Annotated in this window: 53 protein-coding genes, 4 tRNA genes and 3 pseudogenes (2 of these 60 cut by a window edge); 36 read left to right on the top strand and 24 right to left on the bottom strand. The window is 58.3% G+C overall.

What is annotated here, in order from left to right; all coding sequences use genetic code 11:
* Together msrB and L4G42_RS17165 are read left to right on the top strand one after the other, a co-directional pair.
* Positions 1–207: the 3' portion of a peptide-methionine (R)-S-oxide reductase MsrB gene (gene msrB / locus L4G42_RS17170; RefSeq protein WP_237253099.1), read on the top strand. Its footprint begins 192 nt before the window's first position; only the last 207 of its 399 coding nucleotides appear in the window; the start codon falls outside the window, past its left edge; the stop codon is at positions 205–207.
* A gap of 84 nt (positions 208–291) precedes the next feature.
* Positions 292–792 (top strand): glutathione peroxidase, encoded by a 501-nt coding sequence (locus tag L4G42_RS17165; protein ID WP_237253098.1) that lies wholly within the window; start codon positions 292–294, stop codon positions 790–792.
* Positions 793–804: 12 nt separating this feature from the next.
* Here the strand turns inward: L4G42_RS17165 and L4G42_RS17160 are convergent, their stop codons facing one another.
* Positions 805–3123 (bottom strand): hybrid sensor histidine kinase/response regulator, encoded by a 2319-nt coding sequence (locus L4G42_RS17160; protein ID WP_237253097.1) that lies wholly within the window; start codon positions 3121–3123, stop codon positions 805–807.
* An 86-nt stretch (positions 3124–3209) separates the two neighbouring features.
* On the opposite strand from L4G42_RS17160, the gene L4G42_RS17155 reads away from it, so the two are divergent.
* A complete protein-coding gene (locus L4G42_RS17155; protein WP_237253096.1) occupies positions 3210–4103 on the top strand; it encodes an ATP-binding protein in 894 nt (297 codons plus the stop codon).
* Positions 4100–4582, top strand: coding sequence for a GAF domain-containing protein (locus L4G42_RS17150; RefSeq protein WP_237253095.1), 483 nt, complete (start codon positions 4100–4102; stop codon positions 4580–4582). Before L4G42_RS17155 ends, L4G42_RS17150 begins: the two co-directional genes overlap by 4 nt.
* Positions 4583–4637: 55 nt before the next feature.
* Here L4G42_RS17150 and L4G42_RS17145 read toward each other — a convergent pair whose 3' ends face one another.
* Entirely contained in the window at positions 4638–5411 is a 774-nt protein-coding gene (locus L4G42_RS17145; RefSeq protein WP_237253094.1) for a hypothetical protein, read from the bottom strand.
* A gap of 264 nt (positions 5412–5675) precedes the next feature.
* Here L4G42_RS17145 and L4G42_RS17140 point away from each other — a divergent pair.
* The 4 genes from L4G42_RS17140 to L4G42_RS17125 all read left to right on the top strand — a co-directional run bounded on the left by L4G42_RS17140 (position 5676) and on the right by L4G42_RS17125 (position 6087).
* A tRNA-Glu gene (locus tag L4G42_RS17140) sits at positions 5676–5751 on the top strand.
* Between the two features lie 2 nt (positions 5752–5753).
* Positions 5754–5829, top strand: a tRNA-Gly gene (locus tag L4G42_RS17135).
* Between the two features lie 103 nt (positions 5830–5932).
* Positions 5933–6008, top strand: a tRNA-Glu gene (locus tag L4G42_RS17130).
* A gap of 3 nt (positions 6009–6011) precedes the next feature.
* Positions 6012–6087: transfer RNA gene (locus L4G42_RS17125), tRNA-Gly, on the top strand.
* Between the two features lie 225 nt (positions 6088–6312).
* Here L4G42_RS17125 and L4G42_RS17120 read toward each other — a convergent pair.
* The 3 genes from L4G42_RS17120 to L4G42_RS17110 form a co-directional block, all read right to left on the bottom strand.
* A complete protein-coding gene (locus tag L4G42_RS17120) occupies positions 6313–7101 on the bottom strand; it encodes a helix-turn-helix transcriptional regulator (protein WP_237253093.1) in 789 nt (262 codons plus the stop codon).
* 75 nt (positions 7102–7176) lie between these two features.
* The gene (locus L4G42_RS17115) at positions 7177–7761 is read right to left on the bottom strand and encodes an anthranilate synthase component II (RefSeq protein ID WP_237253092.1); all 585 of its coding nucleotides are present in this window, start codon (positions 7759–7761) and stop codon (positions 7177–7179) included.
* The gene (locus tag L4G42_RS17110; protein ID WP_237259743.1) at positions 7758–9227 is read right to left on the bottom strand and encodes an anthranilate synthase component I family protein; all 1470 of its coding nucleotides are present in this window, start codon (positions 9225–9227) and stop codon (positions 7758–7760) included. Before L4G42_RS17110 ends, L4G42_RS17115 begins: the two co-directional genes overlap by 4 nt.
* 634 nt (positions 9228–9861) lie before the next feature.
* Here L4G42_RS17110 and L4G42_RS17105 point away from each other — a divergent pair.
* The 10 genes from L4G42_RS17105 (at position 9862) to L4G42_RS17060 (ending at position 21460) form a co-directional block, all read left to right on the top strand.
* The gene (locus tag L4G42_RS17105) at positions 9862–11226 is read left to right on the top strand and encodes a phenylacetate--CoA ligase family protein (RefSeq protein WP_237253090.1); all 1365 of its coding nucleotides are present in this window, start codon (positions 9862–9864) and stop codon (positions 11224–11226) included.
* Positions 11223–11768: a GNAT family N-acetyltransferase gene (locus L4G42_RS17100; protein ID WP_237260971.1), complete on the top strand. Its 546-nt coding sequence runs from the start codon at positions 11223–11225 to the stop codon at positions 11766–11768. The genes L4G42_RS17105 and L4G42_RS17100 overlap by 4 nt, the downstream gene beginning before the upstream one ends.
* 1 nt (position 11769) lies before the next feature.
* Positions 11770–12462, top strand: a complete 693-nt coding sequence (locus L4G42_RS17095) for an iron-containing redox enzyme family protein (protein ID WP_237259742.1) — start codon at positions 11770–11772, stop codon at positions 12460–12462.
* Entirely contained in the window at positions 12453–13064 is a 612-nt protein-coding gene (locus tag L4G42_RS17090; protein WP_237253087.1) for a flavodoxin family protein, read from the top strand. Before L4G42_RS17095 ends, L4G42_RS17090 begins: the two co-directional genes overlap by 10 nt.
* 5 nt (positions 13065–13069) lie before the next feature.
* Complete coding sequence (locus L4G42_RS17085) at positions 13070–13972, top strand: DMT family transporter (RefSeq protein WP_237260969.1); 903 nt, start codon at positions 13070–13072, stop codon at positions 13970–13972.
* Positions 13965–14846, top strand: a complete 882-nt coding sequence (locus L4G42_RS17080) for an alpha/beta fold hydrolase (protein ID WP_237253085.1) — start codon at positions 13965–13967, stop codon at positions 14844–14846. The genes L4G42_RS17085 and L4G42_RS17080 overlap by 8 nt, the downstream gene beginning before the upstream one ends.
* Before the next feature lie 207 nt (positions 14847–15053).
* Complete coding sequence (locus tag L4G42_RS17075; protein WP_237253084.1) at positions 15054–16145, top strand: nucleoid-associated protein; 1092 nt, start codon at positions 15054–15056, stop codon at positions 16143–16145.
* Complete coding sequence (locus L4G42_RS17070; RefSeq protein WP_237253083.1) at positions 16114–17562, top strand: hypothetical protein; 1449 nt, start codon at positions 16114–16116, stop codon at positions 17560–17562. Before L4G42_RS17075 ends, L4G42_RS17070 begins: the two co-directional genes overlap by 32 nt.
* 559 nt (positions 17563–18121) lie before the next feature.
* Positions 18122–19123, top strand: coding sequence for an ABC transporter substrate-binding protein (locus tag L4G42_RS17065; protein WP_419789380.1), 1002 nt, complete (start codon positions 18122–18124; stop codon positions 19121–19123).
* Between the two features lie 48 nt (positions 19124–19171).
* Positions 19172–21460 carry a molybdopterin guanine dinucleotide-containing S/N-oxide reductase gene (locus L4G42_RS17060; RefSeq protein ID WP_237253082.1) on the top strand — a complete coding sequence of 763 codons (2289 nt, stop codon included), beginning with the start codon at positions 19172–19174 and terminating at the stop codon, positions 21458–21460.
* A 121-nt stretch (positions 21461–21581) separates the two neighbouring features.
* Here L4G42_RS17060 and L4G42_RS17055 read toward each other — a convergent pair whose 3' ends face one another.
* The 5 genes from L4G42_RS17055 to L4G42_RS17035 form a co-directional block, all read right to left on the bottom strand.
* Positions 21582–22769 carry an acyl-CoA dehydrogenase family protein gene (locus tag L4G42_RS17055; protein WP_237260967.1) on the bottom strand — a complete coding sequence of 396 codons (1188 nt, stop codon included), beginning with the start codon at positions 22767–22769 and terminating at the stop codon, positions 21582–21584.
* Positions 22766–24136, bottom strand: a complete 1371-nt coding sequence (locus tag L4G42_RS17050; RefSeq protein ID WP_237253080.1) for an LLM class flavin-dependent oxidoreductase — start codon at positions 24134–24136, stop codon at positions 22766–22768. Before L4G42_RS17050 ends, L4G42_RS17055 begins: the two co-directional genes overlap by 4 nt.
* Before the next feature lie 24 nt (positions 24137–24160).
* Positions 24161–25183, bottom strand: coding sequence for an ABC transporter substrate-binding protein (locus L4G42_RS17045; protein WP_237253079.1), 1023 nt, complete (start codon positions 25181–25183; stop codon positions 24161–24163).
* Between the two features lie 297 nt (positions 25184–25480).
* Positions 25481–27061 carry a rhodanese-related sulfurtransferase gene (locus L4G42_RS17040; protein WP_237253078.1) on the bottom strand — a complete coding sequence of 527 codons (1581 nt, stop codon included), beginning with the start codon at positions 27059–27061 and terminating at the stop codon, positions 25481–25483.
* A complete protein-coding gene (locus L4G42_RS17035) occupies positions 27058–27666 on the bottom strand; it encodes a cysteine dioxygenase family protein (protein WP_237253077.1) in 609 nt (202 codons plus the stop codon). The genes L4G42_RS17040 and L4G42_RS17035 overlap by 4 nt, the downstream gene beginning before the upstream one ends.
* Before the next feature lie 199 nt (positions 27667–27865).
* Here L4G42_RS17035 and L4G42_RS17030 point away from each other — a divergent pair, with 199 nt between their 5' ends.
* Entirely contained in the window at positions 27866–28771 is a 906-nt protein-coding gene (locus L4G42_RS17030) for a LysR family transcriptional regulator (RefSeq protein WP_237253076.1), read from the top strand.
* Positions 28772–28997: 226 nt separating this feature from the next.
* On the opposite strand, the gene L4G42_RS17025 is transcribed toward L4G42_RS17030, so the two are convergent.
* The 5 genes from L4G42_RS17025 to L4G42_RS17005 all read right to left on the bottom strand — a co-directional run bounded on the left by L4G42_RS17025 (position 28998) and on the right by L4G42_RS17005 (position 34241).
* On the bottom strand, positions 28998–29756 hold the full coding sequence (locus L4G42_RS17025) for a Crp/Fnr family transcriptional regulator (protein WP_237253075.1): 759 nt from the start codon (positions 29754–29756) through the stop codon (positions 28998–29000).
* A 591-nt stretch (positions 29757–30347) separates the two neighbouring features.
* Positions 30348–31097, bottom strand: coding sequence for a diguanylate cyclase domain-containing protein (locus L4G42_RS17020; protein ID WP_237253074.1), 750 nt, complete (start codon positions 31095–31097; stop codon positions 30348–30350).
* The gene (locus L4G42_RS17015; RefSeq protein WP_237259741.1) at positions 31094–32587 is read right to left on the bottom strand and encodes an ATPase domain-containing protein; all 1494 of its coding nucleotides are present in this window, start codon (positions 32585–32587) and stop codon (positions 31094–31096) included. The genes L4G42_RS17020 and L4G42_RS17015 overlap by 4 nt, the downstream gene beginning before the upstream one ends.
* Positions 32584–33018: a hypothetical protein gene (locus tag L4G42_RS17010; protein WP_237253072.1), complete on the bottom strand. Its 435-nt coding sequence runs from the start codon at positions 33016–33018 to the stop codon at positions 32584–32586. The genes L4G42_RS17015 and L4G42_RS17010 overlap by 4 nt, the downstream gene beginning before the upstream one ends.
* A gap of 218 nt (positions 33019–33236) precedes the next feature.
* Positions 33237–34241: a Rossmann-fold NAD(P)-binding domain-containing protein gene (locus tag L4G42_RS17005; RefSeq protein ID WP_237253071.1), complete on the bottom strand. Its 1005-nt coding sequence runs from the start codon at positions 34239–34241 to the stop codon at positions 33237–33239.
* Between the two features lie 104 nt (positions 34242–34345).
* On the opposite strand from L4G42_RS17005, the gene L4G42_RS17000 reads away from it, so the two are divergent.
* Complete coding sequence (locus L4G42_RS17000; protein WP_237253070.1) at positions 34346–34954, top strand: TetR/AcrR family transcriptional regulator; 609 nt, start codon at positions 34346–34348, stop codon at positions 34952–34954.
* A gap of 405 nt (positions 34955–35359) precedes the next feature.
* Here the strand turns inward: L4G42_RS17000 and L4G42_RS16995 are convergent, their stop codons facing one another.
* The 3 genes from L4G42_RS16995 to L4G42_RS16985 all read right to left on the bottom strand — a co-directional run bounded on the left by L4G42_RS16995 (position 35360) and on the right by L4G42_RS16985 (position 37123).
* Positions 35360–35674 (bottom strand): antibiotic biosynthesis monooxygenase family protein, encoded by a 315-nt coding sequence (locus L4G42_RS16995; protein WP_237259740.1) that lies wholly within the window; start codon positions 35672–35674, stop codon positions 35360–35362.
* Positions 35664–36677 carry a zinc-dependent alcohol dehydrogenase family protein gene (locus L4G42_RS16990; protein WP_237259739.1) on the bottom strand — a complete coding sequence of 338 codons (1014 nt, stop codon included), beginning with the start codon at positions 36675–36677 and terminating at the stop codon, positions 35664–35666. Before L4G42_RS16990 ends, L4G42_RS16995 begins: the two co-directional genes overlap by 11 nt.
* A 143-nt stretch (positions 36678–36820) precedes the next feature.
* Complete coding sequence (locus tag L4G42_RS16985; RefSeq protein WP_237253067.1) at positions 36821–37123, bottom strand: ArsR/SmtB family transcription factor; 303 nt, start codon at positions 37121–37123, stop codon at positions 36821–36823.
* A 246-nt stretch (positions 37124–37369) separates the two neighbouring features.
* On the opposite strand from L4G42_RS16985, the gene L4G42_RS16980 reads away from it, so the two are divergent.
* The 4 genes from L4G42_RS16980 (at position 37370) to L4G42_RS16965 (ending at position 40588) form a co-directional block, all read left to right on the top strand.
* Entirely contained in the window at positions 37370–38059 is a 690-nt protein-coding gene (locus L4G42_RS16980; protein WP_237253066.1) for a helix-turn-helix transcriptional regulator, read from the top strand.
* Between the two features lie 4 nt (positions 38060–38063).
* Complete coding sequence (locus L4G42_RS16975) at positions 38064–38444, top strand: RidA family protein (protein ID WP_237259738.1); 381 nt, start codon at positions 38064–38066, stop codon at positions 38442–38444.
* A gap of 48 nt (positions 38445–38492) precedes the next feature.
* The gene (locus L4G42_RS16970) at positions 38493–39407 is read left to right on the top strand and encodes a pyridoxal-phosphate dependent enzyme (RefSeq protein ID WP_237253064.1); all 915 of its coding nucleotides are present in this window, start codon (positions 38493–38495) and stop codon (positions 39405–39407) included.
* Between the two features lie 362 nt (positions 39408–39769).
* Positions 39770–40588, top strand: a complete 819-nt coding sequence (locus L4G42_RS16965) for a class II aldolase/adducin family protein (RefSeq protein WP_237260965.1) — start codon at positions 39770–39772, stop codon at positions 40586–40588.
* A 108-nt stretch (positions 40589–40696) separates the two neighbouring features.
* On the opposite strand, the pseudogene L4G42_RS26395 reads toward L4G42_RS16965, so the two are convergent.
* Positions 40697–40780 (bottom strand): annotated as a pseudogene (locus L4G42_RS26395) (hypothetical protein); the annotation flags it as partial.
* A 169-nt stretch (positions 40781–40949) separates the two neighbouring features.
* On the opposite strand from L4G42_RS26395, the gene L4G42_RS26060 reads away from it, so the two are divergent.
* Positions 40950–42407: a M10 family metallopeptidase C-terminal domain-containing protein gene (locus L4G42_RS26060; RefSeq protein ID WP_272904011.1), complete on the top strand. Its 1458-nt coding sequence runs from the start codon at positions 40950–40952 to the stop codon at positions 42405–42407.
* Positions 42408–42410: 3 nt separating this feature from the next.
* Positions 42411–42530, top strand: a pseudogene (locus L4G42_RS16945) (class II aldolase/adducin family protein); the annotation flags it as partial.
* A 54-nt stretch (positions 42531–42584) separates the two neighbouring features.
* Here L4G42_RS16945 and L4G42_RS16940 read toward each other — a convergent pair.
* The 4 genes and pseudogenes from L4G42_RS16940 to L4G42_RS16925 form a co-directional block, all read right to left on the bottom strand.
* A pseudogene (locus L4G42_RS16940) lies at positions 42585–42884 on the bottom strand (LLM class flavin-dependent oxidoreductase); the annotation flags it as partial.
* A gap of 652 nt (positions 42885–43536) precedes the next feature.
* A complete protein-coding gene (locus tag L4G42_RS16935; protein WP_133776461.1) occupies positions 43537–43947 on the bottom strand; it encodes a PA2817 family protein in 411 nt (136 codons plus the stop codon).
* 64 nt (positions 43948–44011) lie between these two features.
* Entirely contained in the window at positions 44012–44215 is a 204-nt protein-coding gene (locus L4G42_RS16930; RefSeq protein WP_237253062.1) for a hypothetical protein, read from the bottom strand.
* Positions 44216–44414: 199 nt separating this feature from the next.
* Positions 44415–46859, bottom strand: coding sequence for an acyl-CoA dehydrogenase (locus L4G42_RS16925; RefSeq protein ID WP_237260963.1), 2445 nt, complete (start codon positions 46857–46859; stop codon positions 44415–44417).
* 213 nt (positions 46860–47072) lie between these two features.
* On the opposite strand from L4G42_RS16925, the gene L4G42_RS16920 reads away from it, so the two are divergent.
* From L4G42_RS16920 to L4G42_RS16910, 3 genes are all read left to right on the top strand, one after another.
* The gene (locus L4G42_RS16920; RefSeq protein WP_237259736.1) at positions 47073–47696 is read left to right on the top strand and encodes a glutathione S-transferase family protein; all 624 of its coding nucleotides are present in this window, start codon (positions 47073–47075) and stop codon (positions 47694–47696) included.
* Positions 47697–47915: 219 nt separating this feature from the next.
* Positions 47916–48848: an ABC transporter ATP-binding protein gene (locus L4G42_RS16915; RefSeq protein ID WP_237253059.1), complete on the top strand. Its 933-nt coding sequence runs from the start codon at positions 47916–47918 to the stop codon at positions 48846–48848.
* Complete coding sequence (locus L4G42_RS16910; RefSeq protein ID WP_065993104.1) at positions 48845–49624, top strand: ABC transporter permease; 780 nt, start codon at positions 48845–48847, stop codon at positions 49622–49624. Before L4G42_RS16915 ends, L4G42_RS16910 begins: the two co-directional genes overlap by 4 nt.
* Before the next feature lie 157 nt (positions 49625–49781).
* Here the strand turns inward: L4G42_RS16910 and L4G42_RS16905 are convergent, their stop codons facing one another.
* The gene (locus tag L4G42_RS16905; protein WP_237253058.1) at positions 49782–50303 is read right to left on the bottom strand and encodes a DUF2062 domain-containing protein; all 522 of its coding nucleotides are present in this window, start codon (positions 50301–50303) and stop codon (positions 49782–49784) included.
* 152 nt (positions 50304–50455) lie between these two features.
* Between L4G42_RS16905 and L4G42_RS16900 the strand changes: the two genes are divergently transcribed.
* The 7 genes from L4G42_RS16900 to murB form a co-directional block, all read left to right on the top strand.
* Positions 50456–52672 (top strand): DNA internalization-related competence protein ComEC/Rec2, encoded by a 2217-nt coding sequence (locus tag L4G42_RS16900; protein WP_237253122.1) that lies wholly within the window; start codon positions 50456–50458, stop codon positions 52670–52672.
* A 121-nt stretch (positions 52673–52793) separates the two neighbouring features.
* Positions 52794–53468 carry a MotA/TolQ/ExbB proton channel family protein gene (locus L4G42_RS16895; protein ID WP_237253057.1) on the top strand — a complete coding sequence of 225 codons (675 nt, stop codon included), beginning with the start codon at positions 52794–52796 and terminating at the stop codon, positions 53466–53468.
* Positions 53465–53896, top strand: coding sequence for an ExbD/TolR family protein (locus L4G42_RS16890; RefSeq protein WP_065993112.1), 432 nt, complete (start codon positions 53465–53467; stop codon positions 53894–53896). Before L4G42_RS16895 ends, L4G42_RS16890 begins: the two co-directional genes overlap by 4 nt.
* Positions 53896–54891 carry a tetraacyldisaccharide 4'-kinase gene (gene lpxK / locus L4G42_RS16885; protein ID WP_237253056.1) on the top strand — a complete coding sequence of 332 codons (996 nt, stop codon included), beginning with the start codon at positions 53896–53898 and terminating at the stop codon, positions 54889–54891. The genes L4G42_RS16890 and lpxK overlap by 1 nt, the downstream gene beginning before the upstream one ends.
* Before the next feature lie 17 nt (positions 54892–54908).
* A complete protein-coding gene (locus tag L4G42_RS16880; protein ID WP_003174668.1) occupies positions 54909–55094 on the top strand; it encodes a Trm112 family protein in 186 nt (61 codons plus the stop codon).
* Positions 55091–55855 (top strand): 3-deoxy-manno-octulosonate cytidylyltransferase, encoded by a 765-nt coding sequence (gene kdsB / locus L4G42_RS16875; protein WP_237253055.1) that lies wholly within the window; start codon positions 55091–55093, stop codon positions 55853–55855. Before L4G42_RS16880 ends, kdsB begins: the two co-directional genes overlap by 4 nt.
* Positions 55856–55901: 46 nt before the next feature.
* Positions 55902–56405, top strand: the 5' portion of a protein-coding gene (gene murB, locus L4G42_RS16870) for a UDP-N-acetylmuramate dehydrogenase (RefSeq protein ID WP_237253054.1). Its footprint extends 516 nt past the window's final position; 504 of the gene's 1020 nt are visible here — the first part of the coding sequence; it begins with the start codon at positions 55902–55904; the stop codon falls past the right edge of the window.

Genomic DNA, 56405 nt, shown 5'->3' with positions numbered 1-56405 from the left:
TGCGGCTGGCCGAGCTTCTACGCGCCGCTGGAAGGCAGCGCAGTGGTCGAAGTGCGCGACGTCAGTCACGGCATGATTCGCACCGAAGTGGTCTGCAGCACATGCGACGCTCACCTCGGCCACGTATTCCCGGACGGCCCGCCCCCCACCGGTCTGCGCTACTGCATCAACTCCGTGTGCCTGGACCTGGTCCCACGCGACGCCTGATGCAGGCCTATCACCAGCAACAATGGGATAGCGCGCCAAACAGTGGCGCGCTAGCTTTGCGGTTTACTACTTCGAGGCATCGCCATGAGCGACGAACTGCTGAACATTCCGGCGCAAACGATCAAGGGCGAACAAAAGACCCTGGCTGATTTCGGCGGCAAGGCGGTACTGGTGGTGAACACCGCCAGCAAGTGCGGTTTCACGCCGCAATACAAGGGCCTTGAGGAATTGTGGCAGGGCTACAAGGATCGCGGGCTGGTGGTGCTGGGCTTTCCGTGCAACCAGTTCGGCAAGCAGGAGCCCGGCAACGAAGGCGCGATTTCCGAGTTTTGCGAGCTGAACTACGGGGTGAGCTTTCCGCTGTTCAAGAAGATCGACGTCAACGGCAGCCATGCCCACCCGCTGTTCGTGCAGCTCAAGAAGCGCGCGCCGGGGCTGCTCGGTTCGGAAGGCATCAAGTGGAACTTCACCAAGTTCCTGGTGGGCCGCGACGGCAAGCTGGTCAAGCGCTACGCCCCATTGACCAAGCCGGAAGACATCAAGGCCGACATTGAAGCGCTGCTGAAGGAACAGGCGGCCGGTTGATCGAAGTCGCTTTCAATGCGGCTGTTCCACGGGGATCCACTGATCCAGCAATGCCATCAATTCTTCGCGACGAAACGGCTTGGCCAGGTAGTCACTCATGCCCGCAGCCTTGCAGTGTTCGCGCTCTTCCGGCATCGCGTTGGCCGTCAGCGCGATGATCGGCAGATCTGACCAGCGGCCGCTCTCCCGGATTCGTCGGGTAGCGTCATAGCCGTTCATCACTGGCATGTTGCAGTCCATCAGCACCAGATCGAAGTGATCCTGCTCAAGCTGCTGCAGCGCTTCGGCGCCATTGCTGCTGACGACCACATCGCAACCGAGCTTGCTCAGCATGCCTTTTGCCACCAGCTGATTAACCGGGTTGTCCTCTACCAGCAGAATACGCGCTCGATGGGTGGGTGACGGGTCGCTCAGTTCCTGGTTGATGCCTGCCTGACCGTCGGCGTCCAGAGTTCGCGCCAGGCTCTGATGCAACACATTGCGCGAGAGTGGCCGCGCCTGTTGCTGCAGCGGTGCCAGGGCCGCGACCTGCTCCTCGGGCATGAAATTGCCGTAAGCCGTCACCAGCAACACCGGCACCGTGCACGCCTCGCGGATAGTCACCAGGCACTCCGGACAATCGGTGATCAGCAGGTCCGCGTCGGCATCGGGTGTCGCGCTGTCGGCCAGGTGCTGACAGGTGACGCCCCATTCCGGCAGCAGTCGGCTCAGCATTTCCAGCAAACCGCTGTCGGCGTCACTGGCCACCAGCACCTTGCCTTTCAGCAGCGGCCATTGCAGCGCAGGGGTGTGTGTCGGCAGCGGCAGGTCCACGCGGAAGCGGCTGCCCACGCCAACCTCAGACTCGATACTCAACTGCCCGTTCATGGCATCGGTCAGATTGTGGGTCAGGGTCAGGCCCAGGCCAGTCCCGCCGTACTGCCGGGTGATCGCGGCCTCGGCCTGGGTGAACGGCTGAAAAATCTTCGCCTGGGCATCCTGCGCGATGCCGATGCCGGTGTCGCACACCTCGATGCGCACGTGGTGACCCTGCTGACTTAGGCGCACATCCACGCGCCCGGCGCGGGTGAACTTGAGCGCGTTCGAGAGCAGGTTGCTGACGATTTGCCGCACCCGCGTCGGGTCACCCAGCACGGACGCCGGGAAGCGCGGCTCGATCAGGCAGGTCAGCTCGACATTCGGCGCCGCGTTTTGCGACAGCAGGCTGGCCGTGTCTTCGATCAAGGCGGCCAGATCGAACGGAATGCGCTCAAGCTCCACCTGGCCGGCGTCGAATTTCGACAGGTCAAGGATGTCATTCAGCAGTTCGACCAGCACCTTGCCCGAATCGTGGGCAATGGATAGCTGCTGGCGCTGTTCTGCACTCAGCGGGCCATCGAGGGACAGGGCCAGCATGCCCAGCAGCCCATTGAGCGGCGTGCGGATTTCATGGCTCATGTGGGCCAGAAACGCCGAGCGCGCGTGGGCCATGTCCAGCGCCGTGCTGCGCGCGATCTGCAGCTCTTCGTTGGACTGGCTGAGACGGGCATTGCTGGATTCGAGCTGGTTGGTGCGCGCCGAGACGATGTCTTCCAGTTCGTTGAGATGGTCGGTGAGCCGGTTTTCCGCCTCCCGCCGCCGCGCGAACTCACTGGCAACGCTTTCGAACTGCCGATTGGTGACCGCCACCAACACGCCGATTTCGTCATTTTCGTGACCATGCGGGCAGGGCACCGGCGGTTGAACGGGGCTGCTGGGATCACGTTCGGACAGCGCACGAATCATGCCCGTCAGTGGTTTGGTCAGGGTGAAATAAAACAGCGCCAGCAACAGGCCGGCCAGCACCAGGCTGCGCACGAAGCCGTTGATCAGGGTGATCACTGCCCGCTGCAAGAAATGGCTGCCAAAGGCGAAGGTGTCGACATCCAGGTGCAAGGTGCCGATGGACTCATTGGGGATGTGGTCCAGGTTCAGCAGGTCTTCGAACTGCCGACTCCCGCCGAACAGGAAATCACTGACCACCCGGTAAGCGCTCTTCGCCAACGGTCGTGATACGGCAGCGAGTTGAAGGTTGTTGTTATCGGTCAGCCGCGCGCCGACCACGGCCGGGGAGTGGAGCAGGCCGAGAGTCAGTTCTTGCGCCAGTTCAGCGTCGAGGTTGTAAGCAATGCGCGAGGCGGGGTTGTGACTGATTTGCAGCAAGGAGCGAATTTCACGATCGATGGACGCGTCTTCGCTGGCATAATCCATGGCAATTTGAAACAGACTGAGCAGCGTGCCCAATACAAAGCCGATAAGCACAGTCAAACGGGCCTGTTTGAATGACAGCCGGTGGGTGATCGCTATATCCATAAAGGCACTGTCACTTCTTGTGTCCGTCGCGTGGCAAGCATAGCTGATCGCGGCCGGGCGTTAACCCGTTAAATCAAGGAGAAATCGTGGATTCTCGATTGAACGCATTTCTGGAGCGCGCCGAGTCGGTACTGGCGCGTCTCGAACCTCTGTTGCCTGCCGTGCGGCAGCCCGTGGACTGGGAAGCGACGCTGGCCGCGCGTTGGGTGCATGAAGGCCGTGGCGGTTATCTGATGCCGCTGGAGGTCACCCTGGACATGCGCCTGTCCGACCTCATCGGCGTCGACCGTCAGCGTGAGCAACTGGGCCGCAACACGCAGCAGTTCATCGATGGCCTGCCCGCCAACCATGCGCTGCTCTGGGGATCCCGTGGCACGGGCAAGTCGTCGTTGGTCCGCGCGTTGCTGGCCGAGCACGCCAAAGCCGGCCTGCGCCTGATCGAGATCGAGCGCGATCATCTGGGCGATCTGCCGCGTGTGGTCGAGCAACTGCAGAAGTTGCCCCAGCGCTTCGTGTTGTTCTGCGATGACCTGTCGTTCGAGTCCGGCGAAGGCGACTACCGGGTGCTCAAGAGCGTGCTTGATGGCTCGCTGGAACAGGCGCCGGACAATGTCCTGCTGTACGCCACGTCCAACCGCCGCCATCTGGTGCCGGAGAAGGAGAGCGACAACGCTCACTGGCAGCGCGGGGACGACGGCGAAATTCATCCGAGCGAAGCCGTTGAGGACAAGATCGCGCTGTCCGATCGTTTCGGCCTCTGGCTGTCGTTCTATCCTTTCACCCAGGAGCATTTCCTGGATGTGGTGGAGCACTGGATCGGCGAGCTGGCGACCAAGGCCGGCCTGCAATGGCAACGCGATGAAGCGCTTGAGATCCACGCCGTGCGCTGGGCAACCGGCCGGGGCAACCGCAACGGCCGTTGCGCGTATCAGTTCGCCCGTTACTGGGTTGGTTTGAAAATGCTGGAGCAAGACGCATGATCGATTTGAATTCCGCAGGCGAGGGCCTTGATGGCTACCGCCTGCTCGCTGCACAACTGGAATCCCTGCTGGCGGACGAGCGCGACTTCATCGCCAACGCTGCGCAGTTTTCGGCCTTCCTTTATACCCAACTCGACGACCTGAACTGGGCAGGCTTCTACCTCAATCGCAATGAAGAGCTGGTGCTGGGGCCGTTCCAGGGTCAGATCGCCTGCGTGCGCATCCCGTTCGGCAAGGGCGTGTGCGGTACGGCGGCGCAAAGCCGCGAAACCCAGCGTGTAGTCGATGTCCATGAGTTTCCGGGACACATCGCCTGCGACAGTGCTTCCAATAGCGAATTGGTGGTGCCACTGGTTAAGGATGGTCAGCTGATTGGCGTTCTGGATCTGGACAGCCCGAGCGTGGGGCGATTCAGCGAGGAGGATCAGGCGGGGATTGAGCGGCTGGCGGCGATCTTCTTGAAATCAACCGATTGCTGAAGTGAAGCCCTGACGCCTGACGCACCGCGCTGCGCGGTGCGTCAGGTTTAAGCCATCAGTCGTAGATGGCTTTCTTTTTCCACTCGGCGTCGGCGTCTACAACTTTCAAGCCTTCGGTCAGCTCGTTATTGTCGTCTTCGGTCGGTGCGATGGTGTCCAACACCATCGAGTTGGCCTTGGCCAGCTGCCGTTCCATGGCCTGCAAGTGGGTTTTCCACGGCGCGGGCTCAGGCTGGTTTTTCAAATATTGAACGCCGCGCTCGAAGGCCAGACGGGCCTGGCCGGGCTGCTCCTGACTCATCGCGTGCTGGCCCAGGTTGTTGAAGAACTCAATGTGCAGCAGCACCAGCAAGTTGCGGATCTCGCGGATCCAGTGCTTGGCTTCAGCCGTTTGCAGGAAACCGTCGTGGGCCGCCCGCGTCACCTGGCCGTGCATGGCTTCCAAAAGGAAGCGCACGTCCTTGGCCTTGGCTTCGGTCTGAATCGGGCTGGCCGGGTTGCTGATCGTGATCGCATCACCCTGGGCCACCAGCGCTTCGAGTTCAGTCTGGCGTTCCTGAAGGTTCGGGTTGTTCCTTTTTTCCAGCGCGATCAGGCGTTTGACCACGTTCAGCTCCAGCCGGACCAGCAGCAGCTTGAGCGCCGGCGTCATCAACTGACCGGGGAAGGTTTCCGACAGCTCGCTGCAGCGGCGCAGCCGATCATTGAGCTCGACCAGACTTCGCGCGCGCTCGACCTTCTTGCCTTCTGCAACATGGTTCAGGTAGCCGAAGGCTATGAGGAGCACGATGCCTGCTACGACGAACAGGGTGATAATGAGTGGTGTCACCGCACAAGCCTCAATCAAGTAATTTGCGCGAGTGTAGTGGCTATCCACTATCGCGGGAAGATGGTCCTGTCGCTCCGCCTGATATTCCCCACGGCGGCCGACACTCGTGTATCGGCCGTCCATTGCCTAAATAGAGAGCGAAGTCATTGATTTGAATATATTTTCACTGGGGGGTTGACGACCCCTATATCCATCCATAGAATGCGCGCCACTTGCAGCGTAAAGCACACAGCAGAGCGTAGCAGGAAGTGAATGTTGTAGCGTGTCCCCTTCGTCTAGTGGCCTAGGACACCGCCCTTTCACGGCGGTAACAGGGGTTCGAGTCCCCTAGGGGACGCCATTGCGGGAATAGCTCAGTTGGTAGAGCACGACCTTGCCAAGGTCGGGGTCGCGAGTTCGAGTCTCGTTTCCCGCTCCATTTTTAAGCAGCTTTGCTTTCGGGCGAAGTTGAGTGAAACCAGAAAGCCTCTTCGGATGTGTTTCTGGAACTGGAACACAACACCATGGTGTTTCCAGGCTGTGTCCCCTTCGTCTAGTGGCCTAGGACACCGCCCTTTCACGGCGGTAACAGGGGTTCGAGTCCCCTAGGGGACGCCATTTGCGGGAATAGCTCAGTTGGTAGAGCACGACCTTGCCAAGGTCGGGGTCGCGAGTTCGAGTCTCGTTTCCCGCTCCAAATTCTCCAAAAACGCCGCTCAACAGAGCGGCGTTTTTGTGTGTGCGGGATTTGTATGCCCATTCCCACCTAGTCATAACGAGTTATAGCATCAAGCGAGCGGAATCGCCCTTTGGCCAAACCAAATCAAGCGGAGTGAGAGACGGGCTTGAGCTCGCCCTCGTTCACTTGTGCGCTACCTTCGGATTTAGCTGTCCGAAGGCTGTTCAGTTACTTATTTCTTGCTCATTTAATTGGTAGGGCTCCCGCAGTTAGAAACAGGCCGCGCGCTGACGCAGCACTCACAGCCTGCTGCCGATTTACTGAGCCAAGTTTGCGTGTTGCGTTGAGCAGATGAAAGTCGATGGTGCGCTCGGAACAGGTCAGGATCTGGCTGATCTCCCACGTGGTTTTACCTACGCTGGCCCAATATAGGCATTCCATTTCTCTGGGAGTTAGATCGTGGCGCGGTTGGGCAGGCCTCTGCCGCTGGTTGCGCATTCCTGTAAGCAAATAGGGGATCAGCATGAACAGCCGAAAAACAGCCGGGCTCGAGAAGTTCTCGTGCTCTGTGGTTGGGCTGTCCTCGAAAGCCACACTCAGCGTTCCACTTTGTGATTCATAACGTAGCGGCACACTGAGGCCGCTCCGCAGGCCATATCGCTCACGTTGCTGCCAGAATTGACGTGATCGACCACGAGCGCGCCTGCGTGCTTTCTCCCAAAACAAAGGCACTAGGTCTCTTCGGCAATGCCGGAGAATAGGGTCTATCTCGATTAACCTATCCCCTCGATATTCTTCTAACCACTGCTGGGGAAATGTAGTAATGATGCCAGCGAGAGGATCGGCCTCTGCAGGTAAGTTTGGTCCCAGGCTGACGAGGTAGCGGGTGAAGCCGAGCTCGCGCATGACTTTATTCAGCAGGCGTTCCCAATCGGAGCGGTTAGCGTCTGTGGCTAGCCTCATGATCGCAGTTATGGATGAGTTGCTCCCGACTTGGCCTTGATCGCTGGTAGGGGCGTTTTGTTTTTCCATGCACGGGGTCCTCTTGTAGTAGCAGGGTGAAGCCTTCGGAGCAGGAAGATAAGGGCCTATGTCCCTCTGTCTGCCTTACTGCTGCACGTAACATCTGACGAAACTGCGGAACAGCTCCAATCCGTCTTCAGTCAGGATGCTTTCAGGATGAAACTGCACTCCCTCAATTGGCAAGCGACGGTGCCGCATGCCCATTACATACCCATCATCGATGGATCTAGAGCTGATCTCCAGGCAGTCGGGGAGGTCTTCACCGCTAACCATCAGAGAGTGGTAACGCGTAGCCTTGATGGGGCGCGCCTGCGTATGACCATAGATGCCCTTGCCATCGTTCTCTATCTCGCTCACTTTGCCATGCATAACGTGCGGAGCTCGGCAAACTCGGGCGCCGTATGCCAAGGCGATGGCTTGATGGCCTAGGCACACGCCAAGCAGCGGTAAACGGCCTTCGAAGTGTCTGATCACCTCGATATAGCCAGCATCTGCGGGATGCCCGGGGCCTGGCCCCAGCACACAGAGGTGTGGCGCGAAAGCCTCAATGCGTCCGATTAAATCTGGTACATCGTGACGCTCGACCCGGGTTTCCAAGCCCAGCTGTTCCAGATACTGGCTGATGATGAAGACGAAGCTATCGTAAGCGTCGATCAGGAACACTTTCATAGTGCGATCTCCTTACCGGTCACCGCCCGATATACAGAACCCATCTTATAGAGCGTCTCTTTCCATTCAGCCTCGGCGACCGAGTCGGCTACCACCCCAGCGGAAGCCCGCAGATGGTAGGTTCCGTTGTCAAAAACCGTCGAGCGAATGCACAGAGTTGTATTTACGCTTCCATCGAATCCAACCAGGCCAAGGGCACCGGCGTAGATACCACGTCGATTACTCTCTATCCGGTCTATCAACTCCATCGCTTTTACCTTGGGCGCGCCGGACATTGTTCCAGCGGGGAACGAAGCCTTGATCACGTCGTAAGCGTCCAATCCTGAGCGGAGCAGGCCGCGAACGTTCGAAACCATGTGGTAGAGGTGCGAGTACTCTTCAACCAGCATGAACTCGTCCACTTCGAGCGAGCCAGGCTGACATACCCGACCTATGTCATTGCGGCACAAGTCGATGAGCATCAGGTGCTCGGCACGCTCTTTCTCCGACCGGGTCAATTCCAGAACAAGCTCATTCGGATCAGCGCCGGGCTTTTTGCCGACGGTTCCGGCAATCGGTCGCATTTCAATCAAGTCGTCCTTGATTCTGACAAATAGCTCGGGGCTGGCGCCGATCAGATCAATCCCGCCTACATTGGCGAGATACATATACGGCGAGGGGTTGCGGAGGCGGAGGGTCTTGTAAACATCGACCGGCGATACCGGCGAGCGAATCTGGATCTCATGGCCGAGTTGGATCTGGTAGACGTCTCCGGCTCGGATGTGCTCCATCGCGACTTCGACGCGGTTGCAGAATTGCTCCGGAGTAACGGTATGAATTTCCTCGAACGTCTCTGGATACTGTGGCAGATCCGCCGCTGTGCACGCAGAGCCAGTGTTGAGGAAAGGGTAGTCCGTCAATGCACGGGCGTCCCATAGTGAGTGATTGTTGATCAGCGTTTCGACAATCCCATTGTCATGGAAGTAAACCAGTGTCTGATACACCGATAGCGCGATGAGCGGGTAGCTGTAGGTCTGTTCCGCCACACTCGGAAGTCGCTCGATTAGGCGAACGCAGTCGTAGGAAAAGTAGCCAAAGAACGCCAAGCTGGCAGAAGCATTGCGCGCGGGCAGGAATGTGGCTTGGATGATCCTCAGGATGTTCCACGCTGACTCACTATCAGGCAGCCGAATTTTGAGGTCGTCGTCGATGTGCACCCCTTTTTTCTTTAGGGCAGAGGATAGATATTCGCAAAGCGCGGCACACCCTCGAAGTTCTGCGTGGTCTTTCTCAATACGCACTTCAAAAAGGGGTTCGAGCCCTATAATTGTCGCCCTACGATCACGGCTAGGGCCAGACAGTGACTCAAGAATGAATACAGATTCACGCCCAAACTGTTTCAAAGCACTTGTATATATTCCAAGGACATCGGAGCAATGTCGCTCTTCGCGACGGATTACATTCACATAAATTGAATTTTCACTCACGGGTTTTATCGCTTTTCAGATGAAATGATTGGGACGACTACGTCGTGAGGATGATCGCAAAGTCTCAAATATTTGATATCCAGTTGGCTGTTGATAAAGCTTAAATGCCTATGGCTTACCTTGGTTGAATCATGCTCGATAAGCGACATTCGTCGGATCGCAATCGGACTGAGCGTGCAGCATACTTTAGGAAAGCTTCGATTTTTTTTCAGGGTGGCCAATGTGCTGAGCATATACGAAGCTAAACGGAAATCAGCGACGCTATATATTACTTTTGAACATGGCTGGGGTCTTCAGGTAGCAGTTGTCGAGACGGCTGCGAGAGGAGCTTATAGGGGAAATGTGATGATGCATATAGACATCCTAGTCTTCGCCAGCACTACGAGCACAGGTGGCTGTGCGGCGAAATTACCAGTGGGTCGGGAGGCTGTCAACCGCCAGGAATATCAAACCAGTTATGGAACTTTTATGTCGACAGATGCAGAAAATCGCGCCAGGAAATTTAATCGCGCGTGCTTTTAACAAGAAAGTGTTGCGCGCACAACTGTTGGATAGCACAGCTGGGTGTTTGTTTTTTTCATCGCTAACGTAGCAGGTGTTGAGTTCCAGTCACCTCCAGAGCAGCGCGGCCGAAATGAAAAAACATTTGGACACATTCAAGCAACAATACGATGCCATTCATCATGCTTATTGGAACGACTCTCTCAGTGACATTGCGCTGGCTGCATGGCATCAGGAGAAACTGCGAGAAGTTGTTGGACACGTGAAGCAGTCCTCACCGTTCTATGCCAGGCACCTGGCTCAAGTCGACGAACGCTCGCTGACCTTGAATGACCTATGTACTTTGCCATTCACGACCAAGGATGACCTGCGCGAGGCAGGTTTCGAGATTTTATCCGGCCCGCTAGAAGACAGCATTTTCTATTACGAGACCACGGGTACAACCGGCCCCTCCACCCCATGCCCCCGTGACCGAAGGGAAAGCTACGCGAGCAATCGCCAGTTGGTCATGGCCTATCAGTCCGTGATCGAAAAACATTTCGCCGACGAGAGAACGGTCGTTGGCATCATGGGACCCACGGAGGTCCACTCTTTCGGTGACACCTTGGGCGACGTCTGTACTCAGCTTGACCTGTGCAGTGCCAAGATTTGGCCTCACTCACCGGTAATTGGTTGGCCAAAGGCCCTGCAGCTACTGAAGGATCTGCGCATCGGAGTACTCGCCTCCGCACCGGGTCTTTTGCTTGCTATGGCGAAGGAGGCCGAGCAGCAGGGCTTTAATCCGCGCGTCGATTTCGCTTTACGCGCGTTCATGATGAGCGGCGAACTGTGCACGCCTGCGTTGAAAAACAATCTCTACAGCTTGTGGGGGGCACAAGCTTACAACAGCCTCTACGGCTCTCAGGAAACGATGGTAATAGCGGCCTGCAACGCCAATGACCAACTGGTACTGCATCGACTCAATTACCTCATCGAAGTGCTCGATCCCAAGTCCGGGAAAAGCCTTGGCAGCGAGGGCGAGGGCGAGCTGTGCGTGACGATGCTTATTCCAGGCAGTAAGCCGTTGATCCGCTACCGGACTGGCGATCTCGTCTCCATTCAGTCACGCCTTGGCTGTACACAGTCGATGCGACAGACAGTCAAGGTGGTCGGAAGAATCAAAGATGCCGTTCATTTGAACGATCGCCCGTTTTCGGCCGCCCAGATTGAGCAGGCACTCCTCGAAGGTGTCGAGCAGTGCCTTGGCTATCAAATTGTTCTCAGCCGCGATAATGACCGCGATACCGTCATCGCTAAGCTCGAGATGTCGCGTTTTTTCAGCGGAGATTGCGGACGGCTGGTATTGCTGATCAAGGAGCGTCTGCGCGAGCGGCTGGGAGTAGAAGCTACGGTGATGGTAGTGGGTGATCTTGGCGAACATGTAAATCTTGGCAGTTGGTTCAGCTGGAAAGAGGCCCGTATTGTTGACCAGCGCCAGAGCCGTTGGGGTCAACAGTGAGTCTGTCTGTGCAGGTGATTGGCACCGCGAGTGAGCTATTCGAGTCCGTAATAGAACTGAGGCGTCGCTACCTGGGAACTAATCCTGCAAGGGAGGATGACTTCGATCGAAGAGAGGCGCTGCGTGACGCCTCGTCGTATCACCTGATCTACCTCGACACTGATGAGATAGTCGGAACGTTGAGAGTCACCCCGCTGGGCCATGGCCTGAGCTTCGTAGAGCGGGCAGTGGATGTGCGCCGCTATTTCCAACATCCAACAGATGCTTTTGATGCAAATCGTCTCGTCCTGGACGAGCGATACCGCGGAGGAAAGCATCTGCGCATGTTCTTGCTGCAGGCGGCCATTTGGCTCAAAGCCAACACGCATCTGCGATTTATCTCGGCTTTATGCCGCGGTCAATTAGCTGCTCTGTACGTAGGCTTAGGCGGGCGGGTGCTGATGGACGATGTCGCTTGGGCTGGGGAGCAGGCCGAGCGGCGCTATAGCCTCGTATATCTAGAACTTGAAAGTCTTTACAACAACGTAATTGGAGCTAATTGAAATGGAAACATTCTTTAAGGAACTTGACGCTGTCGTCGAGGAAGGTTGGGCTCAGATTAAACATGGAGACTTTTGGAATTACAGCCTAAGTAACCCCACTCCACCAGCCCTCTATCAACAGCTTATGCTGCAGGTGTACCACTATACCCGCTACAACTCTGTCAATCAGGCTGCTTGTGCCTTCAGTGCGGATCCTGGGGATACTGCTTTACTGCGCTTTGTTTACAAACACGCGTTGGAAGAACTGGGCCACGAGCGAATGGTACTGCGCGACCTTGAGTCGGTAGGGCTGTTGCCACGAGAAATGCCTGCGCCTTTGGCCCCGACCCAGGCCCTCATTGCCTTCCTCAACGACGTGGCCATCCGCAAGGGCCCGATCGCGCGACTGGGCTATAGCTACTGGGCTGAGGATGTCTACGAGCACATCCAACCCATCTTAGAGAGCTTCCGCGCTGCGCTTGGATTGAAAGACGAGCAGATGACGTTCTTTGTCGCCCACTCGGCCATTGATGAGAAACATTCGGAGGAAGTGCGTTTGGCCATGCAGCGTGCGGTCAGGACCGATGAAGATCGCCGTCAGATTAAGGAAGTGGCGCGCGTCACGCTTTGGCTGACCGGACAGTTAATGGAAGAGGCGCTGCGAGCCTATCAAGTAAAAGAACCACTGCAGGAGGCGTACCCAATATGCACCTGACGATCATAGTCGGCTCCAGCCGACCTTGTGGTGTCAGTGCACGCGTGGTGGCTTTGGTGCGCCGTCACTTGGGCGACGAGATAGGGGTCGACGACATTTGGCTCAAGAATTACCGGATCGAATATTGCGACGCCGATAATGCCTGTTCAGACCAGGACTGTGCGATTCAGGACGACGTTAAACAATTAGTCGCTCGGCTAGACCGCGCCGATGCTGTGCTCTATCTCCCTGTCATGCACGCCTATGGTACCAACAGTCGCTTCCAGGCGTTTCTGGAACGGGTGGGCTATGGGTTTATGCGTCCACGTCAACGTCCTCTGAGCGATAAGCTCGCGGCAATTGCGGTGGTAGGCAGACGCTATGGGCACACGGCCGTTTTTTCTCAAGTTGTACTGAATGTACTGCTCAACAAGATGATTCTTGTTGGCTCGGGATTTCCCGCGTGTTTCCAGACGCATTTGGCTCACGATCCCGAAGCGGAGCAAGCCTTATGCGAGACCTTGGACCGGCTGTGTGAGCACCATCGTCGACTTAATTCCATAGGGGCTGCCAACCGTAGGCCTGAAAAAGGTCATCAGTCCATGCACTTTCATAACGGATAAAAGTTATGCCTTTGAAGGATTCTTTATTAGCGCTGCTGGTTGCGTTTCTTTGGGGGGCACAGGTCACTGCGGTGAAAATAGGAGGCGCTGAGCTGCCGCCTATTCTCATGGTGGCTATGCGCTACGCGATCATGGCGCTGTTTCTCCTGCCATTTCTCAAGAATGTTAAACGGCAACACTTCGTACCCATGATCACAATCGCGACGATTACCGGTACGTTGCATTTTGGCTTGCTGTATTGCGGCATTGCCCGGGTAGATGCATCTACCTCTGCAATCATTTATCAGCTGTCGGTACCTTTCACCCTTGTACTTGCGTTCGCAATACTAGGTGAAGTCTTGAGAGTGCGCGTATTGGTGGGCATCCTGCTGGCGTTCGGAGGCGTGCTGGTATTGCTGGCCAAACCTTCGGAGAGCGAGAGTTCTATCGGCATGCTACTAGTAGCGCTGGCAGCCTTAGCCTTTGCTATCGGATCAGTGTTGACGAAGCGTCTAGGGCCGCTCAATCCAGTGGCATTGAGTGCCTGGACCGCTGTCATCTCCGCGCCGCAGCTCTTGCTTTGGTCCTTTATCCAAGAGGGTGAACAGTGGGTGGGCGTCTATACCGCTAGTGCTCAGGCGTGGTGGGCCGTTGTATACACAGCGCTCAGTGGCGGCTTATTGGGTTTTGGTTTGTGGTTCTGGTTGCTTGGTCGTAATTCGGTGCAACAGTTGAGCCCCTATCTGCTCTTGGTGCCGCTATTTGCGATCGTTATTAGCCAAATCGTGCTCGCAGAGATGGCGGATCATCGTTTGATCATCGGCGGAGCATTGACATTACTAGGGGTGACGCTATGTCAGCTGCGCCTATCCAGGAATTTTGTTTTTAAGACGAGGGGAAGTGTCAGGCAAGGAACGACGGATGAATAAAGTTGATCAACTGTTGCTGGGTACTTTGCGGCTTGTTCATCGCTGGCAATTCGGATTCAAGCTGCGCCTGCATACGGCCGAGCAAGGGCGCTTGGCCTACCTCAAAAGCACGCCACATAAAGAGCGCCCGACCCTGGTCTTCCTTCATGGCTTGGGCGCCAGCAAAGACCAATGGGGAACCGCGGTGATGAGCATGGCGCGCGATTATGAGTGCGTCTTAGTCGACTTGCCTGGACACGGCGAATCTCTATATGAGCCATTCTCCGACTTCGGACCACAATCATTAATGTCAGCGCTTGAAGGGTTCCTTGAAACTGTGGTGAAGGGCCCATTCGTCCTGATTGGTAGCTCGTTAGGCGGTTGTGTAGCCGGATTGTATGCCGCGAAGTACCCCCAACGCGTTAGCCATCTAATTTTGCTATCACCTGCCGGCCTTGGCATGAAATCGTTGGGACCTATACTGCAAGCGCGTCTTCAAAGGGGGCAGACAGGCTTTGGTTATCGCACGGTCCGGGAAATGCAGCGTTTCTGGGGATTAGTGTACAAGCGCCCACCTAAGGTGCGAAGCCGATGGGCGCAGGCCATGGCGGCCAGCGGTAAGTCGAGATTCAATGCCGTGCAGCGAATCACGAACGATTTTCGCCGCGAAGGACTGGACGTATTGTTAGAGCGGTTGCCGTCCATTGTCTCTAGCACGCTCGTGATATGGGGCCGGCATGATCAAGTGTTTCTACATGGAACTTTGGACGTGATGCTTGAAGACTTGCCCAATGCACGTGGCCTGATCATCGAGGACTCGGGACATGCGGCTTATCTTGAGCGTGGCCGCGAGGTAACCGCTGCCATTACCGAGTTCATTTCAACTACTCATTAGGGTGTGCTGATCGTAACTGTTGTGACTGGCGTTTAGCCTGGATGCTCAGCCACAGTGGCTTCCTTCCCAGGGTAAGGCCGCGACTGATGCGGATTTTAATGTCTGTCGGTGCATAGGCTTTGCTTTGAGATTTTCATCTACACGCAACAAATGCATGGACCCGGTCTGCCTGCGCACACGGTCAAAACATGCGTGATCGCGGTTGACATGGTTTCTGCCAAGGGGATCAAAAAACAAGGGGGAACGATGAGTTTTTTTACGGAAGACGAAGAAAAATCGCTGACTATTAAGAAGATGATTCTGCACGTCGTTGGCAGCAAAAGTTTTGAGGCGATGCCGGAGCGAGATCTTGAGGAACAAAGCTTTTTTACAGGAAAGATCCTTGAGACCGCCGCATCGCCAGTGTTCATGTTCAAAGATTTTTCTTCCTCTAGGCGGGAGCTTGAGGCAATCGCCAGAGGAGATAACCTTTTTGAGGCGGGCGCTCAAGGACTTGCGCGAAGCTTTAACGCCGCTCACGTGAGTGGCAGTGCCGATGGCGTTTTGTGCATGTTCGAGCTTGAGGTGGATGATCCTGCAATTGTGATATTCAGCCTGATCAAATACGACTACAAATTTGCACTGGAACAGGATGATGAAAACCCTCAGAAATCCTTGAGGCGCATTCTGACGGCGCTTGTCGATGACAAGAAGGCGATTCAAAAGACTGCATTAGTGCGTGTGATTAATGGCGTAGCTTGTCAAACCGTCTCCGCAACGGATAGAACCAAGCAGGGACCAGACATCGCTGATTACTTTGCAGACTTTTTGTCGGTGACCAGGGCTATTTCCAATCGCGAGTTAAGTGAGGTCTCTCGAAAATTGCTCCGAAGCATACTGCAAGCATGCAAGAAGGAGTTGCCAGACGAAGACGTACCCAAGGCGATAAAACGGGCTCAAGGCGTTTTAGGTCGTCGTCTGAAGATCGATGAGAATGCGATTGTGGAGGCCGTACTTGTTGCTGCTGGCGCTCCTGATGACGTCAAAGCCGCGACTCGTTTGGAGCGCGAAACCCGGAAGCGTGTCAAATCCAGTAAATTGCACGAGCTCACCTTCAAGCCCGATCGAAACATCCTCCGCCAACCCTATATGCGCAAAATCAGTACCGTAGAGGGGGTAACTATTACGTTCCCAGACAAAGCTGATAGCCCAAATGTACGCGTGGTTGATCTGGAAGCTGAGAGGAAGCAGATCATAGTTGAGACTAATCGGGTCACGGAGGATAGCGTTGTCACACCTAAGCCTGGCGTCACTTCTTAACGAGCTAGCCCGAGCACAACGGGCGCTTATCAGCGAAGGTGAATTTTCACTCTCAGTATCGAGTCTACGTGCCCCCGCCACGCTTCGGGTCATCGACACTGCTTCAACAGCTGGTTGGGACTTCAGCATTCATGACATGCAGGGGAATGAATATTACCGCGAAGAGATATTGGACGATTGTGCACCTTTCCGCGTCGAACTGGAGAAGCCTAGACACTTGACAGTGAAAGGAGGAACAGTCCTTTTTCTCGTAACGGAAGTAGGGTTTAGTACCTACCTGCAAAAAGGGCATCCTGCGATCCAGTGGAGGCTACTGGGCTTGACCAAGCCTTTTTGTAGTCGGCTCCGATCCTACAGTAGTTGGCACGAAACTTTGGAATGCACTGATGTGCCACCAACGAAGCCGCCAAGGTTGCTCGTAAAGGAGTCCGCGTCCGTTAGTTCGGTGCCTGAGGACACTCGACATTGGCTTTTGGCAGATGGACAATCACTTGATTACGCTGATCCACTCAACGTTATTTGGGCCATGCACTCATTTGATGCTTTATGTCGGTGTGTAGCAAATGAGATCGATGGGACTGGCTCGACGCTGACTTTCAAGGGACCACCAAAGCTAAACTTAAAACTTGATACTGACTTACAGCTTAGTGCGTCCTGCGTAGCGCTTCAGGAATTTCTCAGTCTTCAGGAAGCGGCTGCGTGGGTCTACGAAAACGCTAGAGAGGCGGAGGTGAAGCACATTCTGCTCTCCGCAGAAATTGCACGTTCCGGTCGCGCTAATGGACATGTCATCGTGTACTTTAAAGAGCATCTTGCTTCTGCATTAGAGTGCGCCAAGATTGCATATCAGATGTCAGTATCGGAAGTCACTAAAGATATGCTGAAAGCGCTGGCGGACTTGCGCAAGGCCGTGACTGAAGAAACCTCTAAAGCCACCGATGTGACTCGCCAGAGCGTGGCTGCAATCGCGACTTCGCTGACGATTGGAATAGGCTTAATCGCTGCACGTGTCAATGTGCAGGTGAACGCTTACTTGGTTAGTGCTGTGATGCTGGTCGCAGTTGCGTATACGGGAATTAGCGTTTTTTCAGGTTGGACATTCATTTCTATCCAAAAAAAATTACGGGAGGAGTGGCAACCAAAGCTTTATCGTTATCTGTCGACTGAGGAATTTTCCAAGATGGTGGCGGCGCCTATTAGTCAGGCCGAAAATGTATTCTTCAATGTCGCTAAATTCGGCTTTAGTGCTCTCGCCGTTGTCGCGCTGGGAGTTGTTTTGATTGTGTTTCTACATACGAATCAGCCGTCAGCCACCTTGATTCCTTCGGCAGCTGTAATCTGCGAAAATCCAACACGTCCGGATATCTCTTTACCTCAATCTCTAAGCAGGCCAATACAGTCTAATCATCAGCAATGAATTCGTGAAAGGCAGTATTCAAGTACGCGGGCACGTTAGCACTTCGGTAGCTGCTGGGCTGACCGTCAATCAGCATTTAGGCACATGCAACTCAACTTCCATAGTGTAATAAAGCAACCTGAAGACCTCGATTGCCTCGCCTTTAGCCCCACGATACGACATGAGATGTATCGAGCCTTTGACTGGACCGTGTCACTGCCTGGCTTACTGGCGAGCTCAAATGAGGTGAAAACTGCGAAGAGCCGGCGCAAGTTGATCTCGTTGGTGACTACCGATGCAGTAGGGCGCGCCAGCTATGAGCTGCACTCCTTCTCGCATCACTTCGCTGGCGTTTTGGGACCGCAGACGCAATACGTGATCCCCTAAGACACGATCACTTTGCTTATAATCTGCATCTTCGTCCTGCGCATTCCGCATATTTCCATATAACTATATTGAATTTATTTAATATAACGTTCGATGCTATGGTTCTGATCCCTGACGCTGCTTCACCCAGCACAGGGCCCAAGAATCGGCTACCGCACAGGCGGACCGGCGTTCATTTCATGATCCGGTTCCGATGGAGCCTCCCCGGAGATTGCCTGTGTCGATCAAATCCCTGCTGCTGCGCCCTGCGTTGTCTCTTCTTTTATTAACCAGCTCCCTCAGTGCGGTGCATGCCGCAGAACTGGTAGTAGGCGACCAAAGCTATGGCGCCCGAACGGTCATGGAAGCTGCCGGCGTTCTCAACGATTTACCTTACACGCTGGAGTGGAAGCAGTTCACTGCCGGCTCGCCTGTGGCGGAAGCGCTCAATGCCGGCAGCCTCGATGTCGGCTTGCTCGGCGATGCGCCGGTGCTGTTTCTCGGCGCGTTGGGGGCGCCGATCAAGGTGATTGGCGTTTCCCGGCAGAACCTCGCAGGCGTGGCGATCGTGGTCGGCAAGGATTCGCCGATCAAAACGGTGGCGGACCTCAAAGGCAAGCGGGTGGCGATCTGGAAGGGTTCGTGGAGCCAGCAACTGATGCTGACTGCGCTGGACAAGGCCGGTATCGCGCGGGATGCGGTGGAATATCGATATCTGAGTGCGCTGGACGCTTCCCATGCGCTGGACGGTGGTTCGGTCGACGCCATCGCTACGTGGGATCCCTACGTGATTCAACAGGAACGCCAAGGCGGGCGGGTGATCACCACCGCGCAAAACCTGATCCCGGCGCAGAGCTTCATCGTCGCCAATGACCGCTCGATCAAAGACAAGCGCGCAGAGATCAGCGATTTCCTACAGCGCCTGCAAAAAGCGCGGGCCTGGTCGGTCGCCAACAAGCAGAACACCGACACCTACGCCAGTGCATGGGCCGTCCTGTCCAAGGCTGACCCCGAGGTGGCGCGTGGCTGGTTCGAGCGTTCGGCGACGGTGGTGCTGCCGATTTCCCCCCAGGTCATTACCCAGGCGCAACAGACCATCGATTTTTTGAACGCCGCCGGGCTGACGAAATCCTATCCGGCTGGCACTGTGTTCGACGACTCTTTTACCGCTGCGCTGGATGCCGGGGATAACGCATTGGCACAAACGGCGCGTTGATCGATCACGGCAGTCACCGCACAGGCCTACCTGCTGGAGCATTCACCCATGAGTTTCACCTCGTTGCATTGGGGCGCTTACCGTCCGCGCGTTGTCGACGGACGGCTTGAGGCCATGGATCCGGTGGAATGGGACGCGGACCCTTCGCCGATCGGCTCGTCTATCCCCGGGGCAATCGACTCGGCCACGCGTATCCGTCGGCCGGCCGTGCGCCGCAGTTTTCTCGAACGCTTCGACGATCATCCGGCCCTGCGTAACCCGCACCTGCGCGGCAACGAAGCCTTCGTCGAAGTGCCGTGGGACGTTGCGCTGGATCTGGTGGCCACCGAGCTGTCGCGGGTGAAGGCCGAGTGCGGCAATCAGGCGATTTTCGGTGGCAGCTACGGCTGGGGCAGCGCCGGGCGTTTTCATCATGCCCAGAGCCAGCTGCACCGCTTCCTCAACAGCTACGGCGGCTATGTCTACAGCGTCGACAGTTACAGCCTCGGCGCCGGCCGAGTGTTGATGCCGCACATCGTCGGCAACATGGACTGGCTGCTGGCGGCGCACACGTCCTGGCAGAATCTGGCGGAGCATTGCGAGCTGTTCGTGGCGTTTGGCGGTTTGCCGGTGAAGAACGCCCAGTGCAGTCCCGGCGGTGCCAGCGATCATCTGGTCAGCGACGGTATTCACAGGATGTCGGACGCCGGCGTGCAGTTCGTCAATGTCAGCCCGCTGCGTGATGATTTAGTCGGGCCGGAACGTAATGAATGGCTGGCCGTGTGCCCCGGCAGTGACACCGCGCTGATGATGGCGCTGTGCTGGGTGCTGGTGGACGAAGGGCTGCACAACGTAGATTTTCTGCGTCGCTACACGGTGGGGCATGAGCGCTTCATCGAATATGTGCTCGGCGCTGTAGATGGCGTGGCGAAGACGCCGGAGTGGGCTGCTGTGCTGACGGATATTCCGGCGAAACGGATCGTCAGCCTGGCGCGGGAGATGGCCGGCAAGCGCACGATGATCAACGTCGCCTATTCACTGCAGCGGGCGCAGTTCGGCGAGCAACCGTTCTGGATGACCGTGACCCTGGCGGCGATGCTCGGGCAGATCGGTCTGCCGGGCGGCGGGTTCGGTCTGGGTTATGGCTGCATGAACAACACCGGCAGCGGCCGCAAGGCGTTTTCCGGGCCGCGCTTTTCCCAGGGCGTGAACCCGATCAAGGATTTCATCCCGGTGGCGCGGGTCACCGACATGCTGCTCAATCCCGGCGAGGCTTTCGATTACAACGGCAAGCTTTATCGCTATCCGGACATTCGGCTGGTGTATTGGGCTGGCGGCAATATTCTCCATCATCATCAGGACATCAATCGACTGCTGCAGGCCTGGCAGCGTCCGGAAACCATCATCGTTCATGAGCAATTCTGGACCGCTCAGGCCAAGCATGCGGATATCGTCCTGCCAGCCACTACTGCGCTGGAGCGTGATGACATCGGCAGCGCGGCGTCCGACCGCTTCATGATCGCCATGCACAAGGCGATCGAGCCAGTGGGGGAGGCGCGGGACGATTATTCGATCTTCGCCGATCTGTCCCGACGGCTCGACTGCGAGCAGGTGTTTACCGAAGGTCGGGACGCCGGGCAATGGCTGCGCTTGCTGTATGAAGAGTCCCGACCCCGGGCGAGAAGCTTCGCCATCGAGTTGCCCGAGTTCGAGCAGTTTTGGCGCGAAGGGGTGTTTGAGGTGGATTACCCGCTCCAGGAAACGGTACTGCTCAAGGCGTTTCGTGATGATCCGTCGGCGAGTCCGCTTCAGACGCCGTCGGGCAAGATCGAGATTTTCAGTGAGACAATCGCCGGGTTCGGCTATGCCGATTGCCCCGGCCATCCTGTGTGGCTGGAAAAGCCCGCACAGCCGCAGCCTCTGCATTTGCTGTCGAACCAGCCGAAGACGCGCCTGCACAGCCAGTACGACCACGGCGCATACAGCCAGGCCTCGAAAATACAGGGGCGGGAGCCGCTGACGATCAATCGGCAGGACGCGTTGGCACGCGGGATTGCCGAGGGGGATGTGGTCAGGGTGTTTAACGCTCGGGGTGCATTTTTAGCGGGGGTGATTGTGTCCGACGACATTCGTCCGGGCGTGGTGCAGATCGCCACCGGCGCCTGGTTTGATCCGCTGGTGAAGGGGCAGCCGAACAGTCTGGAGAAGCATGGCAATCCGAATGTGCTGACTGAAGACATTGGGGCGTCGAGTCTTTCTCAGGGCTGCTCGGCGCAGACGGTGACTGTTGACGTCGAGAAGTGGCACGGCGAGCTGCCCCCGATCACCGCATTCGAGCCGCCTGAAATGCTGGCTTGATCGGTGAATGTAGGACTGGCTTTAGCCGGGAAAGCGTCGGGCGTCACGCTGCAATATTGTGGGTGTTCATGCTGGCCTATTCCCGGCTGAAGCCGGTCCTACCGGAGGAATGCGGCGCTCCTTACTGCCTGACCGCCCGCCCGGCAAACACCGCTTTGCCCACCCCCTGCAACACCACGTCATTCTGCGGCGTGTGCACTCGGCCGCAGACGACGTTGCGGTAATGCCGTTGCAGCGGGTTGCTGCGGGACAGGCCGGGGTTGCCGGTGGCTTCGATGGCCAGTTCAACCGCGCGAATGGCGTTGCTGGTCACCAGGTATTTGATTTGCGCCGCATGACCGGCCGGCGTCAGCCCATGAGTCGCCGATTCCAGCAGTGTCCGGTTGGCAAACAACAGCGTGTCGACGTGCCCGAGTACTTCCTGAAAGCGCGGCAGCGTCGAGAGCGAGGCACCCAGATTGGACGGCGTGCGCTGCTCCAGAAATCTCACCAGCCAGTCCCGCGCCGATTGAGCAATGCCGTCGTACACCGACGACAACAACACCGACATCCACAGCAATCCCGTTGCATCCAGCTCAGGCTGCGGCGAACTCGCCGGGCTGATGTTGACCGCATGATTCAGCGGCACCAGCACGTCGTCGAAAGTCACCTCGTGGCTGGACGTGGCGCGCATGCCCAAATGGTCCCAGTCCTCGACGATGCTCACGCCCGGGCTGTCCTTGCGCACCAGCCACACACCGACCAACGGATCGGCGTCATCGCTGCGCGCCCAGACGTTGAACCAGGTCAGGCCATGGCTGCCCGTCGAGTAGATCTTCCGTCCGCTGATTCGCCAGCCTTCCGTCGTCCGCCGGGCAACAGTGGCCGGCAGCCCGCCACGGGAAGGCGAACCCAAGTCCGGCTCGACCCGCAGCGCGTTGATCAGCGCGCCTTGATGCACCGCATCCTGCGCCACCTGTCGATACAGAGGCTCCGGCCAGTTTCGAACCTCGCGAATGCGCGCGTGCTGGATGTACTGCATCATCAGAATCAGCGCTGTAGACGGCTCACCCTTCGCCACCGCGCTGATCACCTGCTGCGCCCGCTTGAGGTCCGCGTCGCCGCCACCCAGCGAACCTTCCACCGTCAGCCCGAGCAGACCGTGCTCGTGCAGCAAGCGGAAGTTTTCGTGGGGGAACTCAGCCGTTTCGTCGTAGTGCTGCGCGGTCTCGGCCAGCCGCTCGGTTATCCCCAGCAAACGCGCAACAAAGGCCACCTCCGTCTCGGCAATCGCCGAAGTGCCAGGCTGCCGATTCAATCCTGCGCTCATGCCGGGACCTGCGATTGTTCAGCGTCCGTGACCTTCGCAGCCGCTGCCAACCGCGCGGCCGTATGACGATTGACGGGAAACTCCAGGCCAAAGTGTTCGCGCAGGGTCGAGCCGCTGTAATCGGCGCGTTGCAGGCCACGCTGCTGCAGAATCGGGATCACCAGTTCGGTGAAGTATTTCAGCCCATCAGGCAACAGCGAATTGATGATGAAGCCATCACTGGCGCCATTCTCGAACCAGTGCTGAATCTGATCGGCGACCTGTTCGGGCGTGCCGACGAACGCACGGCGAGGACGGGAGAAATCCAGGGCCACCTGGCGCAGGGTCAGGTTCTGCTCCCTGGCCTGCTGTTTGATGCGATCGGAGCCGCCTTTCTGGCTGTTGGCGCCGAGGTCGCCCAAGTCCGGAAACGGCGCATCCAGCGGGTATTGGCTGAAGTCGTGATCGTTGAACGGCCGGCCCAGCGCGACAATGGCGTCCTCAATGCTCACCAATTCCACCGCTTGCTGATAACGCCGTTCCACGTCCTCGGCATCGCGTCCAACGATTGGGCGAATCCCCGGCAAAATCGACAGGTCATCCGGGTTGCGCCCAAAGCCGACAGCGCGGCGCTTGAGGTCGCTGTAATACGCCTGGGTCTCTTCCAGAGACTCGGCGTGGACGAAAATCGCATCGGAATATTCTGCAGCGAAGTTGCGCCCGTCCTCGGACGTGCCGGCCTGAAACAACACCGGCTGGCCCTGGCGCGAACGGGCGATGTTCAGCGGGCCTTTGACCTGGAAGAAGTCGCCCGCGTGGTTCAAGGCGTGCAGCTTGCTGCGGTCGAAAAACTCGCCGGTCTTCTTGTTGCGGGTAAAGGCGTCGTCCTCCCAGGAATCCCACAGCCCTTTGACCGTCGACACGTGCTCTTTGGCAATGCGATAGCGCACGGCGTGGGGCGGGTGTTCGCTCTTGCTGAAGTTTTCGGCGGTGCCGCTGAGCCACGAGGTGACGACGTTCCAGCCGGCGCGGCCGCCGCTGATATGGTCCAGCGAAGAAATCTGCCGGGCCACTTGAAAGGGTTCGGTGTAGCTGACGGTCACAGTCGCCACCAGGCCGATCTTGCTGGTGGTGGCGGCCAGCGCCGACAAAATGGTCAATGGCTCGAAACGGTTGAGGTAGTGCGGGCTGGAGTTCTCGTGAATGTGCAAACTGTCGGCAATGAACACGAAATCGAATTTCGCGTCTTCAGCCAACCGGGCCTGGCCCTTGTACCAGTCGAAGTTGGTGCTGGCGTCGGCCTGTGCGTCCGGGTGGCGCCACTCGCCCCAACCGTGGCCCACGCCGTGAACCATTGCACCGAATTTGAGTTGACGAGGCTTGCTCATGATCTGTGCTCCTGAGTCGAGCGCTTAGCGCGCAGCTTGGGGATTGGCCGGGTTGGCAGCTTGTTCGGCTGATTGCTCGGCGGCCAGGCGGATGGCGTTGAAGTCCGGGTCGAAGCCGTGGGACACGTCGACGTGCTTATTGAGGATGCCTTCGCGCTGGTAGATGTCTGCCGTGTTCTGCAGGCCCTTGATGACGCCGTCATCGATGCTCACGCGTTCCATTTTCGTGTCCTGGTTGACCGCCAGATGCACGGCCAACGGCAGGCCGGTGACCTTGGTCTGGGCGGCGGCGTATTCGGCGGGATGGGCGTTGGCCCAGCGGTAGGCGCGGTCGAGCCGCACCACGAAGTCGTCCAGTTGCACGCGCTTGTCGGCGATGGCTTTGCTGGTCGCGGCGAGGTAGGAATGATTGGTCAGCAGGTCCGGCCCGTTGGGCAGGATGCGCGCGCCGTTCTGCGTGGCGACAGTGGTGTAGGGCGCCCAGGTGGCCCAGGCGTCCGCATCGCCATTGTCGAGGATCAGCCGCGACTCGCTGGGCAGCAGGTAGACGAAATTCACGTCGCTGGTCTTCAGGCCTGCCTCGTTCAGCGCGCGGATGGCCAGGTAATGGCCAATGGAGCCGCGTCCGGTAACGATGCGCTTGCCCTTGAGGTCGGCAACCGACTTGATCGGCGAGTCGTTGCGCACAATCAGCGCAGTCGTGTAGCGCCCACTGACGTGGGTAATGCTAATGACCTTCAACGCGGCACCCGCGCCCAGCGCAAACACATACGGCGCGTCACCCAGTGCGCCAACGTCCACGGCTCCTGCGTTCAAGGCTTCGCCCAATGGCGACGCCGAGGGGAATTCGGAAAACTTGATCTCGTACGGCACGTCTTTCAGCTCGCCGGACACCTCCAGCACCACCTTCAGCGCGGATTTCTGGTTGGCGACGAGCAGCGGCTGAAGCTGCTCGGCGGCCTGCGTGGCCTCGCCGAATGACAGTGCGAGCAGCGCGCCGAGGATCACGTGACGGACACGGAGCAGGGGAGTGAAGGGGGCGGACATGGTGCGTGTCTCCAGGCGTGAAAATGGATTCTCGGCCTCCACCTGGAGAAGGGGTCGGCAAGGGGATTGACCTTATGCCTATAAGAAACGGAACAGAAGTATCTTTTGGTTATATGCTAATTATGTATTTGTTTGATTATGTCGCTTTAAGATATTAAATTAATGCATACATATTTCCGCCATGATGCATTTTCTGTAGGAGCGCGCTTGCCCGCGAACTGCGACCTATCTGTGCCATATCTGGCAGCTGGCACACCGCCATCGCGGGCAAGCGCGCTCCTATACTTACGAGGCTGTCTAGATCACATAAAACCCATGGGTGCCGTCGCGGCCCAATTGCTCGACCAATCCAAACTCCCAATCCAGATACGCCTGCATCGCCTCACGCGGTGCATCGGTGCCTTCATAAGGCCGGCGATAGCGGTCAATGCGCGGGGAGGCCAGATGGCTTTCGCCGTGCTCCAGCTCGAAACCGGCAGCCACCCAACTGGCGGTGCCGTCCTTCAGCACAAACACCGGTTTGCCGGTCAGCGCTTGGACCTCCGACACGGCAAGGCGAGCGAGTTTGCTGCTGCCACAGGTCAGCACGTAACGCTCAGCGACCGGGATCTTATCCAGTGCGCCAGCCAGATCGGCGCGCAGCGTCCACCAGGCCCCCGGAATATGCTGCTTGACGTAGTTGGCGCTGGCGGTGAAATCCAGCACCGCCACACCACCGCGCTCGCGCCATTCACTCAGCGTTTCGGCGCTGATCTCCTCGACCTGCGACGCGGGTGGATTCGGCGCGTTCCAGCCGCCTTTTTCACTGAAATCCTCGGGACGGAGGTCGTCCACCACGAACACCTCCCAGCCGAGCTGCGCGAGCCACGAAGCAGACATGTTCGCGCGCACGCCGTCGTCATCCAGCACTACGATTCGTCCGCCGCGCACGCTGGCGTAATGGTCAGTCTCCTGCACCAACTGGCCGCCCGGCGTCGACCGGGCACCCGGCACATGGCCGGCTTCGAATTCCTCCGGCGTGCGCACATCGAACAGGTAGGTCGTGCGAGTCGTTTCTGCCTGCCAGACCGGCAGGTCCGCGCGGCTGCCGCGTTTCACTCGTGCTTTGTCCGCCACGTTGCGCGCATCCGCCCGAGCGACTTCCCGGGTCGCTTCACTGACCTGCGGGAAGCGCCGTGATTGCCCATGATCCAGCGTCTGCCCGGCCAGCAGCCAGCCGATCGTGCCATTGCGCAGGGCGGAAATCGGGTTGGGCAGGCCGGCATTCACCAGCGACTGGGTGCCGATGATGCTGCGCGTACGGCCGGCGCAGTTGACGATGATGCGGGTGTTGGGATCGGGCGCCAGCTCACGCGCGCGCAGCACCAGTTCGGCGCCGGGCACACTGACGCCGGTGGGAATGCTCATGGTCTGGTATTCATCGAACCGTCGGGCATCCAGCACCACCACGTCGGCCTTGGCGTCGAGCAACTGCTTGACCTCTTCGGCGGCCAAAGACGGCGTGTGGCGATGGTGCTCCACCAGTTCACCGAAAGCCTTGCTCGGTACGTTGACGTCGATAAACACCTCGCCGCCGGCGTCGCGCCAGCCTTGCAGCCCGCGTTCTAGCAGCTTGACGTCGCTGTACCCCAAGTCCTGAAAACGCTTCAGAGCCCGCTCAGCCAGACCTTCTCCATTGTCATAAACCGTCACGGGGGTGTCGCGACGGGGGATGCGCGCGAGCACTTCCAGCTCCAGCTTCGACAACGGGATGTTGGCGGCAAACAGCGGATGAGCTTCGGCGAAAGGGGCTTCTTCGCGGACATCGACCAGCGCGACTTCTTCATGGGCGAGCAGGGCGCGGCGGATATCGGCGTAGGAACGTGTGTGATGGCTCATTGTGCTTGGTTCTCTTTGGACAGATCCCATATGTTCGGGAGAAAAGCGTTGGAATAACCGGAGATGAACAGCTTTTCGCTGCCATCCGGCTGGTAAACGGCGCGCTTCACAGCGCCGATGTTGGCACCGTAGACATGAATACTGATCGACACCTGGTCTTCGAAAGCATTGCTGACCTGATGAATGTCGTTGCTGCGCGGCGACAAGGCTTCGACATGGCCGGGCTCCAGGCGGATCGCCGGGCCTTCCTGTTCCAGTCGGCCATCGGCGCTGCGGGCGAACCCCTGTGAATACTCGGCGCCGCGCAGCATGCCGATCAAGCCCCAGACGCGATGGTCATGAATCGGCGTGCTCTGGCCGGGCCCCCACACAAAGCTGACGACCGAAAACCGCTGCCGTGAGTCGGCGTGCAACAGAAATTGTTGATAGCGCGTCGGATCGGGAATCGCGAACTCATCCGGCAGCCAGTCGTCATAGCTGACCAGTTGCCCCAGCAGCTTGCCACCCCGGGAAAGCAGGTCGCCTTCCCTCGGATTGCTATCGATCAGCTCGGCCAGCGCACCGATAAAGGCCCTGAGTCGTTCAGGATGTCGGATGTGGGTCATGTCAGCTCCGGACGAAAAGGATGCTTAATATAAGCATAATGCACTTGGCTAATATGCTATTTATTGATGATTAGGTTATAACCAAAACGTCGCTGATAACCGATTCACAGTTTGCTGGCCGTTGTGAGGCTATCCAGAGTCTTCGATAGCCATTATGATTTTTGCCTATCTTGTTTCCCTTATTCCATGTGCGATCCGAATGAAAATTGATGACATCGATGCTTTTGTAGCGGTCATTCGCTGCCAGTCGATCAGCCATGCCGCAGAATCCCTCGATCTGACCCAGCCGGCCATCACGCGCCGCGTGCAGAATTTCGAGCAGGCGCTGGGCGTTGAGTTGTTCGACCGTAATACCAAGCCGCTCAAGCCGACGCCGATGGGCACGCAGGTCTATCAGAAGTGCCTGGCGATCCTGCGGGAAATGGACTCATTGCGCGAACTCGTCGCCAGCGACACGCCACCCAGCGGTTTGCTCAGGCTTGGCGTGCCGCAAACCATCGGCGACGTCGTGCTGCTGGATGCGCTGAAACACCTGCGCGGGCAATTTCCCGACCTGCGCGCGCAAGTGATCACCGGCTGGGGCAGCCACCTGATCGGCAAGATCGAGAACGGCGAGCTGGATGCTGCTGCGGCGCTGTTTCCGGCCGGGAAGATTTTCCCTGAAGGCATCGTCGGCGAGTCCCTTGGCAAGATGGAGCTGGTGGTGGTGTGCGCCAAGAGCGCGCTGCCGAAAAAGCCGGTGAAACTGGCGGACTGCTACGCGCTGGGCTGGGTGCTCAACCCCGACGGCTGTGGGTTTCGTGCCGGGCTGCAACGCACCCTGGCTGATCAGGGGTTGAGCCTGAAGGTCAATCTGGAAACCTTCGGCACTGAGCTGCAACTGGGGCTGGTCGCCGACGGCATGGGCCTGGGTCTGGTGCCGCGTCCGCTGCTGGAGCGCAGCGCTCACCGCGATTCACTCGCGGTCATGCCGCTCAAGGATTTCAAACCGGTGATGGACCTGTGGCTGATCTACCCGCGCTTCCTCGGCAACCTGCAAGCGCCGGTGGCATCCTTTGGTAGCCTGGTGGCGCAATCGCTGAAACAGGAACGCGATGCGGCTTGAGGACTGTGACATGGCGGTGCGGATATGCAGCGTACTCTGCGTTTCCATGGCAAGATTCAAACCGGATTACGTCAGCATTTAACGGCGCTGAATGTCATCGTCAAAATTAATTACCGGTTCCTTCGGACCCCCGTTTGATGACGCCTTTGTAGCCGTAGATAAGACTTGATTACGCCTGACAACTGTTTTTTCGAATGGACGCAACGACTGAAGATATACAGCCGTTTTATTGGCCGGCTCGGCACTGGCCAGGCCCAGGCCCAGGCAAAGACGGGAGTAGCCGGTCCGTTTCTTTCTTTACCACTGCATAACACTCGCAGGTCAGAATCTCTAACTTTTGTCGGTCGAGTACGGTGATATGCCCACGGTTGTACTCGATTACCCCCGAGCGCTGTAACTTGGCGGCCGCCGTGGTCACCCCCTCGCGACGCACGCCCAGCATGTTGGCGATCAATTCCTGGGTCATTAACAACTTGTTATCCGCCAGCCGATCCAGCGAAAGTAATAGCCAACGGCATAGCTGCTGATCGATTGAGTGATGGCGGTTGCAGACGGCTGTCTGCGCCATTTGGGCTATCAATGCCTGGGTGTATCGCAGCATCAAATGAAGCATTACGCCGTGACGCCCGAACTCATCCTTGAGCCGCTCACCTGTCAAACGCAACGCCTGTCCTGCGCTTTGCACCACTGCACGGCCGGGGCTGCTCTCGCCGCCCATGAATACTGCCACCCCAATCAGCCCTTCATTACCCACCACAGCGATTTCCGCAGAGGCGCCGTTTTCCGTCACATACAACAGCGAGACAATGCTGTCTGTAGGGAAATACACATTGCGGATAGCATCCCCCGCCTCATAAAGCACTTCTCCCAAGCCGAGCGTGACAGGCTCCAAATGGGGAAACATTCGCTGCTGTACCTCATCGGGCAGGGCTGCTAACAAGTGATTACAAAAAGGTGATGGCTGGACAGAAAAGCTTACGGGCATGGCAGTTACCTGATATTAGGAGCCTAGACGGTTGCCACTGCGCGGTGCCCGTGACCATAACTCTGTGGGATAGACTCTCAGAGGGGTCGGTACGTTCTTGGAAGTTGCACATATGGGTGTACGATTTGTGAAATGGTGCTTCGCGCCTGCCTCAACACCAATGACCAGCCCTGCCCGGTTGAGGCACAAGGATGGTCGTCTTGAATAGAGAACAAGTCTGATTCTGGTCAAAGTTGGAGGGGCGCCTCAAGTAGGCCAGTGCGATTGTGGTCTATAAACACACTGAGACAAAATTGAGGTTAATGGGCAATCGGCGTGGTGGCTCCGCGAGCGGGGTGGGAGCCAGGGTACTGAGCACCAAGAGCGGCGGACTGCATCGTCTGCCCAACATAGCTGCACACGTTAACCGGCCATTCTCCCCAATACCCAGAGGCTGACAGCTGCTACGCCGTCGCCACCGGATCACCACTTTGGTTAACCGCCTCGCGCGACCGACGCTAAAAGCTCGGGTTACGTTAATGCATCAGTACCATGGTCAAACAATGCTTTCGAGTCACAGTCGCCAGATTCGGTAGTGCTGTCGACACCACTTTAAGAGGGAGCATAAATCTCTATTCCACTCCCGTGACCTTTAGCGAGGTACATGGCAGCATCTGCACAGTCGATCAACGTCTGCGGGTCTTCCCCATCATCGGGGTACAGGCTGATGCCAATGCTACATGTCAAGCGCAGTCCGTGTATCCCGATGATGCCCGGCGTCGCTAGCGTGTTGATAATCTTGTCGGCCACCACCAAGGCATCTGCATGCCGCGAAACGTCCGTCAGCAACACAAGAAATTCATCGCCACCATACCGGGCCACGGTGTCAGCTTCGCGCACAGTGTTGGTCAAGCAAAGTGCGGTTTGGATTAGTGCCTCGTCGCCGACTGAGTGGCCGAGCGTGTCGTTGATTCGCTTGAATTCATTGAGGTCCAGGAACAGCAGCGCCAAGCCGCCGACGCGCCGTTTCGCGACAGCAATCGCATGCACAATCCGGTCGGAGAACAGGTTTCGATTAGGAAGACCGGTCAGCGCATCGAGTTGGCTTGTCCGCGCCATTTCAAATAGCTCGCGATTGGCCTGCTCGGCATGGGTTTGCGCAGACAAGGCTGCCGCCACAAGCTTACCGTTAGCTTCAAGCAGTTGCTCTGCTTCGACTCGGGGTTTCATATGGCGTCGCGCGCTTTGCAGGTCTTGCTCCAGCATCACGAGAGCGATGCGAGCTTCAAGTATCTGCTGCTCAACGGTTGCAAGCTGGCGGTTGGCCTCCTCCAGAGCTCGAAAAATCGGTCCGGCACTCACTTGCAGGACGCCATCAAATCAACGCCAGGCTGCGGCAGAGCTTTCTGTCGCGGGCTTGCACTAAGCAGGCCTTCTTTGCCGGGAAGGACATCGCCAACCTGTATGCCTTGGTCATTGATACGGTATAAGCGCAGTTCGTGGGAATGCGGGCTGCAGCGTACCTTTACCACCGCCATCATTCGCAGCAATTGGCTGTCTATTTCAACATAACGCTGCACGATGATGGCGTCCGTCAGGAAGGCCGTGCCGTAGGGGCTGAAGCGCAGATCGTCGTAACGGTCCTCCAGCTCCGAAGTCATCATCACCGTGACGCCGGTCGCGGCCAGCGCGCCGACCAGGCTGGCCAAAGAAGAGCGGAAGTCCTCGCGAAAGGTGGGTGCCAGTGAAAGCTCGAAGCCCGAGAGCGAGTCAATGACTACACGGCTAGCACCTACACGCTGTATTTGCGCCAGCAGCAAGTGGATGATCTCCTCGATCGACAGGTCCGGTGCGCGACTGTCGACCAGCGTAATCAAACCGTCTTCGATAAGTCTGGACAGCTGCGCGTTCTGCAGCCGGTCCGCGCGTTGCTCGAACACCGCGATCACGCCACTTTCACCCAACTTCGCGCCCTCGGCCAGGAAGGCTGCAGCCAGTATGCTTTTACCCGATCCCGAGGGGCCCGCCACAAGGAGCGAATAACCTGCGGGTATACCTCCGCCCAGCATTTGATCCAAGAGGGGCACCCCGCTAGACAGGCGAGTAGCAGGGTCTAACCGAGGTGATTTCCCTAGCCTGCTGGCGGGTGCGAAGACCGTAATGCCGGCGCCATCGATACGGAAAGAATGCAGGCCGGGCAGGGTGGGCTGGCCACGCATTTTCATGACCTCCATTTTTCGCACCATCGAGTTTCGTAGAACGCCCTGACGCAACCAGATCAAACCGTCGGCCACTGTGAAAATCGGGTTGCTGTCGGCTTGTGCTGAATACTCCCCAATCAAGAATGTTGTCGCCTGCCACGCAGTCATTACCATGCCTAACTGCTGAATGAACTGCGGAAGATTGTTATTAGGGTTATTTTGCGTTTGGCTCGCGAGCACCACGGATCGGAACGAGTCAACGAACACAAGTGATGGACCATAACTTTGCACTTCGTTCACGATACGTCGCAACACTTCGTCAAGGTCACCCGCTTGGGTAGCATCGGCAAGATTAATGTAGCGAATGGACTGATTGACGGCATCACTGTCAAAAAAGTCGAACTGCTGCTGGTATCGCAACATCTTCAACGGCGGTTCGCCAAGCACGGTGAAGTAGAGCGCAGTACGCTCCGGTGTAGCCAGAGCAAACATCATCTGATGGGCCAAGGTCGTCTTGCCGCAGCCAGGAGGCCCTGCGATAAGGTTGAAAGAAAACTCGGGTAAGCCGCCGCCAAGCACCTCGTTCAACCCTGGCACGCCAGTGTGCAAATGGTTGATAACCACTTTTGTGGTTTGAGTGAGGCTGGTCATATCAAGGCATCCTGCGGAGGTGGACCGCACAAAGAGTTTTCCCACGCGCTGCGGAGCAGTCGTTCAGAGAGCGAGGCACCAATCAGTGAAGTCAGTAGTTGATTGAGGGTATAAAGGAGGTCGGCTCCGCATAGCTTGAGCGCATTGATATCGTGCAGCACCAATGCGACACGCAATGGCGCAAAGTCGAGCGTGCTAGCGAAGCTAGTCGTTCTACTGGCCAAATCGTCCAAGTTGGGATAGCGAGTCGCGCAGAGAAGTACGCTGCGTTGATAAAGCGCAGCGACCCCATGATTGCCAATAACAGGCGTCAGGGCTCCGGCGATATCTGTCAGCGTTCTAAGAATTGAGTCAACAGCGCTTGTGATGCCTGGATCTTCGCCAATTCGTGCCACCCGGTTTGCAGCCCTTGCATTGTTGTCATATTCCATAGAGCGGATCACTTGATTGATGCGCTTGAGCCAAGCGTCTGACAGTGATTCCAATCACCACAACGCAGAGCAAGTACTTCAACGTTGCACAAAAAAAATATCCCGTCTGTGCGCTGTCCCACTTAGGCAGACAACATTTGCTCTGTATATCCCCGCTATCTCCCCAGTGGTGACGCACAGCGGCAAACAACCAAGGCGCGAACGCCAAGGTATCGTCCTTACACCGATAATTTGCGTAGCTCCCCACCTTCCTTCCCTAAGCGGTCTAAATACAGATCTGCATCCAGAAGCTGGTATGGAAAGTAAAGACCGGGCAGCGGGGCAGGTCGGCCATCTAGTCCAAGCAGTCGCTCCAGCAGCATTGCCACGCTGAGGCCGGTGAGGTAGGCAGCGCCTTGTGGATGGACCACTGCATGGCGGGTTCGCAATGGTTCTCCCTGCAGATCTTCACCGGCAAGCTCGATAATAATCTCAGTCGACATTGGCTGGCCTTGGCGTCGGGTCGAGCTAACGCCGATGGCGAGATTGAACTGGACATTGGGCGCTCCGGTAGCAGCAGCGAGCCCGACAACGTCGATAGAGGAGAAACCGTTGCCTTCCAGCTTCGTACCGTCTACCGCATGGAAGCTGACCTTGGCATCCTGGCCTTCGCGCCAGATGTAGACCTCATCGCGTCTACTCAGCGCGGCAGGTAACATTTTGCTCAAATGCTCGAAATCGGTGGCGACGGTCGGGCCCCCACTGTCTTGCTCATCCACCAGCGCGTTGATCACGATGTCGCGAATGCGGCCAAAAGCTTTGGCAATGCTGAGCGTCGACACGGTTGTCGCCCCAACCATCCATTCGTAACCCAGAACAATGGGCGCGATGTCAGGCCTGTGCATGTAGGTTGCAATCTCAGGCGCGATCTCGAAAACGCCGGAGGAGATGCTCAGATGCGGCACGCCGCGCTTCTGCGCAAAACGCAATCCGGCAAGCGTGTGATCCATGTAAAAGACCACCACGGCGCTGATTTGACGATCACCAAGTCCCAAATCATCGGCTGCGGGATCAGTCACAATCCCCTGCGCCCATCCCAGCTGTTCTGCGGCTTGCTGAGCCTTGGCAAGGTCGCGTCCGCCGATCAGCAGCGGGATCTCGGGATGAGCAACGCGTAACGCTTGAGCAGTCCGTTGGCCTACAGCGCCTGAACCGCCCATGAAAAGTATTGGATGCCTGGACATTGTGTGTTCTCCTTGCTCGGTTAACCTACCATTGGTAGGAAACTTAACATGAGTCTCTCCATCCGTAACCTACTATTGGTAGGTTATCTGCTCTGAGGATCAACGTGGAAAACGTCAGCAACCCTTTAGCCAGCGGCTCAGGCTCGCGTCGACTCTCGAAAGTCGAGCGACGGCAACAATTGCTCCAGACCGCACTGCTGATTGTGCGGGAAGAAGACGCTGACCGATTGACCCTGGGCCATTTGGCGGTCCGCGCCGGCGTCTCCAAACCAGTGGTTTACGATCATTTCAGCACCCGGTCGGCACTGTTGATCGAGCTTTTCAGATGGATCGATACTGAGCGAGTCGATGCGTTTCGCAACGCTATGACGGGTAATCCGCAGACTCTGGAGGAAACCGCACAGACGTTAGCCAGCGCTTATATCCATTGTGCGGCAGACCATACCGACGAATTTCACGTCGTGGGAGCTGCGCTGGCAGGCAGTAACGATAAAGCGGTGGTGTTCCAGGAGCTGCTGGACAACTGCGTGCGTATGTTTATAGCTGTACTGGAACCGCATGCAGCTCTGTCGGTTGCAGAAATGGAGCGTGTCTGCACTGGTCTGGTCGGAGCAGGCGAAGCGCTTTCGAGCGCAACGGTGCGAGGACGACACACCGTTGATGAAGCGATCACAACTTTTTCTTCGCTTATCCTGGGGGTGTTCCAACGGTAGTGGTCGTTCGGTACGGGTGGTCGAAGTTCCTTTAATACCGACGGCACCAATCAGCTCTCATTCGATCCCCTTCTCAATCCGCCATTCTGCAGCATTCGTCGAGTGTGCCTCTACGGATAGCTGGAAGGCCTGTTAGTAGCCGGTTTAAATACGCTGCCATAAGACATTCGCCCGGGGCAATGAAGCGATTTGAGTTTCTACGGGTGGGGTGATGCGACTTTGCTCAAACGGCGGGTATAAGCAGCTATGTCCCTCAAAGCATTACCATCGCGACCGAAATCCGGCTAACCCGACCGGTGCTCGGCGCCAGGGCGGTTTTGCATGCTGTCGAGCCTTTCCACACGGGGGGATCGGGCCAGTGAGCGCAAGCGTCAGTTGACCCGATGAACCCCGTATCCTTGAACCTCAGAAGGCAGGATCACCCAGGGCAAACGCGGCTCCCTCAATGTGATAGACCTGCGGTTCTTCCGCGAAGTATTCCTCCAGACCCAACATGAATATCCGGTGGTCCTCACTCGCTTCGAAGCCCGGGGTGTGGTCCTCAAGCGATTGCCAGCGCACGATCAGGTTGAATCGTTCGGGTGTTTCAATCCCTTGCGCGAGCATGTGGCCGCAGTAACCTTTTGCGCGGCAGAGCAAAGGGGCGACCCTGGCAAATGCCTGTCTGAAGTTTTCAACACGCTCTTTGTGAACGGGCAGTAGAGCGATCTCATAAATCATGGGATTCACCTGACGAGAGTTCAGCGGTTGCGGGATGTGATGACGCCGCGACTGAGATCGCGATTTTCCCTTGAAGACCATTATTGGGGCTTTCCAGCCGCGCATGGGCGAGCGCAAGGTCGGCAAGTGAATAGACGGCGCCCACGTGCGGGCGCAGCTGGCCGCGCGCTACCAACGTGCTCAACTCATCCAGTTTGCCGCGGTTTTGTCGGGTGAAAATGAAGTGATAGCTCGCGTTCTTGCCCCAGGCCTCAACGAGGTTCTGTGGCTGGGCAATGTCCACGATGGTGACAACTCGACCCAGTTGGGCGAGCGCATCAGGACTGCGCGATAACGTGTCGCCGCCGATGGTGTCGAATACCACATCCACGCCGCGACCCTCCGTTTCACGAAGGATGGCGTCGACATAATCCTCTTTCTTGTAGTCGATAAGCACATCGGCGCCCATGCTTCGTGCGAACTCGAAATTCGCTTCGCTCACGGTCGTGAACACCTTGGCGCCTATGGCCTTTGCAAGCTGGATCGCCACGTGACCGACGCCTCCCGCACCGCCGTGTATCAAAATGCTTTCGCCCACTTTGAGCGCCGCCCGCACAGTCAAGGCTTCCCACGCTGTTCCGCCCACAAGGCTCAGGCTTGCTGCCTCCAGATGGCTCAGCGAAGCAGGTTTCTTCCCGACAATGTTTTGGGCGGCAACGTGATACTCGGCATAGCTTCCGGGGCCGTCAAATATTTGCGGGGTGTACCAGACTTCATCTCCGGGAACGAAAGCCGTCACACCCGGCCCGACTTCTTCAACAACGCCGGATACGTCGTGGCCGGTAATCGCCGGAAGTGGCACGTAGCCGGGATAGTCGCCGCGTCGGACCTGATAATCCAGGGGATTGATCGAGGTTGCGTGGACGCGTACCAAAATGTGTCCCGTGCCCGGCACTGGCTTGGGCACGTCACAAAGTTCGAACGACTCCGGACCGCCAAAGGAATTAAGCATCATCGCTTTCATGGGAAATCTCATTTCTGGATAAAGGGATATCGGGAATTGTCGATTTAATATGTCTGAAAAATACCGTGGATGTCTTAGGTCATCATGTCGCTCCATTTCGGTTAAGCGGGATATCGGGAATTGTCGATATAGTGCCGCGAAGCTTATAGCTCTTTTCCTATGATCTCGGCGAAGGCTCTGATGGTTGCTTCGTTGCGCTTGTAGTAGGTCCACTGCCCTATACGCCTGACTTCGACCAATCCTGCCCGCTGCAAAGTGGCTAGATAATCAGACACTGTCGACTGCGAGAGCCCGACGCCTTCCTGAATACTGCTGACGCAAACGCCCACCGTCAGCACGTCACCCTCATCCTGTGGAGGGAAGCTTTTCGCCGGATCCTTCAAACCTTTCAAGATTTCAAGGCGGGTGCGGTTTGACAGGGCTTTGAAGATTTCAAGTAATTCCATACGCGGAGGATATCGATATTTCCCGATACGTCAATGCGTGTGCGGTGCTTTTTTGTTCGGGTACGCCGCAAGTCGTCAACGATCCAGACCTGGCGTGCAACTCCACAACGTATTTTCCCTGGATCACCTTTGAGTCCCGCACCATTATCGTAGGCCACACCAACAAGGGATCGCCTTAAGAATCCGCTTGCCTGATTTCAACAATAAATCTATATTTCAACACATTGTTGATTTACGGTGGTTTGCATGTCTACTGATACCGTCCCTGAACGCCTGATGATCTTTGCCGTGTTAAAGGCCTCCATCACGGCAATCGGTAGCGTGATCGGGCGTAATACCGAAATCGTGCTTCATGATCTCGATCAGCCTGAAAACTCTGTTCTGTTAATCGCCAATGGACATGTGTCCGGACGCATGGTGGGCAGCCCTGTCCTCGGTGGGCTCGATCAAGATAGGGGCTTTTCCGCCGTGATGGACGCCTCTGCGAAGCAGAGCGGTACCGACCCCGTTGTCATTGGCGATTACCCCACAACGGTCAATGGACGAAGACTGCGGAGCGCCACCGTTGTCTTTCGAGACAGTAGCGGTCATCCGTTCGCCAGCCTTTGCATCAATGCTGATTTGACTGGACTAAACGCGGCCCAAGCGTTTTTGGAACAGTTGCAGCCAATGATGCAAACCACCAGTCAACACCCTTCTGAGCCAGCGGACATGGAGTTGTTGATGGGCAGAATTATTCAGGATTCGCTGGCGCGCGTAGGCTCAGGAAAGATGAGCAAACAAGCGAAGGTTGATGCCGTGCGAGTGATGCAGGAGCGTGGTTTATTCATTGTAAAAGGTGGCGTGGAGAAAGCGGCGACTGCCCTGGGGGTCACTCGTTTTACGGTCTACAACTATCTCGAACAACTTCGAGTCGACGCTTCAGCAAGCCGGTGATGATATGAACCACGCGATCAAACACTATCCTGCGTCTTTGCCTTTCCCTTTCTCTAAAGCAGTGGAGGTGGGCGGCTTTTTATTTCTGTCCGGGCAGGTCTCCATGGCGGCAGATGCAACACCTGTCTACGGGGATGTGAAGGCTCAAACGCAAGTGATCATGGAAAGCATATCGCGGACGTTGGAATCGGTCGGTGCGAAGCTTGAAGATATTTTCAGGGTCACCGTATGGCTATCCGATATGAAGTATTTCTCAGAGTTCAACCAGACTTACACCGCTTATTTCAGCGATGGCTTCCCGGTACGGTCGGTCGTGAGCGCCAAGCTGGCGTTTGATCTGGATGTTGAGATTGAAGTCCAGGCGGTAGCGCCCAAGGCATCTTGAATCAAGATTGCCGCCATCCTGAACACTTATCTTGAGAGCAAACTTACTATGCCCCTGCATATCAACACCCCCCTTATTGAATCTCGTCCACTGAGCGCCATAGCCAAGAGCACCATCTGGCTCAAGCTTGACGCTCTTCAGCCGTGTGGTTCTTTCAAGCTGCGCGGCGTAGGCCACGCGTGTGAGATTCATCACGCGCGTGGAGCCAAGGGATTCATATCATCTTCGGGAGGCAATGCAGGACTGGCAGTAGCGTATGCCGGACGTCAGTTAGGCATCCCCGTGACGGTAGTTGTCCCGGAAACTACGACCGAACGAGCAAAAGAGTTGCTCGCGATGGAAGGGGCAAAAGTAATCGTTCACGGTAGCTCTTGGCAGGAGGCAAACCAGCTGGCACTGACACTTACGACCTCCAGCGATGCATTTATCCATCCGTTCGACGACCCGCTTCTTTGGTCTGGTCATGCAACTCTGATTGACGAAGTCGCTGAGCTTGGTCAAAAGCCTGATGTGGTAGTGCTCTCAGTCGGCGGTGGAGGGTTGCTCTGTGGCGTGGTAGAAGGGTTGCGTCGCAATGGATGGCAGGACATTCCAGTCATAGCGGTGGAAACGGAAGGCGCTGCTTCTTTCCACGCCGCAATAATGGCTGGTAAACCTGTGGAAATAGAAGGCATCAGCTCAGTTGCAACCTCTCTTGGAGCCAAGCGGGTCTGCGATCAGGCATTTGAGTGCTCCACGACTCACCACGTAAAAAGCGTAACGGTTACTGATCAGGATGCCCTCGACGCATGCCAGCGTTTTTTGTTGGATCACCGTGTGCTTGTTGAGCCTGCGTGCGGTGCCGCGCTCGCCTTAGCCTACATCCCTCATGCGCTAGACCGATACGACAACGTTTTGTTGGTGGTATGTGGCGGAGCCACTGCGACCTTTGCACAAATCCAGCAATGGTCGGCAAAGAAATGAATCAAGGTTCCATAGGTAAATCAAACTGGAGCCTCACTACTGAGGCGCACCGAGGGAGTGACAGCCTATTACTCGTGGTATCCATCCTGTTCGGGTGTCTGACAGGCTATTGGATATATACAAAAATTGGCCTGCTGATTGGCTTTGCTTTCGCTTTATTTACCCTATGCACTTCATATTTTCTGTGGCGCAATCCGGATCGAGTCGACCGTGCATCCAGGTTGCCGCAGAAGCAGGATCAGTCCGGTTCGATAATAAAAAATATTGATAATTAGCTTAGAAGAAAATGTTATTTTTAAACGGTTTCCACAGCGCATAGGCTGCCCTGATTACGTCTGAACCAGACCATTGGGGAGTCATCCATGAGCAACGTCACTTCTTTGCCCGTTCAGTCCGGCGTTAGCACCACTGTAAACGCCAACAGCGTGCGCGATCGGGTCAGCCCGGAAGAGTGGGAAGTGCGGGTCAAACTGGCGGCGGCTTACCGGATTGCCGCGCTGAAACGCTGGACTGACCACATCTATACGCACTTTTCCGCGCGCGTGCCGGGCCCTGACGAGCACTTCCTGATCAACGCCTTTGGCTTGCTGTTCGACGAGATCACGGCCTCCAATCTGGTGAAGGTCGACATCTACGGCACCATCGTCGATGACCCAACCGGCTTGGGCATCAACAACGCCGGCTACGTTATCCACAGCGCCATCCATGCGGCGCGCCCTGATTTACGGGCAGTGCTGCACACCCACACCCGCGACGGGATTGCCGTCTCTGCGCAGAAACACGGGCTGTTGCTCATCTCCCAGCATTCCCTCGGGTTCTCCGGGCGAGTGGCGTATCACGGTTACGAAGGTATCGCGCAGGACCTCGGCGAGCGCGAACGACTGGTGGCGGACCTGGGCGACAAGAGCGTGATGATCCTGCGCAACCACGGTCTGCTCACGGCAGGGCTGAGTGTCGAGCACGCGTTTCAACAGCTGCACAACCTCGAATACGCCTGCAACATCCAGATTGCCGCGCAGGCCGCGGGCAATGCCGAATTGATCTTCCCGCCTGAAGAGGTGGTCAAGAAAGTAGAAGAGCAGGCCAAGGTACTCAAAAGCGGTACCGGGCCTGGTGTGACACGGCACTGGAACGCGCTGATTCGCGAACTGGATCGGCATGGGACGGATTATCAGGACTGATCTTAATTCTGGCGCGCCAGGTCTGGGATCGATCCACAATCCGTAGGAGCCGGCTTGCTGGCGAATGGGGTGGTTCATCCAATACAGCAGCGTCTGATCCGGCGCGTTCGCCAGCAGCGCCTCGGCCACTTGCTCTGCGGTACCCAACAACGCGGTGGAATTGCCTTTCGCGCCGAGCAGTCCGGCAATGCCGATCTTTCAGATCGTGACCGCGCTGGCGTTAAGTATCTTATGAGGGCGGCCAGCACAGCCTTTACTCACGGAAAGTCGATACTGGCCACTGCTGGCCCCCGAACCAACTGCCGCTTTGCCTATCACAGCTATCGCCGCCCACTCTGGCGGCAGCTCAGGGAGAGTTTCAATGGCAGATAAACAAAAGGTTTTTTGGTACGGCACCGCGGGTAACGACGAATTTTTCAGTTCCTTCGATCTCAATGTTATCTACGGCGGTGCTGGCGACGATTACATTGAGGGCCGAGGTGACAGCGTGCTGATCGGCGGGACCGGTGCGGACAGTCTCAACGCCAATGGAACCGCCGTCCTGCGCTACGCGTCCATCAGCGACAGTAGCGGCTCGCAAGTCGACTACATCGATCATTTCGATAAGGCTGACCGCCTTGACCTGACCGCGCTGGGCATTTCCGGCATTGGCGACGGCACTCACGGAACCGTTCAGATCGTCAGCAGTACAGATAACGGCAATTATCAGACGATTCTCAGAAGCTACGATGTCGATGAAAGCGGCAACCGGTTCGAGCTGCTCCTGAGTGGCGATTACACCCTGACCAACGCCAACTTCCAGCGCCTGATTGCAGGCAGCGATGCGGGCGACAGCGTTGTCGGCACCTCGGCTGGCGCAGAAACCCTGATGGGCTACGAGGGTCGCGATACCTTGTCTGGCCTGGCCGGCGATGATCGTCTGGTGGGCGGCCTTGGCGGCGACACGCTGACTGGCGGCACCGGCGCCGACGAGTTTGTGTTCAGTTCCGTGTCCGACAGCATTCGCACTTCGACAGGTTCTGCGCACACTGCAGGTCGTGATCTGATCACTGATTTCAATGCAGCTGAAGGCGATCTCGTGGATCTGTCCAGCCTGGGGTTCAGCGGCCTGGGCAATGGCTTCAATGGCACTCTGAAGGTCGTGGTCAATGGCGCAGGTACGCAGACAGCCTTGAAGTCGCTGGAAGCCGATGCTGACGGCAATCAGTTTGAAATCCTGTTCAGCGGTAATCTCAAGGCCGACCTGAATCGCGACACGGTGGATTTCGGTAACACCACCGGGCCCAAGATCGTCAATACGCTGACCCGCGATAACATGGATGTGCTCGGCACCGGCGGCAATGACATCCTGGCCGGTGGCGTGGGCAATGATCAGCTGTTGGGTTTTCAGGGCAACGACATCATAAACGGTGGCGCTGGTAACGACGTCATGGCCGGTGGCATGGGCAAGGACACACTCACCGGTGGCAGCGGCCTTGATGACTTCATTTATTACCGCGTGACCGACAGCTATCGCACGGCGGACGCCAGTCATTCGGACCTTATCACCGACTTTGAAAGCGGAGACCGTCTGTTCATTCTCGATCTGGGGTTCGACCGTACGGGCGATGGACGAAATGGCACCTTGAAGCTCGACTACAACGAAGATCAGGACCGGACCTACCTGCGCTCCTTTGAAGCCGATGCAGACGGGCGTTTCTTCCAGATCGCAATGAACGGCAACCACACAAGTGTTCCGGTCATTTATGACGGCCTTTATCTGGACGAAGCGCCGATTTCTATTGTCGGCATCAATCCAGCCGAGCCTGCGCCTATGTAACCTGTCTTCCCGCCTGAAGAGGCGGTGAAGAAAGTGGAAGAGCAGGCCAAGGTACTCAAAAGCGGTACCGGGCCTGGCGTGACACGGCACTGGAATGCGCTCCTACAGGATGCTGTGAAGTCGGCAAAATTTCGGCTCTCAGCACGGTTTTTGTTCACGCCACCTTTTCACTGCAATACGCCCGCCAGTCAACACATCCAGCGTAGCGAACTGCCGCGCGGCAACAGTGGGGGAAATAAAACCCGGGCGATGGGCCACGAGAAACTTCAACGTGCGCGTCACACTTGCCGCGTAAGACGCCACGAACGCACTGTCCGGACTGTTGGAATGGTAGGCGACCAGTGCGCGATCAAACCCCGCCTCTTCATGGGCTCGGGCGACTTTCTCCACATACTCGGGCTGAACGGCCGCCCCGCTGCGCGGATGAATTTCCGACCCGGGCTGATTAGCGATATAACCAATGAACTCGACGCTCATGACAACTCCTTGTGCTGACGAAACAACCGGCCCCTAGGGGAGGGGAGCGCGGGTGCAAGTCAGCAACATAGGGCAAGCCGAGGGTCTGTGAAATTCGATTTGGCGCTAAGCTAATTATAAAAAATATGCATTTAGCGGGAGGGTAAGATCACAAAATTTGTTGTTGAGCGGTAGGGCCACTGCCAGGCTCAATGACGACGCGGAGCGTCTTGGGCTGCATTCCCACGCAGAGCGAGGGAACGATCAATTCGCGGCGCCCGCACTGGCCTCTTCCCGGCTAAAGCCGGTCCCACGAAAAGCAGCGTGTGCAGTCAGTAGGACCGGCTTCAGCCGGGAAGCCGTTGATCTGCCTCACGCTTTTGATCTTCAGACACAAGTAGCCCAGACACCGAAGAACGCGACTTGGGTGCAGGCTGAACGCAGGTCTCGCGGAGTGGGCCGAGCCGCATGGATGCGGCGAGAGCGCCGTCAGGACATGGATGTCCGTTCGGCGCGGGCCCACGGAGCGGGACCGGAGTGAAGGAACCCTGACGAAGGAAGGGCCTAACCAGGAGCACAAGCCCTTGGTTACTTGGGGCTTTATCAAGTAACTCGCCGAAGGCGAAACAGAGGCCGTTAGGCCGACGCCTTTGATCTTGATGCTGATATCAAATCAGTGCTTGGACTCAGACTGCGACATCGCCAACAACTGCTTCTCCTGATTCCAGTCAAACGGCTCCTCGTTCTCCATCGCCTCAAACCGACGCTCCTCCAGCGCCGTATACAAATCAATCTCATCGTCCGGCATGAAATGCAGACAATCGCCCGCGAAAAACCACAACAAATCCCGCGGTACCAAATGAGCAATCTGCGGATAACGCTGAATCACCTGACACAACAAATCCTGCCCCAGATACTGACTCTCGATCGGATCAGCCGGCAACAGCGTCAGCAACTCATCGTAGCGCTCCAGAAACAGCGCATGACTTTCCTCGGGGACCTGCTCGGCCTCTCCCAGCGCGACCAGGATGCCGCGCAAATGCAACAGCAGATTCATGATGTGGTCGAGATTGGCGTCGGCCATGATGAAGCCCTCAGAGACAAAAACAGGCGCGGGAGTATAGAGGCCCCCGCCGCCTGCGGCTATCTCAATGCCACAACCCGGCCAGATACCGGTGGCCTGCTTCAGTAAGGGCGAGGTGCGCAAAGGTGCGGTCGGGACTGAGCATACGGGTGACAAAGCCCATCATCAGAAGGGTTTGCAGCGTTTGTGTCGGCTTACCGCTGGAAAGATCCTCCCCCGAGGCGATTTCAGAGAGCAGGCAGCGATGAGTCAGGCGTTGGTTAATCATGATGCGTCCCCTTGGGTTTTTCTTGTTGTTACCAAGGAGTGTAGGACAATTCACCAGCGCGGTGTATGTAGACGTAAGTCGCGGGCACCACGTGCAGGAGCGCGCTTGCCCGAGAACGAGGGCGTGTCAGCCAACGTTTATGTTGCTGACCCACCGCAATACGGGCAAGCGCGCTCCTACAGGGTTCGCCTTCATTTAATCAGCGAATTTTGCCTTCGGTCGCGACCAGTTCTTCCTTGTCGAAATCATCCACATCAATCACCTTGCGTCGCGCCGCTTCTGCAGCGCGCAAGGTTTCCGCTTCCGCCGCCTGCAGCACGCCTGCGTTGAGCGCGGCATCGATCAGATGCTCACCACCTGCGGGCTTCACCTGACCGCTTTTCACCGCGTGATGAAGCTTGCTACGAATCGCTTTCGCGCCGCTGAGCAAGTCGCTGGCGTGCTGCAACGCGCCAACCGGATCCTCTGCGTCGGTCGGGCGATAGCAACCGGCAAGCACCGATTCGAGCGCCGGGTCGCCTTTGGCGCGTCCGAGGATTTCCGCCACCTGCGCGTCGAGCGCATCCGATGGCCCTTTGTGGCGACGGCCGAACGGGAACACGATCACCCGCAGCAGCCCGCCGAGAATGCGGTTCGGGAAATTGCTCAGCAACTCGTCCAGTGCGCGTTCCGACTCACCCAACGCTTCTTCCATGGACCAGCAGAACAGTGGCGCCAGCGCTTCAGGGTAATCCAGATCGTGGTAACGCTTGAGCGCGGCGGACGCCAGGTACATGTGGCTCAGCACATCACCGAGTCGCGCCGACAGACGTTCGCGGCGTTTCAACTCGCCACCCAGCAGCATCATGCTCAGATCGGCCAGCATTGCGAAGGCAGCGGCCTGACGGTTCAGCGCGCGGAAATAACCCTGACTCAGGCGATCACCCGGCACGCTTTCGAAATGCCCCAGCCCCAGGTTCAGCACCAGCGTGCTGGCCGCGTTACGCACGGCAAAACCAATGTGCTGCATCAGCAGGCCGTCGAATTCAACCACCGCCCGGTCATGATCCTTGCGACCGGCGAGGGCCATTTCCTTCAGCACGAACGGATGGCAGCGAATGGCGCCCTGTCCAAAGATCATCAGGTTGCGCGACAGAATGTTTGCGCCTTCCACGGTGATGAAAATCGGCGCGCCTTGCCACGAGCGGCCCAGGTAATTGTTTGGGCCCATGATGATGCCCTTGCCGCCGTGCACATCCATCGCGTGGGTGATGCACTCGCGGCCGCGTTCGGTCAGGTGGTATTTCAAGATCGCCGACAGCACCGAAGGCTTCTCGCCCAAGTCCACCGCATTTGCGGTCAGGATGCGCGCGCTGTCCATCAGCCAGGCATTGCCGCCGATGCGCGCCAGGGATTCCTGAATCCCTTCGAACGCCGCCAGCGGCACGTTGAATTGTTCGCGCACCTGGGTGTACTGCCCGGTGACCAGGCTGGTGAACTTCGCGGCGCCGGTACCGACCGCTGGCAGTGAAATCGAACGGCCGACCGACAGACAATTCATCAGCATCATCCAGCCTTTGCCGATCATGTTCTGGCCGCCAATCAGGTACTCCAGCGGAATGAACACGTCCTTGCCGGAGTTCGGGCCGTTCATGAACGCCGCGCCCAGTGGCACATGACGACGACCGATTTCCACGCCGGCGGTGTCGGTTGGAATCAGCGCCAGGCTGATGCCCAGGGCTGTCTCGTCACCAAGCAAATGCTCAGGGTCGTAGGCCTTGAAGGCGAGCCCGAGCAGGGTGGCGACCGGGCCGAGGGTGATGTAGCGCTTTTCCCAATTCAGGCGCAGGCCGATAACTTCCTCACCTTCCCACTGGCCCTTGCAGATGATCCCGGTGTCAGGCATCGCCCCTGCGTCGGAGCCGGCCAGCGGGCCGGTCAATGCGAAGCACGGGATCTCGTCGCCACGGGCCAGGCGCGGCAGGTAGTGATTACGCTGCTCGTCAGTGCCGTAATGCAGCAGCAACTCTGCCGGGCCCAATGAATTGGGCACCATCACCGTGGAGGCGAGATCGCCGCTGCGGGTCGCAAGCTTCATCGCCACTTGCGAGTGGGCGTAGGCCGAGAAGCCTTTACCGCCGTATTCCTTGGGAATAATCAGCGCGAAGAAACCATGCTCCTTTATATGCGCCCAGGCTTGCGGCGGCAGGTCCATGGCCTGGCCGATTTCCCAGTCGCTGACCATGGCGCAGAGTTCTTCGGTCGGGCCGTCGAGGAACGCCTGCTCTTCATCGGTCAGTTTGCTTTTCGGATAGCTGAGCAGGGTGTTCCAGTCTGGTCGACCGCTGAACAGCTCGCCATCCCACCACACGGTGCCGGCGTCGATGGCGTCACGCTCGGTGGCGGACATCGGCGGCAACACTTTCTGAAACCACGAGAACATTGGCGCACTGAAGTGTTTGCGGCGCAGGTCTGGCAGCGCCAGCAGCAACGCGACGCCCAGCCACAACACCCACGGAATGACCATCCAGCCGTGGGCATGGCTGAGCGCGCCCATTGCTAGCAGGTACATCGCAACGATGCCCAGGGCGGGGAAGGGTGCAACCCTGCGATGGGCCAGCCAGGCCACGCCAACCACCAACACTACGATCCACAGCAACAACATAAACAGCCCTCCATGATGACGGCGCGATAAGCGCGACCGGCTGCGCAGTCGACCGCTCTGGCCCGCGCATCGATAGTGACCCCGTGCTACCAAGGGAGTTCGGGGGCTGGCCGATGCGCAGGAAGTTGTGGCTCGAACACCCGCATCCCGGAGTAGACTGTGGCCCGCCGCAAACGCGACTCATCGCTCGCTGACCACACGGAGAATGACAACATGTTGAAGATCTGGGGCCGCAAGAACTCGTCCAATGTGCGCAAGGCATTGTGGATCGCCGAGGAACTGGGACTGGAATACGAGTCGCTGAATGCCGGCGGCGCCTTTGGTATCAACGATCAGCCCGATTACCTGGCGAAGAACCCCAACGGCGTGGTGCCGATGATCGAAGACGGCGAATTCGTGCTGTGGGAGTCCAACACCATCGTTCGCTATCTCGCCGCGCAATACGCGCCGGACTCCGCTCTTTATCCGGCCAGCCCCAAGGCGCGTGCCCAGGCCGAGAAGTGGATGGACTGGACCACATCGACGCTGGCCGGCCCTTTCCGCCCGGTGTTTTGGGGCGTGTTGCGCACCCCTGCCGAGCAGCAGGACTGGACGCAGATCAATGCGGCTAAAGCTGAAGTCGAACGCCTGCTGGGCATCGTCGACGCAGCACTGGCGCGTCAGCCCTACCTCTCGGGCGATGAATTCGGCGTGGGCGACATTCCCCTTGGCTGCTTCGCCTACCCCTGGTTCGAAATGCCGATTGAACGCCTCGACCTGCCTCACCTCAAAGCCTGGTACGAACGTTTGCAGCAGCGTCCGGCGTATCAAAAGGCCGTGATGACCGCGCTGACCTGAGTTCAGCCCGTGTCGAGTTAATACTGACTATCAACCGATGTCGCTGTACTTGGGCGGCATCGGCACGCAACATTGCGGCCACTGTGTTTGTAGCCATGTGTTGCGCCTGATATCCCAGCTGCGCAGCGCGGTAGATGTCAGCGCCCGTTTCAGTCCGGCGACTGCACTTTCGTATTCGTTTATCTTCCCTTTTTCATTTTTATTGGTGTGTGTTCAGTCATGAGTTCAGCTCTGTCCATCCGGCAGCTAACCAAGACCTACGGCAACGGTTTCCAGGCCCTCAAGGGCATTGATCTGGACGTCGCCGAGGGTGATTTCTTCGCATTGCTCGGCCCCAACGGCGCCGGCAAATCCACCACCATCGGGATCATCTCGACCCTGGTCAACAAGACCAGCGGCACGGTAAACATCTTCGGCCACGACCTTGATCGCAACCCGGCACAGCTCAAGCGCTCGATCGGCGTGGTACCGCAGGAATTCAATTTCAATCAGTTCGAGAAGACTTTCGACATCGTCGTGACCCAGGCGGGTTATTACGGCATTCCGCCGAAGATCGCCAAAGAGCGCGCCGAGCAGTACCTGACCCAGCTGGGTTTGTGGGACAAGCGCGACTCGCCTTCTCGCTCGTTGTCCGGCGGCATGAAGCGCCGCCTGATGATCGCCCGCGCGCTGATTCATGAGCCGCGACTGTTGATCCTCGACGAGCCTACGGCGGGCGTTGATATCGAGCTGCGCCGCTCGATGTGGACCTTCCTCACCGAGCTGAACGAGAAGGGCATCACCATCATCCTCACCACCCATTACCTGGAGGAGGCTGAGCAGCTGTGCCGCAACATCGGCATCATCGATCACGGCACGATCATCGAAAACACCGGCATGAAGACGCTGCTCAACAAGCTGCACGTCGAGACCTTCCTGCTTGATCTGCGCGATCCGCTGCAAGCCGCGCCTCAACTCAACGGTTATCCAGTGCAACTGGTGGATAACCACACGCTCGAAGTGCAGGTCGACAAAACCATCGGCATCACGTCGCTGTTCAGTCAGTTGTCGCTGCAGAACATTCAGGTGCTGAGCCTGCGCAATAAAACCAATCGCCTTGAGGAGTTGTTCGTGGGTCTGGTCGAGAAGAATCTGGCGAAGGTGGCGATATGAGCTCGGAGCTGCGCCCCAACCTGATCGCCCTGAACACCATCGTTTATCGTGAGGTCCGGCGTTTCATGCGGATCTGGCCGCAGACCCTGCTGCCGCCGGCGATCACCATGGTTCTGTACTTCGTGATCTTCGGCAACCTGATCGGCCGGCAGATCGGCGACATGGGTGGCTTCACCTACATGCAGTACATCGTGCCTGGGCTGATCATGATGTCGGTGATCACCAACTCCTACGGCAACGTGGTCTCGAGTTTCTTCGGCGCCAAGTTTCAGCGTTCGGTCGAAGAGCTGATGGTCTCGCCGGTGTCGCCGCATACCATCCTGATCGGCTACACCATCGGCGGCGTGCTGCGCGGGCTGGCGGTGGGGGTGATCGTCACGATGCTGTCGATGTTCTTCACCGATCTGCAGGTGCATCATCTGGGCATCACGATCATTGTGGTGCTGCTGACTGCGACGATTTTCTCGTTGCTGGGTTTCATCAATGCCGTGTTTGCGCGCAATTTCGATGATATCTCGATCATCCCGACCTTCGTGCTGACGCCGCTGACCTACTTGGGCGGGGTGTTCTATTCGATCAATCTGCTGCCGCCGTTCTGGCAAACCGTGTCGCTGGCCAACCCGGTGCTGCACATGGTCAACGCCTTCCGCTTCGGCATTCTCGGCGTGTCGGACATCAAGATCAGCATCGCCCTGGCGTTCATGGTCGTGGCGACCATTGTGCTGTACCTGGGCTGCGCGCGACTGCTGGTGAGCGGACGCGGTATGCGTCAGTAACGCATTTCAGAACGATCGTTCCCACGCTCCGCGTGGTAATGCCGCCCCAAACGCTCTGCGTTGACTGTGACGCAGAGCGTCAAACGGGCCATTACCACGCGAGCGTGGGAACGATTATGCACCTGACTGGCCGCGACGATCCGCTGACAACCTCGCCCTAAACTGCCTTACGCCGCATCTGACGCGCTTTCCACTGCCGTCCGACCCACCAGCGCCAATACGCCATCGTCCCGAAATACCCCGCCACGCCCAACACAATCCCCGCCACCACCGACCCCAGCAAAAACGGCTGCCACAGGGTGGACAGCTGTCCGCTGATCCAGTCCCAGCTCAGTTCGTCCGGGAAATGCCGGGGCGGCAAGCCCATCAACAGCGCGCCGATTTTATAGGTGCAATAGAACACCGGCGGCATCGTCAGCGGATTGGTCAGCCAGCACAGACTCACTGCAATCGGCATGTTGGCCCGCACCCAGATCGCCAGCACAGCGGCCAGCAGCATCTGCAACGGCATCGGCATCAAGGCGGCGAACAGCCCGATCCCCATCGCGCGCGCCACGGAGTGTCGATTGAGGTGCCAGAGGTTGGGGTCGTGTAGAAGAGAGCCAAGAAAGCGTAAGGATTTGTGTTCCCGGATGCTGTTCGGATCGGGCATGTACCGCTTGATCAGGTGGCGTGGCATACGGGAATCCGGCGAGGTGGGCGGGAAATTCGGGGAAGTATGCACGGATAGTCGCAAACGCAAATTCAGACTTTGTGACAATTAATAAACGCGCGTGCCGGTGCATCGACTAAGCCATGGAAGTCGATTCGCCCGCAGACAAGGAAAGCCTCATGCGCACAGGGATGCTCGCCCTTGCACTCGGATTGCTGACATTGCGTTTTTTGCCGGCTTTACCCCCGGTCTGGTTGTGGCTGGCGATGCCCGTGATGGCGCTGATGCTGCTGCCATTTCGCACCTACCCGCTGGCGTTTTATCTGTTCGGCCTGACGTGGGCCTGTGTCTCGGCGTCGTTGGCGCTGGACGATCGACTGGCCGAGCGCCTCGATGGGCAGACGCTCTGGCTGGAAGGCCGCGTCGTCGGGTTGCCGCAGACAATCGACGGCGTGGTGCGTTTTCAGCTGGATGATCCCGCTTCACGACGCGCGCGGCTGCCCGAACAGATCCGTGTCGGCTGGTACGGCGGCCCGTCGATCAGCAGCGGCGAGCGCTGGCGTCTGGCGGTCAAGCTCAAGCGCCCCGGTGGGCTGGTCAACCCCGGCGCGTTCGATTACCAGGCATGGCTGCTGGCCCAGCGCATTGGCGCCACCGGCACCGTGGTGGACGGCCAGTTGCTTGAACCGGCCCGGGGCAACTGGCGCGACGGCATTCGCCAGCGCCTGCTGAGTGTGCATGCCCAGGGCCGACAGGGCGGGCTGGCGGCCTTGGTGCTGGGGGACGATTCCGGACTGAGCGCCGCCGATTGGCAAGTCCTGCAGGACACCGGCACCGTTCACTTGCTGGTCATTTCCGGGACGCACATCGGCTTGCTCGCCGGTTTGCTCTACGGCCTCGTCGCCGGGCTGGCTCGCTGGGGCGCGTGGCCGCCGTTTCTGCCCTGGCTGCCCTCGGCCTGCATCGCGGCCTTCTCGGGCGCGTTGGCCTACGGCATGCTGGCGGGCTTTGAGGTGCCGGTGCAGCGGGCTGTCACCATGCTGGGTCTGGTGCTGCTCTGGCGTCTGCGTTTCCGCCATCTGGGCACCGCATGGCCGCTGTTGCTGGCGCTGAACCTGGTGCTGATCGCCGAGCCGTTGATCACGCTGCGCCCCGGCTTTTGGCTGTCGTTTCTGGCCGTCGCGATCCTGATGCTGATCTTCAGCGGGCGACTCGGGCGTTGGAGCTGGCTGCAAAGCTGGACCCGCGCACAATGGCTGATCGCGGTGGGGCTGTTGCCGGTGTTGCTGGCGCTGAACCTGCCGGTGAGCGTGAGCGGTCCCGTCGTCAATCTGCTCGCCGTGCCGTGGGTGAGCCTGCTGATTTTACCCCTGGCGCTGCTCGGCACACTGCTGCTTGCGATCCCGCCCCTTGGCGAAAGCCTGCTGTGGCTGGCAGGCGGCTCGATGGACGGTTTGTTTCGATGGCTCACGTTCATGGCCGATCTCGCCCCCGCCTGGACCGGCCCCCACGTGCCATTGTGGGTCTGGCCGCTGAGCCTGCTCGGCGCGTTGCTGCTGTTGCTGCCCAAAGGCCTGCCGATGCGACCGCTGGGCTGGCCCTTGCTGTTGCTGTGCATCTTCCCGCCGCAGAAAACCGTGCCCGTCGGGCAAGTCGAAGTGCTGCAACTGGACGTCGGGCAGGGGCTCGCCATTCTGCTGCGCACCCGCGACCACGCACTGCTGTATGACGCGGGGCCGCGCTTCGGTGATTTCGATATCGGTGATCGCGTAGTGTTGCCGGCCATTCGGCGCGCCGGAATCAGACAGCTGGATACGCTGCTGCTCAGTCATGCCGATTCCGACCATGCCGGTGGTGCCGCTGCCATTCGCAAGGGTGTGCCGGTTGCACGGGTGCTGACGGGCGACGTCGGGCGCATGCCAGCCGAACTGGCGGCCGAGTCCTGTCGTAACGGGGAAACATGGACGTGGGATGAGGTGACTTTTTCCACGTGGAGTTGGGAGCAAGCCGCCGAGGGCAATCAGGCCTCCTGCGTGCTCAGCGTCGAGGCCAATGGCGAGCGGCTGTTGCTCACCGGTGATATCGATGTGGCGGCAGAACGCGCGATGCTCGTCGACGGATTTGACGTCAGCGCCCACTGGCTGCAATCCCCCCATCACGGCAGCCGCACCTCATCGTCCCGGGCGTTCCTGCGCGCGGTCGGCGCGCGCGGGGTGCTGATTTCCCGAGGCCGAAATAATGCGTTCGGTCATCCCCATCCGCTGGTGCTCTCGCGGTACGCGTGGTCCGGCATGGAGATTCACGACAGCGCCGAACGGGGCGCCATCACGGTGCAACTGGGCGCCTTTGATGCGGCCCATGCCGAACGCAGCACGCGGCGCTTCTGGCGTGACTGATTGAGTGGTTGACTGAGTGGCTGGCTGCCGCAGCTGAAAAGCCTGGTTATTCATCGACACGTTCGGCGAGGCGTCGACGCTATGTTAGAGTGGCGCCACTTTTTTTCAGGGGGTGGTCGCTGTGTGGGAGCTGGTCAAATCAGGTGGCTGGATGATGCTACCGATCATTTTGAGTTCCATCGCCGCCGTCGGAATCATCATTGAACGCCTATGGACCCTGCGCGCCAGCCGCATCACGCCGCCGCATTTGCTCGGCCAGGTGTGGCGCTGGATTCAGGACAAACAGCTGAGCGCCGAGAAGCTCAAGGAACTGCGCGCCGACTCGCCGCTGGGTGAAATCCTCGCCGCCGGTCTGGCCAATTCCCGCCATGGTCGCGAGATCATGAAAGAGTGCATCGAGGAAGCCGCAGCCCGGGTCATTCATGAGCTCGAACGCTACCTCGCAACGCTTGGCACTATCGCTGCCATGGCACCGCTGCTGGGTTTGCTGGGCACCGTGCTCGGCATGATCGACATCTTCAGCTCGTTCACCAGCAGCGGCATGACCGGTAACGCCGGCATGCTTGCCGGGGGTATTGGCAAGGCGCTGATCTGCACCGCCTCGGGCCTGACCGTTGCGATTCCCGCGATCTTCTTTCACCGCTATCTGCAAAGCCGCGTCGACGAGCTGGTGGTCGGCATGGAACAGGAAGCGATCAAGCTGGTGGAAGTCGTGCAGGGCGATCGTGACGTCGATCTCACCGACGCCAAGCCTGACCTCAAGGCCGCCGCGCGTGGCGAGGGCAAGAAGAAGTGAAATTCCGCCGTCGCAAGCCCAGGGAGACCATCGACATCAATCTGGTGTCGCTGATCGACGTGGTGTTCATCCTGCTGCTGTTCTTTGTCGTGACCACCACCTTCACCCGGGAAACCCAGCTGCGCGTCGACCTGCCCCAGGCGGTGACCGGCGCTTCGGCAGATGACGTCGACAAAAAACACCTCGACATCACCATCAATGCCGACGGCGTTTACTCGGTGAACAACACGCTGCTGGGCGACAGCAAACTGGAAACCCTCATCGATGCCCTGCAGAAGGAATCCGAGGGCGACACCAGTCTGCCGCTGTCGATCAGCGCCGACGGCAAGACCCCCCATCAGGCGGTGATTACTGCCATGGACGCTGCCGGCAAGCTCGGTTTCGCTCATTTGCGCATGACCACCGTCGAGGCCGCATCGGCTAACTGATGGCATTCACTGACCGACTGCTCGACGCCTGGTACAAAGGCCATCCGGCGCTGGTGCTGTTGCGCCCGCTCGAATCCCTGTACCGGCGCGTGGTGAACCGCAAGCGCGCGCGTTTCCTCGCCGGGCAAGGCAGCATTTATAAAGCGCCCGTTCCGGTCGTGGTGGTCGGCAATATCACTATCGGTGGCACCGGCAAGACGCCGCTGATTCTGTGGATGATCGATTATTGCCGCGCGCGCGGGCTGCGCGTCGGGGTGGTCAGTCGCGGTTACGGCGCCAAACCGCCGAGCCTGCCCTGGCGTGTACTGCCGCAACAGGCTGCCGAGCACGCGGGTGATGAACCGCTGCTGATCGTCAATCGCACTGGCGTGCCGCTGATGATCGACCCGGACCGCTCGCACGCCGTGCGCGCCTTGCTGGCTGAAGAGCCCCTCGATCTCATTCTCTCGGACGATGGCCTGCAGCACTATCGCCTGAACCGCGACCTCGAACTGGTGCTGATCGATGCCGTCCGCGGGCTTGGCAATCGCCGATGCCTGCCGGCGGGCCCATTGCGCGAACCGGTCCAGCGGCTGCAAAGCGTTGATGCCCTGCTTTACAACGGCGCGATGACGGATCGCGAAGACGGCTTTGCGTTTCAGCTCAAGCCCTCGGCGCTGGTCAACCTGCTAAGCGGTGAACGCCGGCCGGTCGATCATTTCCCGCCCGGGCAGCAGGTCCACGCGGTCGCCGGAATCGGTAATCCGCAACGTTTCTTCAACACCCTCGAAGGACTACACTGGCGGCCTGTTCCACATGCGTTCGCCGACCACGCCGTGTTCAGCGCCCAGGCCCTCTCGTTTACACCGGCATTGCCCGTGGTCATGACCGAGAAGGACGCCGTCAAATGCGCGTCCTTCGCCGCGCCGGACTGGTGGTACCTGACCGTGGAAGCCGTGCCTTCGCCGGCGTTCGTCAGTTGGTTCGATTCGCAGTTAACCCGTCTTTTGCCATGACTCGCTCAGGATCTCTTATGGACACCAAATTGCTCGACATTCTTGCCTGCCCGATCTGCAAGGGGCCGCTCAAGCTCAGCGCCGACAAAACCGAGCTGATCAGCAAAGGCGCCGGCCTTGCCTATCCGATCCGCGACGGCATTCCGGTGATGCTGGAAAGCGAAGCACGCACCCTCACCACCGACGAGCGTCTGGACAAATGACCGCAGCGTTTACCGTTGTCATTCCGGCGCGCTACGGCTCGAGTCGCTTTCCCGGCAAGCCGCTGAAAACCATCGCCGGCAAACCGATGATCCAGCACGTCTGGGAACAGGCGCGTAAAAGCAGCGCAGAGCGTGTGGTGGTTGCCACTGACGATCAGCGCATCGTCGAGGCCTGCCAGGCGTTCGGCGCCGAGGTGCTGCTGACCCGCGACGATCACAATTCCGGCACCGACCGCCTGGCTGAAGTCGCCGCCACGCTGGGTCTGGCCGACGACGCCATCGTGGTCAACGTCCAGGGCGACGAACCGATGATCCCGCCCGCCGTGATCGATCAGGTCGCCGACAACCTCGCCGCACACCCTGAAGCGCGCATGTCGACCCTCGCCGAGCCGATCGAGGACGTGGCATCGCTGTTCAATCCCAACGTGGTCAAGGTCTGCTCGGACCTCAACGGCCTGGCCCTGACCTTCAGCCGCGCGCCGCTGCCCTGGGCTCGCGATGCACTGGCCAAGACCCGCGACGAGCTGCCGGAGGGCGTGCCGTACCGCCGCCATATCGGCATTTATGCCTACCGCGCCGGGTTCCTGCACGACTTCGTCAGCTGGGGCCCGTGCTGGCTGGAAAACACTGAAAACCTCGAGCAGTTGCGTGCGCTCTGGCACGGCGTGCGCATTCATGTGGCCGATGCCCTTGAAGCGCCACCGGCCGGCGTCGACACCGCTGAAGATCTGGAACGCGTTCGTCGTCTGCTGGAGGTTTGATGAGCATGGGCCTGGTCGTTCTTCCACTGCTTTCGCGGATGCAGCCATGACGCTGAATGTGCAGCACGACGTGTCTCTCAAGCCCTACAACACGTTCGGAGTGGCTGTGCGCGCCCGGCGTTTTGCCGAGGCGTTCAGCGACGACGATGTGCGCGAGGCGCTCGCGTATTCGGCCAGCCACGACGTGCCGTTGATGGTCATCGGCGGCGGCAGTAACCTGTTGCTGACCCGTGATGTCGATGCCCTCGTGTTGCGCATGGCCAGCCGTGGCATCCGCATCACCCACGAGGATTGCGGCGGCGCCATTGTTGAAGCGGAGGCGGGGGAGCCCTGGCATCCTTTCGTGCAAGACACGCTCGCCCAGGGACTGGCCGGGCTGGAAAACCTCAGCCTGATCCCCGGCACCGTCGGCGCTGCACCGATGCAAAACATCGGCGCCTACGGCGTTGAGCTCAAGGATGTTTTCCACAGCCTGACCGCGATCGATCGACACAGCGGCGAGATGCGGGAGTTTGCCCTGGCCGACTGCGAGTTCGGCTACCGGGACAGT

The sequence above is a fragment of the Pseudomonas petrae genome (genome assembly GCF_021728295.1).
In the GTDB taxonomy this organism is placed as follows: domain Bacteria; phylum Pseudomonadota; class Gammaproteobacteria; order Pseudomonadales; family Pseudomonadaceae; genus Aquipseudomonas; species Aquipseudomonas petrae.
The sequence above is the reverse complement of the archived record's forward strand: the minus strand, read 5'-3'. Positions and strand labels throughout refer to the sequence as shown.

Coding starts and splice junctions, on each gene's coding strand:
- L4G42_RS16980 (WP_237253066.1), top strand. CDS start 37,370: ATGTCTACTGATACCGTCCCTGAACGCCTGATGATCTTTGCCGTGTTA.
- L4G42_RS16995 (WP_237259740.1), bottom strand. CDS start 35,674: ATGATTTATGAGATCGCTCTACTGCCCGTTCACAAAGAGCGTGTTGAA.
- L4G42_RS16930 (WP_237253062.1), bottom strand. CDS start 44,215: ATGATTAACCAACGCCTGACTCATCGCTGCCTGCTCTCTGAAATCGCC.
- L4G42_RS17060 (WP_237253082.1), top strand. CDS start 19,172: ATGAGTTTCACCTCGTTGCATTGGGGCGCTTACCGTCCGCGCGTTGTC.
- L4G42_RS16880 (WP_003174668.1), top strand. CDS start 54,909: ATGGACACCAAATTGCTCGACATTCTTGCCTGCCCGATCTGCAAGGGG.
- L4G42_RS17040 (WP_237253078.1), bottom strand. CDS start 27,061: ATGAGCCATCACACACGTTCCTACGCCGATATCCGCCGCGCCCTGCTC.
- L4G42_RS16900 (WP_237253122.1), top strand. CDS start 50,456: ATGCGCACAGGGATGCTCGCCCTTGCACTCGGATTGCTGACATTGCGT.
- L4G42_RS16910 (WP_065993104.1), top strand. CDS start 48,845: ATGAGCTCGGAGCTGCGCCCCAACCTGATCGCCCTGAACACCATCGTT.
- L4G42_RS16965 (WP_237260965.1), top strand. CDS start 39,770: ATGAGCAACGTCACTTCTTTGCCCGTTCAGTCCGGCGTTAGCACCACT.
- L4G42_RS17075 (WP_237253084.1), top strand. CDS start 15,054: ATGGTTTCTGCCAAGGGGATCAAAAAACAAGGGGGAACGATGAGTTTT.
- L4G42_RS17050 (WP_237253080.1), bottom strand. CDS start 24,136: ATGAGCAAGCCTCGTCAACTCAAATTCGGTGCAATGGTTCACGGCGTG.
- L4G42_RS17095 (WP_237259742.1), top strand. CDS start 11,770: ATGGAAACATTCTTTAAGGAACTTGACGCTGTCGTCGAGGAAGGTTGG.
- L4G42_RS17065 (WP_419789380.1), top strand. CDS start 18,122: ATGGAGCCTCCCCGGAGATTGCCTGTGTCGATCAAATCCCTGCTGCTG.
- L4G42_RS16985 (WP_237253067.1), bottom strand. CDS start 37,123: ATGGAATTACTTGAAATCTTCAAAGCCCTGTCAAACCGCACCCGCCTT.
- L4G42_RS17115 (WP_237253092.1), bottom strand. CDS start 7,761: ATGAAAGTGTTCCTGATCGACGCTTACGATAGCTTCGTCTTCATCATC.
- L4G42_RS17150 (WP_237253095.1), top strand. CDS start 4,100: ATGATCGATTTGAATTCCGCAGGCGAGGGCCTTGATGGCTACCGCCTG.
- L4G42_RS17035 (WP_237253077.1), bottom strand. CDS start 27,666: ATGACCCACATCCGACATCCTGAACGACTCAGGGCCTTTATCGGTGCG.
- L4G42_RS16925 (WP_237260963.1), bottom strand. CDS start 46,859: ATGTTGTTGCTGTGGATCGTAGTGTTGGTGGTTGGCGTGGCCTGGCTG.
- L4G42_RS16970 (WP_237253064.1), top strand. CDS start 38,493: ATGCCCCTGCATATCAACACCCCCCTTATTGAATCTCGTCCACTGAGC.
- L4G42_RS16935 (WP_133776461.1), bottom strand. CDS start 43,947: ATGGCCGACGCCAATCTCGACCACATCATGAATCTGCTGTTGCATTTG.
- L4G42_RS17015 (WP_237259741.1), bottom strand. CDS start 32,587: ATGACCAGCCTCACTCAAACCACAAAAGTGGTTATCAACCATTTGCAC.
- L4G42_RS17080 (WP_237253085.1), top strand. CDS start 13,965: ATGAATAAAGTTGATCAACTGTTGCTGGGTACTTTGCGGCTTGTTCAT.
- L4G42_RS26060 (WP_272904011.1), top strand. CDS start 40,950: ATGGCAGATAAACAAAAGGTTTTTTGGTACGGCACCGCGGGTAACGAC.
- kdsB (WP_237253055.1), top strand. CDS start 55,091: ATGACCGCAGCGTTTACCGTTGTCATTCCGGCGCGCTACGGCTCGAGT.
- L4G42_RS16975 (WP_237259738.1), top strand. CDS start 38,064: ATGAACCACGCGATCAAACACTATCCTGCGTCTTTGCCTTTCCCTTTC.
- L4G42_RS17010 (WP_237253072.1), bottom strand. CDS start 33,018: ATGGAATATGACAACAATGCAAGGGCTGCAAACCGGGTGGCACGAATT.
- L4G42_RS17045 (WP_237253079.1), bottom strand. CDS start 25,183: ATGTCCGCCCCCTTCACTCCCCTGCTCCGTGTCCGTCACGTGATCCTC.
- L4G42_RS17160 (WP_237253097.1), bottom strand. CDS start 3,123: ATGGATATAGCGATCACCCACCGGCTGTCATTCAAACAGGCCCGTTTG.
- L4G42_RS17105 (WP_237253090.1), top strand. CDS start 9,862: ATGAAAAAACATTTGGACACATTCAAGCAACAATACGATGCCATTCAT.
- lpxK (WP_237253056.1), top strand. CDS start 53,896: ATGGCATTCACTGACCGACTGCTCGACGCCTGGTACAAAGGCCATCCG.
- L4G42_RS16905 (WP_237253058.1), bottom strand. CDS start 50,303: ATGCCACGCCACCTGATCAAGCGGTACATGCCCGATCCGAACAGCATC.
- L4G42_RS17090 (WP_237253087.1), top strand. CDS start 12,453: ATGCACCTGACGATCATAGTCGGCTCCAGCCGACCTTGTGGTGTCAGT.
- L4G42_RS17005 (WP_237253071.1), bottom strand. CDS start 34,241: ATGTCCAGGCATCCAATACTTTTCATGGGCGGTTCAGGCGCTGTAGGC.
- L4G42_RS16915 (WP_237253059.1), top strand. CDS start 47,916: ATGAGTTCAGCTCTGTCCATCCGGCAGCTAACCAAGACCTACGGCAAC.
- L4G42_RS17165 (WP_237253098.1), top strand. CDS start 292: ATGAGCGACGAACTGCTGAACATTCCGGCGCAAACGATCAAGGGCGAA.
- L4G42_RS16990 (WP_237259739.1), bottom strand. CDS start 36,677: ATGAAAGCGATGATGCTTAATTCCTTTGGCGGTCCGGAGTCGTTCGAA.
- L4G42_RS17120 (WP_237253093.1), bottom strand. CDS start 7,101: ATGGAAAAACAAAACGCCCCTACCAGCGATCAAGGCCAAGTCGGGAGC.
- L4G42_RS17030 (WP_237253076.1), top strand. CDS start 27,866: ATGAAAATTGATGACATCGATGCTTTTGTAGCGGTCATTCGCTGCCAG.
- L4G42_RS16920 (WP_237259736.1), top strand. CDS start 47,073: ATGTTGAAGATCTGGGGCCGCAAGAACTCGTCCAATGTGCGCAAGGCA.
- L4G42_RS17025 (WP_237253075.1), bottom strand. CDS start 29,756: ATGCCCGTAAGCTTTTCTGTCCAGCCATCACCTTTTTGTAATCACTTG.
- L4G42_RS17085 (WP_237260969.1), top strand. CDS start 13,070: ATGCCTTTGAAGGATTCTTTATTAGCGCTGCTGGTTGCGTTTCTTTGG.
- L4G42_RS17055 (WP_237260967.1), bottom strand. CDS start 22,769: ATGAGCGCAGGATTGAATCGGCAGCCTGGCACTTCGGCGATTGCCGAG.